Origin of the sequence: Streptomyces niger (assembly GCF_000718305.1) — a bacterium.
GTDB classification, from domain to species: Bacteria; Actinomycetota; Actinomycetes; order Streptomycetales; family Streptomycetaceae; genus Streptomyces; species Streptomyces niger.
The window spans coordinates 1-56300 of sequence record NZ_JOFQ01000006.1 but is presented as its reverse complement, the minus strand read 5'-3'; the positions used below and the strand labels follow the sequence as shown (position 1 = coordinate 56300).

Sequence of the window (56300 nt, the reverse complement as noted above, 5' to 3'; positions counted from 1 at the left end):
TACCGATGAGCCATTCGCTCAGCAGAGCTGTTCCAGCGGCAGGGCGAACGAGATCCAGAAAGCGTGTCATGGACGTTGACCCTCAAGCGTCAAGTGCACTTGAGATCAAGGGCGGTGCGTCGGAACTCCACGTCGCAGCGCACTTTCACCTGCCCGCACCTGCCCGAGTCACAGCGCATCACCATCGTGCCCAGCGCCACGTGCACGTAGTCTTTGGGGACTTGAGCCCGATCCGTGCCCTCGCCCTCTGGGAGACGACATGAGCACCGCCCTCCTCGTGATGGACGTCCAACGGGCCATCGTGGACATCGCGGTCGACGACTCCGCGTACCTGCCACGCCTGCGCAGGGCGATCGAGGGAGCTCGGGCGGCGAACATCCCCGTGATCTACGTGACCATCGCGTTCCGCCCCGGCTTTCCGGAAGTCGGCACGCGCAACAAGCCGCTCACGGCCATCGCGCAGGCCGGCCTCTACGTCGAGGGCTCGCCAGGCACCGAGATCCACCCCGAGGTCGCACCCCGGCCGGGCGACGTGGTGGTCACCAAGAAACGGGCGAGCGCGTTCTCGGGCAGCGACCTCGACGTGGTGTTGAGGGCACGCAACATCGACAGTCTCGTGCTCACGGGCATCGCCACCAGCGCTGTGGTGCTGTCCACCCTGTGCCAGGCGAACGACCTGGACTTCGGCCTCACCGTCCTCGCCGACGCCTGCCTGGACACCGACCCGGAGTTGCACCGGGTCCTCGTCGAGCGGCTGTTCCCGCAATGGGCGGACGTCGTGGGCGTAGCGGACTGGCTCGAAGCGATCGCACCACGATAGCGGCAGGTCAGGCGGGCGGCAGCTGCGACGCCACGGCCGGCAGCGGAGACAACCCGGGACGACAGCAACGACAACATGGGCCGGCAGCGGAGACAACCGGGATGGCAGCAACGACAACCCGGGAGGGCATCGGAGACGACGCGGGACGGCAGCAACGACAACACGGGCCGGCAGTGGCGACAACCCGGGTGATCGGCTCGGACGCCACGGCGTCGTGAGCCCCTCTCGTACCCGCACCGGTGCATGCTCGCTTCATGAGCGACCTCACCGCACCTGGCACAGTACGGATGGCCACCGCCCAGGGCCGTTGGGTCCTGCTGACGGCCGTCCTCGGTTCGGGCATGGCGATGCTAGACAGTACGGTCGTCAACGTTGCCCTGCCTCGTATCGGTACCGACCTGCACACCTCACTGGCCACCCTCCAGTGGACCGTCAACGCCTACCTGCTCACCCTGGCCGCGCTGCTCCTGCTCGGTGGCGCCCTCGGCGACCGCTACGGCCGACGCCGGATCTTCCTTATCGGCATGGTGTGGTTCGCCGCATCCTCACTGCTGTGCGGGCTGGCACCCAATGCCGCGGTACTCCTCACCGCCCGAGCACTCCAGGGCGTCGGCGGAGCGCTGCTCACCCCGGGCTCGCTCGCCCTCATCCAGGCCGTCTTCCACCCCGACGAGCGAGCCCGCGCGGTCGGCGCCTGGTCCGGCCTGGGCGGTGTGGCCACCGCGGCCGGTCCCTTCCTCGGCGGTTGGCTCGTGGACGGCCCCGGCTGGCGCTGGGTGTTCTTCCTCAACGTGCCCGTGGCAGCAGTGTGCGTGCCCCTCGCCGCCCGCCACGTGCCCGAGACCCGGGCCCCCACCACGCACGGCCGGTTCGACGTCCGGGGTGCCGTACTCGGCGCGATGGCGCTGGGCGCGGTGGCCTACGCCCTGATCGCGGCGCCCGGCCGGGGCACGGCCCCCGACGTACTGCTCGCCGCGCTCGGCGGCGTGCTGCTCGCGCTGGCCTTCCTCCGTGTCGAACGCCGGGATCCCGACCCCATGCTGCCGCCCTGGCTCTTCGGGCTACGGCAGTTCACCGCGATCAACGCGGTCACCGTCTGCGTCTACGCGGCCTTCGGCGGCTTCTTCTTCCTCACGGTGCTGTACTTGCAGGTGGGAGCGGGGTTCTCGGCGCTCGTCGCCGGGACCGCACTGCTGCCCACCACCGTGCTGATGTTGTTGCTCTCCTCCCGCTCCGGCGAACTGGCGCAGCGCATCGGTCCCCGCATCCCGCTCACACTCGGCCCCCTGGTATGCGCCACGGGCATGCTTCTGATGACGCGGGTCGGCACCGATGCCTCGTACCGCACCGAAGTGTTGCCCGCCGTCACGGTACTGGGCCTCGGCATGGCCCTCCTGGTCGCACCGCTGACCGCTACCGTGCTGGCCTCCGTCGACGTCACACACGCGGGACTGGCCAGCGGCGTCAACAACGCGGCGGCACGCGCCTCCGGCCTGCTCGCCGTGGCGGCCCTGCCCCTCCTGGCCGGCATGGGGCCCGAGACCTACCGCTCGGCCACCGCCTTCGCCGCCGGCTACCGACGGTCGCTCTTCCTCTGCGCCACCCTCCTCATCGCCGGCGCGGCCCTCGCCTGGTTCACCCTGCGTTCCCGCACCCCGGTCCTCGGCGGCACAGAGACACCGCGGCAGAGCGAAGCTCAGGGCCGGCAACAGAGCGCAGCCCGGGATGAAGAAAAAGCAGTCCGAGCGGAAGAAGGCGCAGCCCAGGGGAGGGCAAACGAATTCCAGGGCAGGGCAGACGAAGTCCAGAGGAGGACAGACGAAGCCCAGAAGAGGGCAGGGGAAGTCCAGGGGCAGCACTGCCGCCCCCAGTGCGCCTACCACTGCGGCGTGTCGGCGCCGCCCCTCGACCCCGGCACGCCGTCCTCCGCTCCGCCGCGCACGAGCGGCGACTGACCCCTACCCTCGGCAGATTCCCTCTCTTCTGTTGCCCGGCCCTCGACCGACGAGGGCGAACTGGCACAGTTCGAGGGCGGCTACCGGCTCTGCTACGTCCGCGGCCCGGAGGGCATCATCGTCGGATTGGCCGAGCAGCTCACCCGAAGGCCGGCGGCTCCAACGAGACAGGCACGGCTCCGTACTGAGCAGTGACTTACGGGGCGCGGCAGAGAACATGCAAGGGGTCGCGGACCGGTGAGCGGCCCGCCAGCGTCTGCGCCTGTGCCTGCGCCACCATGGCGTCCACCAGCCGAGGGCAAGGGGAACGGCCGAGGGTAAGCGGAGCAGCCGAGGGCAAGGGGAAGCCTGCCGTCACGTCCTCTCGCGTGAGTCGCACCGATGGCGGCGTACCCGCACCAGTGGCGTCGTAGCGCGGTGCCCGAACGGCTCATGCGCCAGCCGCCGTCGCGTGACTGTGCGGCGTACCGCTGAGACGGCGAAATGTGGTCGTCAGGCAGAGCGCGGCCAAGACCGCGCGGAGCCTTTCGAGGCCTGTCGAGGCCTTTCGGATGGGCAGTTCAAAGACAGCCAGCCGCCCATCGCTTGCTTTGATGTACCGAGGTGACGATCAATCCGCCGATATGGAGTTCTTGCTCTGGTTGGCATTGAAGCGCGCTTTCTTCTGACGATTCCCACACGTGTTCATGTCGCACCATTTGCGCGTGCGACTTTGGCTGGTGTCGAAGAAGGCGGCCTGGCAGGTCGCTGATGCGCACAAGGCCAATTTTCCATCTCGTTCGCCCGCGATGATGCTGATCGCATCGGCGGCGATCACGCTGAGGGCATCTTCCACGCGGGAAGCCGAACTGAGCTGCCATCGCCGCTGACCCTCGGGCGTCAGGATGGCCGCGGCTCGCCCCTGAGCGCTGCAGTCATTGATGACTTGGACAGCAGCTGCCGGGAGAGCGTCATGGACAGCGGCCGCTGTCGCGGCGGCGTGAATCGACTCTCTCAGTTCCCGAGCGAGTTCGAGCTGGGCAGTGGTGCAGGAGTCCACGGCGAGGCCGTTCACTGCCAGCCAGTCGATGAGTCGCTGCGGCGTGGGAATGCGCTCCACGGCGTTGCCGTGACGCTCCGACAGAGTCCCCGTGAAGCTGGTCGCCAGCACCTTGCCGAGACGGAAGTCAGGGAACTCAGCGCGCATGGAACCACCTTAGCAGGTTGCGCACAGGCGCGAAGGCGCGGTAGAACCGCCTTAGCCGGTTCGCGAGCTCATGACCGGTTCCGCGAAGGCCAGGAGGTCTCATGCCCCGTCTCACCAGCGACGTGCAAGCATTTGAAGCCCACGCAACCGACGCCGACCTCGACGATCTGCGCGCGCGACTGGCCGCGGCGCGGCTACCGGAGGCCGAGACCGTCCACCGTGCCGCGCCCGACCCTCGCCGATGGGGACAGGGCGTACCTCTCGCCGACCTCGTCGATGTCGTGAACTACTGGCGCACCGAATACAACTGGCGGTCGTTCGAAGCACGCCTCAATCGGATCGGCCAATTTCGCACGACAATTGATGATCTGGGCATCCACTTCCTGCACCGCCGATCCGCGCGCGCAGATGCCACCCCTCTGATCTTGACGCACGGCTGGCCGGACAGCATTGTTCGGTTCATCGATGCAGTGGACGAGCTGGCAGATCCGAAGGATGCAGATGCGCCCGCGTTCCACGTCGTGGTCCCGTCGTTGCCAGGTTTTGGTTACAGCGACAAGCCGGCCACCACCGGGTGGGGAACCGAAAAGATCGCGGCCGCGTGGGTGGAACTGATGGGAAGGCTCGGGTACCGCAAGTTCGCAGCTCACGGCGGCGACTGGGGCGGCAATATCACCACGGTTCTCGGCGGCAGGTTCCCGGCGCACGTTCTCGGCATCCATACAACGTTCGCCGAGGCGCCGCCCGGATTGACTACGGACGGGCTGACGGCGGCCGAGCGCGAATGGACCGAGGAAACCCGTGACTTCTGGCGCCACCGCGCGGCGTACGCCAAGCAGCAGGCAACCCGACCGCAGACCATCGGCTACTCGCTCGTCGACTCACCGGTCGGGCTTCTTGCCTGGATCCTTGACAAGTTCGCCGAGTGGTCGGATACCGAAGACAGTCCGTTCGAGACGATATCCATAGACAGCGTTCTTGACGACGTCACCCTGTATTGGCTGACGCGGACCGGCGCATCGGCGGCCCGGATCTACTACGAGAGCCACAACTCGCTCGACCCGGAACTTCGGGTCGACGTCCCGTCAGCACTCACTATGTATCCCCGCGACGTCGAGAAGTGTCCGCGCCCCTGGGCGCAGGAGCGGTACCGACAGATCGTCCGCTGGGCAGAGCCCGAAAACGGGGGACATTTCCCGTCGCTGGAGGTTCCCGAGTATTTCGTCAAAGATCTACGAGAGGGCCTCGCGGCAGTGCTGGCCGCCAATCAGTGAACGCGGCTCGGCGACTCGGCACTCGATCACCGCCTGATCGCCGGTACCGGTTCGGCGATGCGACGGACACCGGGCTCAAGCGGAGCTCGACTGCTACCGCGGGCCGGAGAAGAACTGCGGCCAGGCGGGCTGGGGCTCGTCGACGGCTGAAGGTTGTTCCGTGATGTTCCGTGACTGATCTTCCTCGGTGAGGTGAGGCAGTGGCGTCCGCCGTGAGGCGGGTTCGCGCACCCGGTTCGCGCACCCGGTTCGCGCACCCGGTTCGCGCACCCGGTTCGCGCACCCTGTGAGGCGCGGTGCGGCCACCTACCGGCAGCTGCCACTGGTCGGCCAGACTTGTGACGTGTGCTTACAGCGGCAGGAAAGAGCGTCCACCGAGATGATTGTGGTGACGGGGAGTTCCGGCCGGGTCGGGTCGGCCATGGCTGCGGCATTCGATGCGGCCGGCTGGGCGATCCGCGGCGTGGACCGGGCCCCCGGCCGCTGGACACATGTCATCGGCGACCTGCGGGATCGGTCGGTGCGGCAGGCCGCACTGCGTTCGGCTGATGTTCTCGTTCATGCCGCCGCGCTGCATGCCCCGCACGTCGGACGCCTGTCCGACGAGGAATTCCGTGCCGTGAACGTCAGCGTGACCGAGGAGCTGCTCCACGAGGCTGCTCGCCTCGGGGTCCGGCGTGTCCTCTACATCAGCAGCACGAGTGTGTACGGGCACGCCTTGGTGCCCACCGACCGAGCGGTCTGGGTGGACGAGCGGCTCACGCCGCTACCCCGGGACATCTATGACGAGACCAAGCTCGCTGCCGAGGCGCTGGTCGCCGCCAGCAACCTCTCCTCGATCACGCTGCGCATAGCGCGATGCTTCCCAGAACCCCTGCCTGTGCTGGCCCGCCACCTGCTGCACCGCGCGGTCGACGTGACCGATGTGGCGGCGGCGGGAGTTCTGGCCGTAGCGCACGACAGCGTGACCGGCACGTTCAACGTCTCCGGCCCTCATGCTTTCCGGCCAGAGGACTGCTTTGACCTCTACCGTGACGCTCGGGCGGTCCTTGCCGTCCGGGCTCCGGAGACCGTCGCGGCCTTTCACGCCCAAGGCTGGCCGGTGCCCGACCGACTGGACCGGGTCTACGACTCAACCGCTGCCGCGAACGCTTTCGGGTATCGGCCCGTTCACGGAATTCAACGTTTGCTGCAGGGACTCGCTCACGGGTAGGCCATCGCTCACCGAGCGGGCCGGGGACACACCTCTCGCCCCAGGTCCTCGAACGGCTACTGGGCCGAGGCGCGCAGGCTCAGTTAGCCGTTGCGGTACGTATTCCCAGACCGACCAGTACGGCTCCCGCCAGACGGCTCATCCCACGTCGGAAACGGGGCGTATCGGTTGCCGTGCGCGCCGCGGCGACCACCGACGTCCAGAACAGCAGCCACATCAATACGACGGCCACATGCGCGACTGCAAGCGTCGCGATTTGTGGCGCGACGGAGCGGTGGGAGGTGAGGAACTGCGGTACCAGGGAGAGATAGACCGATGCTGCCTTCGGGTTGAGGATGTTGGACCACAGTCCTTGCCCGAAGCCCCCGAGCTGAGTCCACGGCAAGCGCCATCGCTTCCGCACCGCCGGTTTGACGCCTCGACGCGTCGAGCGCCACGTGGTGATGCCCAGCCAGATGAGGTAAAGGCCGCCCAGGAGTTTTACCACCGTCAGTGCCTGAGCCGACGACATCACCAGGGCCGACAGGCCGATCGCTGCGAATGCCGCGTGTACCAAGAGCCCGCACGCTGAGCCGAAAGCAGCGCGTACGCCGTCGGCCCGTGAGCCCTCGATCACCTGCTGCGTCACGAGAGTGAAGCTGGTGCCGGGGATCAATGTGAGGGGTGTGACTGCGGCCGCGAAGGCGAGTATGTGATGCCATTGCACACCACGAGCCTAGGCATCGGGCCTGTGCGAAGCCGCTGGTTACCCGGTCCCGGTCTCCTTGGGCGGTGGCAGCCCTAGTGTGCCGCGAGCCTCTCGACCAGGCCGATACTCCGCGCCAGCAACTTCCGCTCCTCGTCCGACAATTCGGCTTCGATCGCCCGGGCGAGCCAATCCGCCCGGCGTCCCCGCTCCTCCTCCAGCAGGGCCTGCCCGGCAGGTGAGAGCTCGACCAGGCTCTTGCGGCCGTCGGTCGGATGCGCTCGGCGTGTGATCAGTCCCTGCTCCATGAGTAGCCCCACGGCTCGGGCCATGGACTGCGGGCGTACTCGCTGATCGGCCGCCAGCTCGCTGGTCGTCATCGCGCCGCTGCGATCCAGCGCGCCGAGTACGGCCACCTGGCCGTGCGGCATCTGGTCCTCGAGCTTCACGCGCCGCGTGAGCTTGCCCATCGCGGTGCGTAGTTCGGTCGCGACGGCAGCGGATTCCGGAAGGGGCATACCGCATGTTAACGCAGCGTAGCTACACAGCAAAACTAAACAGATGATCTGAACAGCTCAGCTGAACAGCCAAACTAAACAGCCAAACTAAACAGTGCAACTGCACAGCATGGCTGTAGAGTGTTCCGCGCCGGGCCCCGCGTCACCGTCGCCGCAGCCGAGCCCCGGCACGCATGCGACAAGGGGAAGGACTCCCATGACCGCCATCACCTCCGTCACCGGCCGCCGCATCCTCGACAGCAGGGGCAACCCCACCGTCGAAGTGGATGTGGAGCTCGCGGATGGATCCCTGGGCCGCGCCGCGGTCCCCTCCGGCGCTTCGACCGGCGCCCGCGAGGCCGTCGAACTCCGCGACGGCGACCCGGCCCGCTGGCACGGCAAGGGCGTCGACCACGCGGTACGCCACGTCAACACGGAACTTGCGGCCGCCGTCACCGGTCGCGAGGCCGAGGATCAGGCCGGTCTCGACGCCGTGCTCGTCGCCACGGACGGCACCCCCGGCAAGTCCAGGCTCGGCGCCAATGCGATCCTCGGTGTCTCCCTGGCCGCCGCCAAGGCCGCGGCCGCCGCGCACCGCCTGCCGCTCTACCGCTACCTCGGCGGCTCCGGCGCCCGGCTGCTGCCCGTACCGATGATGAACATCGTCAACGGGGGCGCGCACGCCGACAATCCGCTGGACTTCCAGGAGTTCATGATCGCCCCGATCGGCGCGGAGTCCTTCGCCGAGGCCGTACGGATGGGGTCCGAGATCTTCCACACCCTGCGCCGCGACCTCCTCGCCGCCGGGCACTCCACGGGCGTGGGCGACGAGGGCGGCTTCGCGCCCGCTCTGCGCACCGCCGAGGAGGCCCTCGACTTCGTGGTGGCCGCCGTGGAGCGCACGGGTTACCGGCCGGGCACGGACATCGGTCTGGTCATGGACCCGGCGTCGTCCGAGTTCTTCCGTGCGGGCGTCTACGACTACACCGGGGAAGGAGTGCAGCGCACGCCCGCCGAAAACGCCGACTACCTGATCAAGTTGATCGACGCCTACCCCATCGTGTCGATCGAGGATCCGATGGCGGAGGACGACATGGCGGGGTGGCAGGATCTGACCGCACGGGTCGGTGCGCGCTGCCAGCTCACCGGCGACGACGTGTTCTGTACGAATGAAACCCTTCTGCGCGAGGGCATCGACTCCGGCGTCGCCAACTCGATCCTGGTGAAGGTCAACCAGATCGGCACCCTGACGGAGGCTCTGGCCACGGTCAACGCCGCTCACCGGGCGGGCTACACCGTCGTCATGTCGCACCGCTCGGGAGAGACGGAGGACACAACGATTGCGGACCTGGCGGTGGCCACGGGCTGCGGCCAGATAAAGACCGGATCGCTGTCCCGCTCCGACCGCACCGCGAAGTACAATCAACTGATCCGTATCGAGGAGCAGTTGGGCGACAGCGCTCAGTACGCGGGCGCGGCAGCGCTGCGCCGCTGATACCGCAACGCTGCTTGCCGCGACGACGGGACAGAGCGGTCGTCGGTGTGATGATGAGGGGATGAGCGGGATGAGGGGATGAGTGGGGGAGTGGGGGATGACAGGTCAGGTTGGGGTGGGGAACGGACTGGACACCGCCCTCTGAGATGACCGCCTTCCCGCATCTGGCCACTGGCCCTCGCGCATGACCCTGGGCCCGCCGGAACACATTCCGGCGGGCCCAGGGGCAAGTAGCGGGGACAGGATTTGAACCTGCGACCTCTGGGTTATGAGCCCAGCGAGCTACCGAGCTGCTCCACCCCGCGTCGGTACCGCAACTCTATGCGATACCCGCCACCACACCTAATCGGGGAGTCGGTACCGGGAAATCAGTGGCGACTGACCATGCGCAGCGTTTGCCGGTGCAAGACGGCCGACAGCGCGGCGGCCGGCACATGCGCCACTGGTTGCGACCACTGAAGGTGCCGTTGTTGCGTTCGCCGCGCCCGTGAGCTGATCGGCAATCAGGTAGAGCCGGGGGAGCCGTTCGAGGTCCTTTGTGGTGGGGTGTGGAGGACTTCGCGGGCCTGGACCGCGGCGCGAACTATGCTCTCGGAGACGAAGTCGACGAAGCGGGCGATGTTTTCGAGTCGAGCGGCGGCCGGGGTGTCGGGACCGAGGACGCTGACGCCCTGTCGTGCGGTCTCGGCGAGGTGGGCGGTGCCGCGGGCGCTGGCCAGCATGGATTGGTACCAGACGTCGTCGTCGACGACGTAGCGCTCGCGGCGGCCTTCGTCGCGTTCTCGGCGGACCAGCCCCTGGCCCTCCAGGTACGCGATGGCTTTGGAGACGGACGCCGGGCTGACGTGCAGGTGCTGCACGAGTTCGGCTGCGGTGAGGCTGCCCGCGTCGCTGATGTAGAGGCAGGCCAGTACCCGAGCCATCATCTTGGGCGTGCCCGATTGCATGAGGACGGTGGTGAGCACCTCCTCGTACTCACGTACGGCCTCGGCGTCGCGCCCGTGAGTCTGCTGCTCGGGCGTCCCCGCCCTTTGGGGTACTGCCTGCTTGCGCCGGTGGGCGCGGCGTTCGGTGGCACGGTGGGCCAGATCGGCGCGGTAGGTGGTGGGGCCGCCGTTACGCATCACCTCCCGCGTGACCGTCGAGGTCGGGCGGTCCAGGCGCCTGGCGATCTCCGCGTAGGAGAGGTCGTCGGCCAATCCCAGCGCGATCTGCTGGCGTTCCTGCTGGGTGAGCCTGCCGCCCGGCATTCAGATCTCCTCCGCGATGCGTTCCCTCGTGATCCTGGAGTCTCCAACATAGCGTTCACCTCCAATCCATTGCAACGAACCGGTAGTGAGTTGTTGCGTTACTCTGCATGTCATTGCAATGGTTTTGTGGCAACTAGCTGCAATAACAGGGTTTTCTCGCGACGAGAGTGTTGCCTATTAGGTGAATGCAACGTAGCGTTTTGTGCATCGGAAACAGTGAGTCGAAGGAGTACACAATGCAGAAGTTCGACACTCCCGCCCCGGTGACCGCCGTCCTCGACATCCCCGCGGGACACGTCAGATTCATCGCCGCCGATCGGGCCGACACCGTGGTCGAGGTACTGCCCGCGGACGCCTCGAAGGGCCGTGACGTGAAGGCGGCGGAGCAGATCGAGGTCGCGTACGGCGATGGTGTCCTGCGGATCGAGGCCTCCGCGGCGAAGAACCGGCTCGTCGGTGCTCCCGGGTCCGTCGAGGTGACCATCCAACTGCCCGCTGACTCCCGGGTCGAGGCGAAGGCGGCCAGTGCCGAGTTCCGAGGAGTGGGACGGCTCGGCGACGTCACCTTCGAGAGCGCGCAGGCTTCGGTCAAGCTCGATGAGGTCGCGAACGCGCGCCTCACCCTCCTCGAGGGCGACGTCTCGGTCGGCCGCCTGGGCGGCTCGGCGGAGGTCAGCACGCAAAAGGGTGACATCCACATCACCGAGGCCGTGCGCGGAACGGTCACGTTGCGCACCGGGCACGGCGAAATCTCGGTCGGTGCCGCTCGCGGAGTCAGCGCCACTCTCGACGCAGGCACTACCTACGGTCGGGTCCACAACGCACTCAAGAACACCGACGGTGGTGCCGCCGGCCTGAACATCCACGCGACCACCGCGTACGGGGACATCACCGCCCGCGCCCTCTGACGAAGCGTCGCGCACGGCCGGCGCGTCGGGGGATGCGCCGGCCGTTCGGGCTGCACGGCACCGTGGTGCCGGACGCCTCGTCGAAGAGCCGAAGACAGGTACCTGGGTCGCACGTCACGGCTACTACCGTTGACGCAACGAGTGGGAAGCCGAGAGGGGAGAGACGAGAAAGAGTCGAGACGAGAGAAAAAGGGGCGTGCACATGGTGGACCAGGACCACGTGAGTGTGACCCTCACGGTCGCCGAGCCCGCCGCGAAGGTGTTCGCGGTGCTGACGGACCCGACGACCCATGCTGCGATCGATGGCACCGGCTGGGTCCAGGAGCCTGTCGACCGGGCGCTGCTGACCGATGTGGGGCAGGTTTTCCGGATGGCCATGTATCACCCGAACCATCCCGACGGCGACTACCAGGTGGCCAACAAGGTCCAGGTGCTCGCCCCGCCCCGCGCCATCGGCTGGTTGACGGGGGAGGAGAAGGACGACGGTCACCTGGAGTTCGGCGGTTGGTTCTGGCGTTATGACCTTTCGCCGCTCGGCCCGTCCGAGACGGCGGTCACGCTCACTTACGACTGGTCGGCGGTGCCACGGTCCATCCGGGAGTACCTCCGGTTCCCGCCGTTCGGCCCTGAGCATCTCACCAACTCGCTGCACCACCTGGCCGAGCTGGCAGCCAGCAGGTGAAGCGTCGACCTAGGTTGTCGTCGGTGCTCCGGTGCTCCGGTGCTCCGGTGCTCCGGTGCTCCGGCGGCCCGGTGCCCCGGCGTGTTTCAGCCTTGTGCCACGGAAGCCTGTCCGATTCGTCGGCAACACCTCCGCCAGACCACTGACCAGCCGCAGCCATGCGGCATGAGACAGCCGGTTACCGCCACCGACAGGCCGGTACAGACGCTCAGCTCCTCGCCGATGCGGGCGCCGACCGGACCGTGCACGGCCTGGTGGCCGTATGGCGACCCGGTGAAGAGCAGCAGACCGATACGCTGATCCTCCGTGATGGTCAGTGCCGGTCCCAAGGGGGTTTCCGGCGTGGTCAGCCACAGCAAGCCGATAGGGAGCCCTTCCTCGGCTGTCACACGCGGCAGGATGAGTGCCCAGCCCGTCGTCACCGCGCCGCAGACCGTGTCATACAGCTGCCACTGGCCGAGGCTGGTCAAGCCGCTCTTCCAGTTCGGCAACACGAACCGGCGCCACGCGTACTGGCACGCCACCCTTGCCGGGCGTCCGTTCGGTACGGCAGCGCCGGGTCCCGGGCCCAGCTGGCCCGCCTGGCCCGCCCAGGGCGTTGCAGGTTCGCTGGCGCGACGGCGGTGGCGGTGGTGGCGGTGGCGGCTGTCTGTGCTTGTGCGTCGATGGTGGTCGCCTCCTCGGCGCCTGCGTCGGGATCGGGCGGGTGCGGTTCAGCCTTCATGGCTCACCAGACGCCGCGGGCCGACTCCTGGTTCACCGGACGGGTGACTGTCACCCGGTCGATGTGGCCGGTCCCCTCGTCCGGGTGGTGCCGTCGTCGAGCGACGCGCTCGGTGGCGATCGACATGTCATTCGCGCTCGCGGAGGTACGCCTCCAGCTCTGCGGCGCCGTTCAGCATCGCTCGCCCGCGGGCGGGCAGCCGGCCGTGCCAGTCGGGGAGGCGGTCTTCCAGTAAGAGCACCATGCGGATGGGGGCGCTGGATGCGCCACCGCCGGACACCGTCGAGGGGCCCTGTACGAACCCGTACTCCCCGGGGGCGGAAAGCCGTACTCCCGGGGGCAGGTGGCAGCTGTGTGGTTGTTGCCCAGCGGCTCGCCAACGCCCTCGGCGCTACGAGGCCTACGCACCGCGCATCCTCTTGGTTCGGCTACTCTCCGCTCGACCCGGCACGCCTGGCGGACGGCGACGGCATCGTGTTCGTCAAGGACGTTGGGCAGAGGGGAGGCGGGCCAGCAAGTGGGCGTCGAGGAAACCCCGTTCGGAGGCCGGATCGTGGAGCAACCGGGCGAAGGGGACGAGGCCGGCCCCGGCCAGCAACTCGGCGAACCGGTCCACCGGCCAGCTGTAGGCGGGCGCCACCTTGTGGTCGAAGCGGACCGGCTCCGGCCCGTCCGTCGCGAAGAACGAGACCAGGAGCAGGCCGCCGGGTGCCAGGACACGTACCGGCTCGGCGAGCAACGCGGGCAATTCCTCGGGCGGGGTATGGATCATCGAGTAGTGGGACAGCACGCCGCCGAGCGTGTCGTCCTCGACCGGCAGGGCCTCCATCCGTGCCTCGTCGAACCGCAGCTCCGGATGGGCTCGCCGGGCGTGCTCGACCATGCCCGGGGAGAGGTCGAGCCCGAAGGCCTCCAGGCCCAGATCGTGCAGCATGGCCGTGAGATGACCAGGTCCGCATCCGACGTCGGCCGCCCGCGGGTTCCCCGTCGCGCGTACCAGCTCGGCGAAGGTGCCGATCATGTTTCGCGAGAACGGCTGCGTCTCCAACCGGTCGGCGAACAACGACGCATAGAGTTCGACGACCCCGTCGTAGGCCGCTCTGGTCTCGTCCTGGTATCCCGTCACGGGGAAGGAAAATAGCATCCGCTCGCCGGCGGAACAGGTGCGTGCACACTTCAGTCCCGCGCAGGCGGGGCTGAGGTCCCGCGCAGGCGGGGCTGAGGTCCCGCGCGGGCGGGGCTGAGGTCTCGCGCGGCAGGGGCTCTGCACGTCCTCGGCGTGCGAACGGGTGGCGTGCGAGGCGTGCGGCGACCTCGCGGGCTTTCCGCGCCGAGCGCCTCCGCAATGAGCCGCAGCATTACCGAGCTACCCGATCGCGGGGATCGCCACAGGGATCGCCACAGGGATCGCGCATTCGTACAGGCGTGCTGAATGTGCTTGCGGTGCCCTCGTACTGGCTGGCACGGCACGCCTTGTCCTGATGATCTGATAACGAATCGCGCCAAATGGATGATAACTGGACATGAAGGGCATTTATGCGTAGCTTCACCTCGCACTCATTGCACTCGCGTCTGCATTCCGGCTGGGCGCGTACCGTGCCTACCGAAAGATCGGATAAATGGACAATAAGCCTGCCGTGTCCGTGCCGACCGCGTTTCCCTCATGAGCGCTAGAGCGCTGACGGCCGCGTCCGACTTCTTCGCTCCCCGCGCGGACATCGACGGCCTGCTCCAGGAATTCCTGACGGAGAAGGCGCGCACCGCCACCGTGCCCGGCCAGGCGGCGCTCGCTCTCCTGCTGCGGGAATTCAGTGACGGCGGGAAGCGGTTTCGGCCGCTGTTGTGTGTGGCCGGATGGCATGCGGCAGGCGGTCAGGGAGACCCCGCGGGCGCAGTCCGACTGGCCGCTTCCATCGAGCTGGCGCACGCGTGCGCGCTCATTCACGACGACATCATGGACGCGGCCGACAGCCGTCGTGGGCGGGCCACCGTGCATCGGCAGCTGGCCAGGAACCATAAACTGCCCTCCATGGCTGATCAGTTCGGGATCAGTGGAGCCATTCTCGTGGGGGATCTCGCCCTCGTCTGGTCGGACGAACTGCTGCACACCACGCCCATGCCGGACGCCCACCGGGCCGCCGTACTGCGCTGCGTCGACCTCGCGCGGAGTGAGCTGATCGCGGGTCAACACCTGGACCTGCTCGTCACCGGCGATCTCGATGTCAGCGTCGAGACCACGCTGACCGTCCTCCGCTACAAGACGGCCAAATACACCGTCGAGCGACCCTTGCAGGTGGGAGCCGCCCTCGCCGGCGCCGGACATCAGGTCATGGACGCCTGCAGCGCCTACGGCGTGCCGCTGGGCGAGGCGTTCCAACTCCGGGACGACGTACTCGGAGTGTTCGGCGACCCGGACCGGACGGGCAAGTCGCGCCTCGACGACCTGCGCGAAGGCAAGTGCACCAGTCTCATCGCCCACGCCCTCCGCGCCGCCGAGCCCGTCCAGGCCCGCCGGCTGCGCGCTTTGATCGGCAATCCCCGGCTGGGGGAGCGTGAAGCGGCGGAGGCCCGTGACATCCTCACACGCACCGGGGCCCGGGCCGCGGTGGAGCAGATGATCGAAGAGCGGTACCGGCAGGCCCTGGACGCCTTGGCCGCCGCTCCCTTCCCGCCGGGCGTGGCCCACACGCTGGAAACCGTCGCGGAGGCGACCGTTCACCGCACGGCATGAGGCCGATGAAGCACGCAGCCCAGAACCACCTGCCCGAGCACGGAGCACGGAGTACGGAGTACGGAGCCGAGCAATGACCACCCTGACCACGCGCGCCCCCACAGCGATCCTGCAGAGCGCCTGGCGCGAGATCCATCTGAGCTGGCTCTTCATCCGCACCGACCGCTGGACCACCGTCTTCCCCGCCACCTGCTTCGTCATGGCGGCCACCGTCAACGCGCGGCTGTCCCCTTACGAGACCGCGGTCTCCGTCGGTCTGGGCGCGCTGTACTTCTGGCTGTTCGTCTACGAGCACACACTGGCCAACCAGCTCGTCGGAGTGGACGAGGACCGCATCAACAAACCCTTCCGGCCACTGGTCACCGGCCACAGCACCCTCCGCGGCGCCCGGCTGCGGCTGATCGCCGTCCGGGTCACCTTCCCCGTGTACGGCTACTGCCTGGGCATCCTGAAGTGGGCCCTGCTGTGGCAGATCCTCTCCCTGCTCCAGCACGAGTACGGCTGGGGTCGGCACTGGCTGGGCAGGAACCTCTACGCCGGTATCGGAGTCGTCGCCCAGCTGGCGGCTGCCTGGGAGATCGTCGGTGTCCTCACGCCGTATGCCTGGCGCTGGATCGTGACACTGACGGTCACCGTGACCCTTCTGATGTCCGTCCAGGACCTCCGCGACATCAACGGTGACCGCGCGGTCAACCGCTCCACCATGCCGTTGGTCCTCGGAGAGACGCGTACCCGGATCTTCCTGTGCATCGGCTTCGCCGTCGGCCCCGTCGCCATCCACCACTTCCTGATGGCACCCGCCGGCCCCTACTGGTGGATCGTCGCGACGGACGTACTGCTCGGGAGTCTGAGCCTGCTCCTGGCGGCCCGGGTGGTGCTGTTCCGCTGCCTGGCGCACGACCGACGCACCTACCGTCTGGTGGAACAGTGGTACACACTCGCCCTCGCCGCCTCCATCTACACACTTCGCTGACCAAGGGAACCGACGTGCGGGCAGTGGTAATGCAACGACGGCCACAGCGACAGACGGAACGACAGTCACAGCGACAGTCACCCCGACAGACGGAACAACACTCACAGCGACAGGCGGAACGGCAGACGGAACGACAGGCACAGCGGCAGTCACGGCTGCGGATCAGTGACGTGTGGAAGGCGTACGGGCGCAGGCAGGTACTGCGCGGCGTCGACCTCGACGTGCCCGCGGGGACGTTGACCGGCATCGTCGGCGAGAACGGTGCGGGCAAGAGCACACTGCTGCGGATCGCGGTGGGAGAGCTGACGCCCGACCGGGGCACCGTGGTGCGGACCGGCGCAGTGGGGTACTGCCCGCAGCGTGCCGTACTCAACGACTCGTTCACCGTCGGGCAGCACCTGCGGCTGTTCCAGGTGGCCTACCGGCTGCCGACGCTGGACCGCGCTCACGAGCTGATGGACCTCCTGGCGGTGACCGACTGCAGGCGGCAGCGGGCCGGAGAACTCAGTGGCGGGACGCGGCAGAAGCTGAATCTGCTGCTCGCCCTGATGCACGATCCGAAGCTGTTGGTGCTGGACGAGCCCTACCAGGGTTTCGACTGGGACACCCACCAACGCTTCTGGTCCCTCGCCGCCGACCTGCGCGACCAGGGGCGGTCCGTCATCGTGGTCTCCCACCTCCTGCACGACCTGGCCCGATTCGACGCGGTCGGTCGCCTGCACGAAGGCCGCCTCGACAGCGAGGAGCTCACCTGATGTGGCGTGTCGGCGAGGAGCTCACCCGGTGAGGCTGCACTGGGCGGCTTTCACCGAGATGCTGCGTTGCACCCTGCTGAGCCACTTGCGCAACCGGCTGGCCTTGCTCCTGACGATCGTGTTCCTCCCCGGCTGGATCGCCGTGGCGCGGCTGTGCGCCTCGGACCAAGTGCTGCGTTTCTCGCTGGACTCCGCCGGCAGCGGCGTCCTCGCCCGGGCGAATCAGGTCAGCCAGGTGGCCAACGCGCTCGCCGCCGTCACCCTGGTCACCGGGTTCGTGACGTTCATGCAGACGTTCAAGGCCGGGGGAGTGGACCGCCGACTGATACTGGCCGGCTACCCCCGCGTCCCGATGTTGCTGGCGAAGGGCGCCGCCGTCGCCCTCATCGCCGCGCTCCTGGCGCTGTACACCACGGCCGTACTGTGGGTCTCCCTACCGGTACGCCAACTGGGACCCCTGGCCCTCGCGGTCCTCGGCGCAGGCCTGGCCTACGGCGGTATCGGCCTGCTGCTGGGCTCATTGGTCCGCGGTGAACTGGAAGGCTTCTTCCTCGTCATCATGCTCAGCCTGGTCGACACCGGCCTGCAGAACCCCGTCCTCAACGTGGCCGACCTGTCCGCCCTGGCGGTCTTCCCCCTGTACGGGGCCAATCAGCTGGCGCTGGCCGCCGCGTTCACCACCTCCACACCCTGGTCCTACGGGCTGCTCTCACTCGCCTGGTCCGCCGGCGCCGGGGCGCTGGCCCTGCTGGGCCTCCATGCCCGCAGCCGCTCCCACTGCGAGGTGGGCACGAGCCCGGGCATCGGGGCCACCCCCGCCGGCGGGGGCCGGTTCACGCCCCTTGGCTCCGGACGTAGCGGCCCAGTGCCATGAGGGGAAAGACGCGCGCGTAGTGCCCGTACTGCGCGGCCACGGCCCCAGGGACGAGCACGCCCGTGAACTGCGGCTCGTACCAGGAGCCGGCATCCGTCTGCCGCTCGGTCAGCCAGCACACCCCGGCCCGGACCGCGGCACTGTCGTGCTCCCCCGCGGCCAGCAGCGCCAGCAGCGCCCAGGCGGTTTGTGAAGGGGTGGACGGCCCACGGCCGGCGCGCGCCGGATCCTCGTAGGACTCCCAGTCCTCGCCCCAACCGCCGTCCGCGTTCTGTACGGACACCAGCCAGCCGACTGCGCGCCGTACGGAGTCGTGGCCGCGCGGGACTCCGGCGGCGATGAGGGCCGGCACCACGCACCCGGTGCCGTAGAGGTGGTTCACGCCCCAGCGCCCGTACCACGAACCGGTCGTCTCCTGCTGCCGGAGCAGCCAGCGGACGGCGCGCCGGGTGCGAGGATCGCGCTCCATTCCGCGGGCGGCCAGCATCTCGACCACGTGGGCGGTGACGTCGGCGGTGGGTGGGTCGACGCAGTACTCGCCGAAGTCGAAGAAGGGCAGTTTGCCGGGGAGGGTGCTGGTGTTGTCGGCGTCGAAGGCCGACCACCCGCCGTCCTTGCCTTGCATGCCGAGGCTCCACCGCACCGCCTTGCGTACCGCGGCATCGATGCGCGACGGTTCGGGATGCGCGACGCCGCACAGTGCGAGGACCACCTCGGAGGTGTCGTCGAGATCGGGGTAGCTGCGGTTGTGGAACTGGAAGGCCCAGCCGCCGGGGGCGAGCCCGGGCCGCCGCACGGTCCAGTCGCCGGGTCGGTCGGCCTGCCGGGTGAGCAGCCAGTCGGCGGCCTTGACCAGCGCGGGGTGGTCGGCGGCGAGTCCTGCGTCGAGCAGCGCGTTGATGGACAGGCAGGTGTCCCAGACCGGGCTGTGGACGGTCTGGATCTCCCGCACGTCCTTCTCGGGCCAGGCGTCGCACTCCGCCAAGTAGCGCCAGGCGGCCTTGAGGACCGGGTGGTCCGATGCGTAACCCTGCAGGTGCAGGGCGAGCATCGCCCAGATGGTCATCGGGGTGCACGCGCCCCAGCTGCCGTCCACTTCCTGACGCTCGATGAGCCAGCGGGCACACGCGCGCGTGGCGGTCCTTCGTACGGGCCGGGGAGTGACCTGCAGAGAGGCGCGCAGCGCCGTGTTCAGGCCCGCGAAGACCCGCTCGCGGGCGCCGGCCGCCGAGTGGGTGTCCGCCGAGGTGGCGGACGTGGCGAAGAGTTCGTCGATGCCGAAGGGGGCCGGGCGCACGGGCCGGTGTGCGCTGATGACGGCGAGCGCCACGAGTGCCGGACGCATCACGGAGCTGAAGGAGTAGATGTTCAGGGGCGCCCAGGTGGGCAGGGCCATGATGTGTGGTGGGATTTCGGGCAGGTCGTCCCAGCTCCACCAGCCGAACATGGCAAGCCACACCCGTGCCGTCAGCTGTGCGGCGGCGACGCCGCCCTGTTCGCGTACCCACGCCGCGCACCGGCGCATATGGTCCTCATCCGGCTGGTCACCGGCGAACCGGAGCGCCACGTACGCCTGGATGGTGACGCCCAGATGCCCCGCGCCGTCGAAGACCAGGGGCCAGGAACCGTCCGCGCTCTGCTGGGAACGGATCCACCGGCCGCTCGCAGCGACCACTCGGTCGTCCACCACGCCGAGGAGCTGCCGCAGGAACACGTCGTGGGCGTCATAGCTCACGTCCGTCCGGAAGGGCTCCTTCCACCACCCCTCGGAGTGCTGCCGGGCCAGCAGGTGCTCCGTGGCGCGCCGCACCGCCCGCCGAGCCGCTGCCTCGGGAGCGTCGTCCGCCACCCGTGACGTGTCGTCAGCTGTCGTCGTCATGGCACTCCCGTACGTCACCGATGGTCGGATATGCCGCGAAACTATCGATAGGGGGCAGTGGAGTACACGCGGACGCGCGGGGAGTCACGCATCCGCCTCACGGAAAGCCGCGCGCTGCGACGCCGGGAGGGCGCCCGGGTGAGCCAGGACGCCGGCTCGGACCGGGTGAGCCGGGACGCCGGCTCGGACCGAGCGGGCTCCGAGTGCTGGCTACGGTTGCTCCCGTATGCCACCGGACTGTCACTGGAGAACTTGTGTGCCGTCGACCTACTGCCGATGTGGGGGTAGCGCGCAGGCCGGGGTGCCACCGGGGAGCCGTTGGCGGTTGTCGGAGATGAGCCGGTAGACGCCGTGGGCCATCCAGCGCACCGGCGGCAGGGTGAGCACCGCTCCCAGGACGGCCCACCCTTTGCCCGCACTCAGCAGCACTTTCGCGACGGCCTGCGCGCCACCGTAAACCGTGTTCGTCGGTGTCACCCACAGCGCCTCGTGCTCGGCCCGGCGCTGTGAGACACCGAAGGAGGCGAGGGTGGCGCGCTGCCACGGAGTGATGTCGCAACGCGGCCGAAGGTGCCGCTCGATGAGCCGCACCGAGGATGTGCAGAAGCCGCAGTCTCCGTCGTAGACCAGCACGGGTCGAGTTCGCATGAATTCATCATGCGTCTTGAAGCGGGGGAGCGCGGTGACCAGGGGCGGCGAGCGGGAAGCCGAGCAGTCCGCGCAGTCCGCAGGGGGGGCGCGTGGGCGAGATCCGTGCGGCCGCTGCGCTGACCGGCCGGCGTGCTGTGGGCTCGAAGGCGAGGGGAGACGGCACGGTGTGGCCGTATGGACGGGTGCGTGCCCCTCAGTGCGCGCGCTCGGCAGTTGCTTCGTGGTAGGCGGCGGTCAGCTCCGCGAGGACGCCGTCCGTCGGTACTGCCGCTCCTTCGAGGTGGGTGGCGCGGAGCTCGGTCATGAAGCGTTCCCGCAGCGGGGGGCCGCCGGCGGCCAGTAGCTCGGCCCGGACCGTCAGTTCGGGCGTCGTATCGAGCCAACGGGCTCCCCACGCGGCCAGTTGGGCCAGCACCGGAACCAGCTGGATCGATGCCTCGGTGAGGTGGTAGGCGACCTTCTGCCGGTGGCTCGGGTCGTCGTGACGGGTGAGGAGGCCCGCGTCGACCAGTTTCGTGAGGCGGCTGGCGAGGATGTTGGACGCTATGCCCTCGATGGACGCGTTGAGCAGCTCGCGGAAGTGGGTGCTGCCGCCGAACATGATGTCCCGCAGGACGATGAGGCTCCATCTGTCTCCGAGGAGTTCGATCGACATGTTGATCGGGCAGCCCGACTTACCCGCGGGGACGGGGAGCTTCTCCTGGGCAACTGGTTGCAGCATGAGGGCAGTCTAGCTAGGCTGCCAACCGATTGCGGATTGCAACCAGAGGGGGTAGCTGTGGCACAGCTTGTCCGCGTTCACAACTTCAGCGTCTCCAGCGACGGATACGGTGCGGGGGAGGGGCAGTCCCTTGAGCGGCCGTTCGGTCACGCTGACCCGGCCGCGCTCTTCTTCTGGTCGGGCGCCACCGCGCACGCTCCGACCCGTACCGATCCCGGAGGCACCTACGGCCTCGACGACTACTGCACGCGCGACTTCTCCCGCAACGTCGGCGCCGAGATCATGGGCCGCAACAAGTTCGGTCCGCAGCGCGGCCCCTGGGAGGACTACGACTGGCAAGGATGGTGGGGCGACGAGCCCCCTTCCATACGCCGGTGTTCGTTCTCACCCATCACGAGCGGCCGTCCATCACGCTGGGCGACACCACGTTCCACTTCCTCGAGGCGTCACCGAAGGACGCGCTGGCCAGGGCCTTCGACGCCGCGGAGGGCAAGGACGTGCGCATCGGCGGCGGCGTCGCCACTGTCCGGGAGTTCCTCGACGCCGATCTCGTCGACACGATGCACGTCGCCGTTGCGCCGGTCGAACTCGGCCGCGGTGAACGGCTGTGGGCGAGCCCCGAGGAGCTCACCGACCGCTTCCACCTGGAGCAGATCCCGAGCCCGAGTGGCGTGGTACATCACTTCTTCTGGCGTCGGTGACCGGCGGAGAGGAGAGCGCGGGGCCGAGTCACCGTCCTGCGTCGCGTCCGGTCAGCTCGCCGTCTCGTCCTGCTGCCGGCGCACCATCTCGGTGATCCAGACGGGCGCGTACGGAGACGTGCAGCCAGGGGAGGTCGGATAGTCCTTGAGTACCTCCAGGCGCTCCCCGATGCCGAGGGCGCGGGCGCGGTACTCGGCGTGCTCGATCCCGATCCGAGCCAGGCAGTGGTTCATCGCCCACTGCAGGCGATCCGGGGCGTCCCTCATCTCCGCTTCGATGACATCGAGCAGCCCCGCGAGGTCGAGGCCCTCGGGTTTCTTCGCCACACGCTCGGTGGTCAGCGCCCAGCCGGCGCCGGCGACCACCGGATCCGGGTCTGCGGTCCAGGCCACGCGCAACTCTTCGGAGTGCGGGCTCTTCTTCACCACGTAGTTCACGAGCCAGTCCTGCACTTTGGGAGCGCGCGCCTCGCGCAGCATGGCGTCCAACTCGTCCCGCCCAAACGCCTTCGGGCGGCAGATCAGGAGGGCCAGCAGCCTTGCCGCGGTGTCACCTGTCTCCCAGAGCTGACACGCCAGTTCCTGCTGCGTCTTGAGCCGCTTCGCGATCGCGCGCAGTGCGCTGAGGTTCACACCGTGATCGTCACCGTGCTTCTCGTTCACCCTGCGCGTCTTCGGGTTGTCGAGATCGGCCAGCTCGGCCATCACCTCGGCCACCATCGGCTCGGTCACCTCGGCCTCCCGCTCCTCACGTGCGACAACCACCCTATGCCGGCCGACGGCCTCCTGCCGCACGTGCCGATGCGGAGGCGGTGCGGGGCCGACGGCCGCCGACCTCGTCAGACCGCTGCAGTACGTCGAGCGGTGGCGGTCGGGTGAAGCAGGGAGACGTCCGGGGGCGGAGTGGGAACCCTTGCCCACGATCGCAGATGTCGTGATTGTCGGACTGTGGTACCGATTGTCGTGGGAGGTCAGATGGGCGGGCCGGCGTGCGGTCGCTTCACGCTGCCGGTCACCGACACCGTTCCGGCCTCCCGCACGGCGTTGCGCATGACGTTCGCGTCGTGTCCGGCGCCGGCCGGTCGTCGCTGGCCGCTGCTCGGCATCACACCGGGACCGACCAGGGAAATCCATCGTGCAACAGCTGTACAAGCGAATGTGTGGCCTGCTGCAGGTCTCCGAGGCCTCCGGCAGGGCCACCACAGTGCTGTCCGGAATCCTCAAGCAGTCCTCCTCACTCATGTGGGCAGCCGTCGTGCTGGCAGTGGTCGCCGCACTCGCCACCGTCTGGTCGGGTGCGGGGCCGCCCGTGCCGGGAGCGATCGCGTTGACGGTGTTCGTCGGGGCCACTCTGGCGTGGGTGTCCGGCCGGGGCGATGCCACCTTCGTCGGGCTGATCGCCGTACTGATGCTCATCGCCGCCGGGGTTGTGGCGCCGGCGCGGCTCTTCGCCGGGCTCGGGGACGAGACGGTGTGGTTGCTGATCGCCGCTTTCGTCCTGGCGGCAGGCATCGGCGCGACGGGGCTGCCGGCCCGCGTGGCCCTGGCCCTGTGCGCCCGCGCCCGTACGGTACGGCAGCTGTTCCACTTGGTGGCCGGGGTGCTGGTGCTCACGGCCTTCGCCCTTCCGGCGACCGCGGGCCGGGCGGCCCTGGTGCTTCCCGTCTTCGTAGCGCTGGCCGCATCGATACAGGAACGTGTCACGGTCGTACGCGCCCTGTCCCTGCTGTTTCCCACGGTGGTGCTGCTGTCCGCCATGGCAACGCTGACCGGTGCGGGCGCCCACCTCATCACCAGCCAGCTACTGGCCGGCACGGCCGGCGGCGGCATCAGCTACGTGAGGTGGCTGGTGCTGGGGCTGCCGTTCGCCCTGATCTGCTCCCACCTGGCGACGGAGGGGTTGCTGCGGACGATGACCGACCGCGAGGAGCGCCGCGCGCCGTTGGTGCGCGTGCGCGACGACTCAGCGGCGAGCGGCGAACAGGTGGCCGAGGCGGAGGCGGAGGCGGAAGCGGGGGCGAAGATCGGATCGCGGGGTGAAGCGATGCGCGAAGCGGAGCCGCGACGCCCCGGACGACCGGTGGGCCCGGGACGACAAGGACGGCTCGGACGATCGGTGGGGTCGGGATGGCTGAGACGGTTGGGGCGCGATCAGGCTCGGGCCGGTGCTGTTCTCCTCGTGGTCGTCGTCCTGTGGTGTACCGAGGCCCTGCACGGCATCCCGCCCGCCGTCACGGCACTGGCCGGTGCGGTCATGATCACCGCGCCCAGGTGGGGCACCATCGGCATCTCGGCGGCGCTCGACGCGGTGCCGTGGTCGTTGCTGCTGTTCATGGTGACCACGACCGTGCTGGGCGGCGCACTGGCCTCCTCGGGAGCGGCCGACTGGCTCACCTCCTTGGTCTTCCCCGCTGCCGCGAGTCCGGGGATGGTCCTGGTGGCCGTCGTCGTGGTCAGTGCGGCCTCCCATCTGATGCTCCAGTCACGTTCGGCGCGGTCGTCGGTGCTGGTGCCGCTGGTCATCCCGCTGGCGTCGACCGCGGGCCTGCAGCCGGCCGCGTTGGCCTTCGCCTCGACTGCGGCGGCCGGGTTCTGCCACACCACCGTCGCGTCGGCCAAGCCGCTCGCGCTGTTCGCCCAGAGCGGCGGCGGGCCGGTCTTCGGCGAACGGGACCTGCTGCGCCTGTCGGCCTGGCTCGGCCCGGTCACCGCCGCGGTGACCGTCGGCTGCGCCCTGACCATCTGGCCCTGGCTGGGCCTGCCCCTGCGCTGAACACACCGCGACGCGCGTAAGAGACGCGCATAAGAGACGCGCGTACGAGACGGCGGCCCCGAACGGGACCGCCGCTGAGGAAACGGGAAAGACTCATGTTCTTGCGAGTTCTGGTCGCCCCCAGCGGCTTCAAGGAATCCCTGTCCGTCGAAGCGGTCGGTGCGGCGATCAGCGGCGGGATCCGGCGCGTACTGCCCGAGGCCTGCGTCGCGGCCGTGCCTTTGGTCGACGGCGGCGAGGGCACCGCCCGTACGCTGGCCGCCGCCACCGGCGGCCGGCTGGTGCCGGTGACGGTCACCGGGCCCACCGGGGCCGCCGTCCCCTCCCACATCGCCGTCCTGGGCGGCGGGGGCCCGCCGACCGCGGTCGTCGAAATGGCCGCCGCGGCCGGGCTCGCACTCGTACCGGACGACGCCCGGGACCCCGGCCGCACCACCACCTACGGGGTCGGGGAACTGATCCGTGCCGCCCTCGACCAGCGCTGCCGACGGATCGTGGTGGGATGCGGCGATTCGGGCACCTGCGACGGCGGCGCGGGCGCCCTGACCGCGCTGGGCGCCCGCGTGCTCGACGCCGACGGACGCCAGGTACCCGTGGGCGGCAGCGGGCTGCTCCGCGCCCACACCCTGGAACTCGACGGCCTGGACGTACGTTTGACCGGTACCGAGATCTTCGTCGCCTGCAATCCCTACAACCTACTGACCGGCGAGGGCGGCGTCGCCCGGACCTTCGGACCGCAGAAAGGAGCTACCCCCGCCCAAGTGGAGGAGCTGGCATCGGCCATGGACCACTGGGCCGCGCTGCTGGAACGTCGGTGCGGTACGGACGTACGGCTCATGCCGGGCGGTGGGGCCTCCGGCGGACTCGGCGCCGGCCTGGCCGCCGCCCTCGGCGCCCGGCTGCTACCCCGCTTCGACGTCCTGCCGGGCTACGCCGAACTCGACGCGCAGCTGGCCCTGGCCGACCTGGTCATCACCGCGGAAGGGGCACTGGACCACCAGACACCGCGCGGCAAGATCCCGGCCGAGGTCGCCCGCCGCGCCAAACGGCAGGGAAAACAGGTCATCGCCCTGGCCGGCATCATCGGGCACGGCGCCGCACAGACTCATCCGGTCGGCATCGACGCCTACGCCTCCATCCTCTCCGGCCCCATGTCCCACCGCGAGGCCATGGACAGCACCGCCGCACTGCTGTCCGACGCCGCCGAGCAGGCCCTGCGCATGGTTCTCGTCGGCACCCGCCTCAGCGAGCCCCCACTCCCTGTCGGCGACCCCCTCCCGCCGGTCACCGGCAGCCAGCCGGCAACCACCGCGGGGTGAGGTTCGCAGCTGACCCGCTCCCAGTCCCCCTGCCCCTTACCGCAGCCCCCCCCCGCACCCGCCGCGGTACGCGGAGATGACGTCGTCGCCGGATCACTCGGACAGACCGGTTCGACCCTGAATGGAGGAGTTTCGCTGCATACAGTCGAACTGTCACCCATTTGGGTGATCATGTTTGTTGGAGGGAGCCAAGATGCTTCCCCGAACCGTTCGGACAACCGGCCCGACCCTCCTTCTCCGGCGCGGATCTCCTCCACTCCCTCTCCCGCGCCGGACCGCGGGCCAGCCGGGCAGCGCCCTCCCGAATGGCTGACCACCTCAGGAGCCGAACACCCCTCTCCGGCCGGTTGTTCCGCGAGGTACCGCACCATGTGGTCTCTGACCTGCGGGTCTTGCCCTGTCGGTACCGGAGCTCTACCGTTGGACCATGTCTGCTCTCAACGTGGATTTCCCCGAGCAGGACCTCGCGGACCTGCGGGAGATCGCCCAGGAGACCGGCGTGCCGATGAAGGCGTTCGTACGCTCCGCCACGGCCGACGCCATAGCCCTGCACCGGGCCAGGAAGGCCGCTGCGCAGGAGTTCCAACGCCGCTTCGCCGACCCCGCACTTGCCGAGGCCATCGCAGCCGCCGGCATCGATGACGGCCCGACCGCGGGCCCGAAGGGCCGAGCCGCCTAGACCCATGGCGCCCGTCCTCCACATCGACGTCCGCTGGCTGCTCCAGCAGTACGAGAACGCGCTGCCCGAGCAGACCGCGGTCGCCGACTTCTCCGCCCTGGTGGCTGCCGTCGCGCGTCACCGCGTCGACCCGCCCCGGCTCGGCATCGACTCCGACGCGGCATGGCGTGCGGCCGCCCTTCTCCAGACCCTGCTGCTCCTCAAGGCGCTGCCGGCATACAACGTCCGGTACGCCTGCGCGATCACGCTCGCGTACATGTACGCCTCGGGCGAGGGCATCGACCCGCCCTACGGCGATCTCGTCACCCTCGCCCAGGAACTGCTCACCGGAAGCTGTGACGTCTTCGCGGCAGCCGAGCGGATCCGCGGCTGGCGCGTCTGAGCTTGACCGGCCCTCGTCCCTATCGCGTGACCGGGGTGAGCCGCTTCTCGAACCAGTGGTGGGCGTAGGGCTCGTCGTTGAAGGCGGGGACCTCGGTGTAACCGCTGTTGCGGTAGAGCCGGGTGGCTGCTTTCAGGGCCTTGTTGGTGTCGAGCCGGACCAGCTCGCTGCCGTGTCGGGCGGCGCGTTCCTCGAGTTCGGACAGCAGGCGCCGGGCCAGGCCGAGTCCTCGTGCGCCGGGGCAGACCCACAGGCGTTTGATCTCGGCGGGGGCTCCGGCCGGCAGCTTGAGACCGGCGCAGCCCACCGGCTCGCCGTGCAGGTGGGCGACGAGGAACAGGCCGCGAGGCGCGCGCAGCTCCCCCGGGTCGGGCAGCCGGCTGTGTGCGGGATCGAAGCCGCTGTCGAAGATCTCCTGCAGTTCGGCGGCGTAGGACCGCAGGCAGTACACGGCGTCCGGATGGTCGGGGTCGAGCACTTCCACGGAGACCACCGAGGCGGTCAGCAACCGTTCGACCTCGGCCATCGCCGAGGTCAGCCGGTCCCGCTGGCGGGCGTCGAGCGGGGCGAGGAGCGAGGTGGCGAGAGCGTCGCTGCGGTCGTCGAGGAGGGCGCGCTCCTCGCGTCCGGCTTCGGTCAGCCGCACGGTGCGTACGCGCCGGTCGCCGGGGTGGGGCTCGACGGCGACGAGGCCGTCGCGTTCGAGCGCCCGCAGGAGCCGGCTGACGTAGCCGGAGTCCAGGCCGAGCCGGGCCCGTACGTCGCGGACGTCGTGCGTGCCCTCGTCGCCGATCTGCCAGAGCAGCCGGGCCTGCCCGTAGGGGCGGGCACCGCCCAGGTAGTGGTCGTGCAGCACTCCGACCCGCTCGGCGACCGTCCGGTTGAAGCGCCGTACCTGCTCGACCTGCCCGTTCTGTTCGGCTTGCTTGACCTGCTCATCCGTCATTCCCTGACCTTAGTCAGGTAATGACGGACGGGTCAAAGCTGCCTGGGCGAGCCTTCCTGGACGAGGGCGGGGACGGGGACGGGGACCCGGCGGCGCCGGAACGCCAGGCTTCGAGTATTCAATATCTGTGCTCGCCGGATGAGGATTTTCCAGGCCGCTCGGACAGAGTTTTTGCCGTAACAAGCGGAGTGGATTCCGTCGGCGTACGGCGGCGGTCGCGGCGTGCTACTGTTGGTTCCAGTTGCAGTTGTGGTTCCCAAAACTTCACGCCCTCCAGTCGGCTTCTGCGCGATTAGGGGAGCGTTTTTGTACTTCCGGTCATTTCCGGTCGGGGTGATCATCGCGGCGACATGGCATCCGCGCAGTGTGGATGCCGGCTCACTGCCCCAAAGGAGAAATGACATGGCCGCTGGTACCGTGAAGTGGTTCAACGCCGAAAAGGGTTTCGGGTTCATCGAGCAGGAGGACGGCGGCGCTGACGTGTTCGCCCACTACTCGAACATCGTCGCCCAGGGCTTCCGCGAGCTGCGCGAGGGCCAGAAGGTGACCTTCGACATCGCGCAGGGCCAGAAGGGCCCGACGGCGGAGAACATCGTCTCTGCCTGACGCTGACGCGTACTTTGCAGCTGAGGCCCGCATCCTTCGGGGTGCGGGCCTCAGCTGTAGGAGTTTTTCCGCACTGCGGTCACTTCCGGAGTGCGCCCCCGGGCGACAGCCACGTTACCGCCGGCTTTTTCGCCGGTTAGCTTCGCTTTCGCGTTCCACTCGGCTCATTCTTGCAATTCTCCGCGCCGTTCTCTTGCTGCGAGATTTCTTGAGGTGTGCCGTATCGAGGAAGGTTCCTCTTGAATCGCACACGCACGAACGACCGCTTTTCCCGCGCCCGTAACGGTGGCGCCAATCCTGGAAAGGGCGGCGGTCGGCCCGGTTCGTCGGCCCCCAGGCGCTCCGGCGGGACGAACCGCTCGGGTGGTACCAGCCGTCGGCCCGTCGTGGCCCATGGCGAGTTCGCTCTCCCCGAGACGGTCACGCCGGCGCTGCCCGCCGTGAACGACTTCGCCGCTCTCGACATGCCCGAGCAGCTGCTGACCGCACTCGCCTCGGAGGGTGTCACCGAGCCGTTCCCGATCCAGGGCGCGACGCTGCCGAACTCCCTCGCGGGCCGCGACGTACTGGGCCGCGGGCGTACCGGCTCCGGCAAGACCCTCGCCTTCGGGCTGGCGCTGCTGGCCCGCACGGCCGGCCGGCGCGCCGAGCCCCGTCGGCCGCTGGGCCTGGTCCTCGTACCGACGCGTGAGCTGGCACAGCAGGTGACCAGCGCGCTGACCCCGTACGCCCGCTCGGTGAAGCTGCGGCTGGCCACGGTCGTCGGTGGCATGCCGATCGGCAGGCAGGCCCGCGCGCTGCAAGGCGGTGCGGAGGTCGTTGTCGCGACGCCCGGGCGGCTGAAGGACCTCATCGAGCGGGGCGACTGCGTGCTGAGCCAGGTGGCCGTCACGGTGCTGGACGAGGCCGACCAGATGGCCGACATGGGCTTCATGCCGCAGGTCACCGCGCTGCTCAACCAGGTGCGTCCCGACGGCCAGCGGATGCTGTTCTCCGCCACGCTGGACCGCAACGTCGACCTGCTGGTCCGCCGCTACCTGAGCGACCCGGTGGTCCACTCCGTCGACCCGTCCGCCGGTGCGGTCACGACGATGGAGCACCACGTGCTGCACGTCGACGGCGCCGACAAGCACGCCGTCACCACGGAGATCGCGGCCCGCGACGGCCGCGTGATCATGTTCCTGGACACCAGGCACTCCGCCGATCGCCTGACCAAGCATCTGCTGAACAACGGCGTACGCGCGGCGTCCCTCCATGCGGGGAAGTCCCAGTCCCAGCGCACGCGCACGCTGGAACAGTTCAAGACCGGTCACGTCACCGTGCTCGTCGCCACGAACGTCGCGGCGCGCGGCATCCACATCGACAACCTCGACCTCGTCGTCAACGTCGACCCGCCGACCGACCACAAGGATTACCTGCACCGCGGCGGCCGCACCGCCCGCGCCGGTGAGTCCGGCAGTGTGGTCACGCTGGTCATCCCGAAGCAGCGGCGCAACATGACGCGTCTCATGGCGGCCGCGGGCGTCACCCCGCAGACCACCCGGGTCCGCTCCGGTGAAGAGGCGCTGAGCCGCATCACCGGCGCCCGGACTCCGTCCGGCATTCCGGTGGTCGTCACCGCACCGGTGACCGAACGGCCCAAGCGCAGCGCGTCCGCCCGCTCCCGTGGCCGGCGCCGTCCCGCATCGGCGACCCGGCGCGGGCCCGCACCGTCCGCCGCCACCGATGTGGCGGCCTGATTCCTTCGTGATCACCAAGATCACCCACGCTGACGCCGCGGTACGGCCCCGGGTGGTGCCCCGGCCGTTCCGCACTGAACTGCCTTCCTCCGTCAGGTTCGCTTCCTCTTCCCTGTGAGGCACACATGCGTTGCATCATCGCCCGCTTCCCCTTCGACCTCACCAAGCACGGTGTGCTGGAGTCGATGAAGGGCGTGGAGCCCGAACCGGCGACCGGTGAGACCGTGGTCATCGGCCGCCGCACCTACCCCGTCAAGCAGGTGGGCGCGGTGATCACCGGGCAGGACCGCCGTGATTTCAGTGCCGGCGAAGTCGTCCGGGCCATGACGCGGCTCGGCTTCACCTGCAGCAGCCAGATCCAGACGCAACCCTCCGCGGACGTCTCCAGCCCGTTCCAGCGGGCTTCCGCCATACTCGGCAACCCCCTGTCCGACTGAGCTCGTCAAGGTGTCCGACTGAGGCCGCAAAGCCATAAGTCGACAGAGCAGAGTCGGCAGAAGAGTCGACAGAGCAGAGTCGGCAGAAGAAGTCGGCAGAGAAGAGCAGTGAGGGCCCGACCGGTCACACCGGTCGGGCCCTCACTGCGTTCCGCCCACTCCCGCCGCTGAGCGGGAGCAGGCGTACCGTCGGCAGGGGCGGCGGTACGGCCGTCGCTGAAAAACACCGCTGTGGCCTGCAGAAAACCTGTCATGCTGAAAGTAGACGCGGGTGAGTGCCAGGTGTAGCGTCCTACGTGTTCCCGAAAGAAGAGGTCTATGCCCCCTCGCAGTACCCACGTCGCCGACAAGTTCGACGACGATGATTACCCCGCCTACACCATGGGCCGGGCCGCCGAAATGCTCGGCACCACCCCCGCCTTCCTCCGCACCCTCGGCGAGCACCGCCTGATCACACCGTTGCGTTCCGAGGGCGGCCACCGCCGCTACTCCCGGTACCAGTTGCGCATCGCTGCCCGCGCCCGCGAACTCGTCGATGCCGGGACCCAGATCGAAGCGGCCTGCCGCATCATCATCCTCGAGGACCAGCTCGAAGAGGCCCAGCGCATCAACGAAGAACTGCGCGCCCGCGCCACCGACCCGCAGCCGGAGACCCCCTGAACCGCATCACTCCGCCGTCCCCCTCCCGGCTTGCGGTCATACGTCCCAGGTGACCGGGAGGCTCTTCACCCCGTAGATGTCGGCGGCTTCCGGGCGTAGCGCGACCTGCTCGGCCGGTACGGCCAGGCGCAGTGTGGGGAAGCGGTTGAACAGCGCGGTGAACGCCACCCGCATCTCGACACGGGCCAGTTGCTGCCCCAGGCACTGGTGAATGCCGTGGCCGAAGGCCAGGTGCCCACCCTCCTGCCTCCGCAGGTCGAGTACGTGGGGATCGGTGAACCGCTCCGGGTCGCGGTTGGCGGTGTTGTACGAGAGGGCGACCGTTGTGCCGGCCTTGATGGTCTGGCCGCCCAGCTCGACGTCCTCCAGCGCCGTCCGCCAGAACTGCTTGGCGACGCTCAGGTACCGCAGCAGCTCGTCCACGGCCCGGTCGGCGAGCTCCGGTTCGGCGCGCAGCGCGGCCAGCTGCGTCGGATTCTGCAGCAGTGCGAAAGTGCCCAGCGCCAGCATGTTCGCGGTGGTGTCGAACCCGGCCGACAGCAGAATCAGGCCGATCCCCTTCAGTTCTTCGTCGGTCAGATCGCTGTCGGTCAGTTCGCTGAGTACGTCGTCGGTGGGGTTCGCGCGCTTGGCGACCACCAGTTCCGCGAGGTACTCCTGGACTGCGGTGTACGCCGCCATCAGATCCTCGTCGCTGGTCTCCCCGTTCATGAACGAGTCGATCTGCTCCTGGAAGGAGCCGCGATCTTCATACGGCACTCCCAGCAGCTCGCATATGGCGATGGCGGGAATGGGCTTGGCGAACGCGGTCACCAGGTCCGTCTGCGGTCCGGCCTGCTCCATGGCGTCCAGACACTCGGCGGTGATCTGCTCGATGCGCTCGGTGAGCAGCCGCATCCGCCGTACGGTGAACTTGCCCATCAGCGGCTTCCGGTAGCGCCGGTGCTGCGGGTCGTCCATGAGGAGGAACTCGCCGGGCGGGGCGGGCGGGATTTCGAAGTCGACCACGTTCAGCAGCTCCTTGCGCGAGCTGAAACGCGGGTCGGCGAGGACGGATCTGACCAGGTCGTAACCGGTGATCAGCCAGCCGGGTTTGCCGCCGGGGTGGATGTAGCGGCTGATGGGGCCGTGACTGCGGGCGTCGATCAGCTCCGCCGGCGGGTCGAAGGGGCAGCCGGACGGGCGCGTCGTCGTGGGCAGCGCCGGGACGGTGTGGAGGGATTCGCTCATGGCCGTTCCTCAATTCGCGATAGTGCGCGTTTGCCGTTGAGCGAAAGCTACGTTGCGTTCATGGGGGCGTCAACGCGCTAAAAGGCGTTCCCCCAGGTGAGTTGGGGAAAATTGGTGCAATGGCGCTGCGAATGAATGCAATGAATGCGTTGCAATGGATGGCGACAAAGGCAATGCTGATGGTGTGTCAGGGGAGGCGGTGCGTCGCAGTGTGGCGCGCGACGGTCCCGGGAGTGTGGAGCGCACGCCGGTCAGTTCCTCTCACGCGAGGGCGTGGTCGTCCGCCGGTCTGCGGGGCAGCAGGGTTCCCAGGGTGGTGGCGGTGCGGGCCAGGGGAGTGGTCATGATGTCGGCGACGCTGAGGTCGCCGGCGATGTAGGTGTCGAGTTGCTGCCAGAGCGAGGGGACACGAGTCAGGGCGGCCGGTGTACATGGCGTAGGCGTTGACCTCTTCCAAGGGCCGCTGCATCCGCTGCATGTAGTCCTTCTGGTAGATCCCGAAGAACATGCCGGTCGGGCCCGACAGCCCGTTGACCGGGAGGCCGGCGTGTTCGAGGGCTTCCCAGGCCACCTCCGAGGGCAATCGGTGCTCCGGGTCCACCCACGGCGCTTCCTGCGCGTTGATCCCGAAGAACTCCGGGTCGTAGGCGTAGACGTCCTCCTCCAGGAAGCAGCCGTAACGCAGCCGGGCCGCGATCCCGGCCGGCAGGCCGGCCAGTTCCGCCTGCTCCGAGCGTTCCGCCGGCACCTCCCGCACGGTGTCCCGGCGGGCCAGAAGCATCCGCCACAGCGAGGTCAGGGAGCCGGCTCCCCGGGGAACCGGCAGGCCGCTCCCACGACCGCAACGGGCTCGTCCCCGCCCGCTCCCGGCTCCGTCACGTCGGCTTCCGCACTCATGGATCGTCCGTCCTCGCCCCGGAGAAAGCCGGGGGCGGCCACGCACGGCCCGCCCCCCACAGCGCTTTCACATCCTGTGATACCGGGCCATTTGTTCATCCGGCCGGTGATCCACGAAGGACAAACGCACCGCGCGCGGCAGCACACCGGCGTACGCCGACACCCCCCGCACGCCAAGATCAACCGATCGAGTGATCCACGACGGACGGTCGGTCCGCGGGCTCCGGAGTGGCCGGCTCTTCCCGCGGATCGGTGTGCGGTTACCGCGTCTCGGAGCCGGGGTGTCGACGGGCTCGGTGCTTGGCGACGTTGATGCGATTGCCGCACAGTTCGGGCATGCAGTACCGGCGTCGGCCCGCCTTGCTCGTATCGACGAACATTCCGTCGCACGTGGGAGAGGCACAGTGGCGGATGCGGTCATGGGCCAGGGTGCGCAGCACTCCCAGGAGCCCGGTGCCGATCATGGCGGCCAGTTCCTCGGCGAGTGAGGCCCGGGGAGCGGTGGTGACGTACCACTGCCAACGGCCCTCTGCATCCCGTTCGAGGCGGGGGCCTGTGCCGGCCCTCGCGAGCAATGCGTTCGCGCCTTCGGCGACGCGGTCCTCGCCGTCGGTCTCCAGGAGGGATCGCACTTCCTGACGGAGCGCCAGCACTGCCGTCAGATCCCGCTGGGTCGGACCGCGATCGGGGTCGACGGCGTCCGCCGCGATGCGGTGCTCGTCGAGGAACCGGCTGAGCGCGGGCGGATCCACCAGCATCTCGCCGGTGCTTCTGCGTACCAGGGCGGAGGTGTTGACCAGAGCGGTCGCCACGCCGGCCCCGAGCGCGTAATCAGAAAAAGGGACCTTCAAGCCTTACCTCCTGCTACGGTAATCGGATTAAGGCGACTGTACCCATTACCTCGTCGCTCCTGCTCGGAGGATCGGCATGACCACGCACCACTCCTGCCCGCAGCCGTGGAAGCTCCGTCAGCGCATACCGGTCGCCCCATCTTCGACGACCTCGTCACCGCCCGCCTCCGCACCGCCGTCCACCGGCCGATGTCCGAGGACACCCGCCAGGCCGTGGCCATACTGGACACGGTCACCGCACCCACCCTCGTCCTGTGGGGCGCCGAGGACACCTGGCTGCCCACCACCACGGGCGACCGGCTCGCCACCGCCATCCCCGGCGCCGTACGCGCCACCCTCCCCGGCGCCGGCCACTTCATCGCGGAGGACCGGCCCGAGGACACCGCGAAGGTGCTGGTGGAGTTCTTCGGGTCACGTACGCCCTGATCTCGGGGGCACGTACGCCCTGATCTACGCGTCGAGTGCGCCCTGACGCAGGCGTGACCCTTCCGGGCGGTACGAGCGTCAGTGGGCCCCGGCCGGATTGGCGTCCTCGCCGAGGTAGGTGCCGTACCCCTCGGTGACCAGCGGGCCGTCGAATATCAGCACCTCGTTGACCAGACCGCCCTTCTGGTTACGGTAGTTGATGACCAGGCAGTCCACGCCGACGTAACTGCCGACCACCTCGAACCGCAGGTCGGGGATGCGCCGCAGGCCCTCCGCCCAGTAGGCGCGCAGCGCGTCCTTGCCGCGCATCACACCGTCACCACCGAGCAGTTGGGCGGCCACCGGCGACCGGAATGTCACGTCGTCGGCGAAGTGCGTCAGTAGAGCGTCCAAGTCGTGTGCGTTCCACGCCGTCACCCATGAGTCGACGAACGTGCGCGCGTTTTCATGATCCATGGACGCATTATGCCGTCAGCCGTGGTGCACGATGGTTTGGTTCCGGCGACACCCCCGCGAGGCGTTCTACCGATCTACCGCGAGCCTCGCTACCGTCCTCGGGTGGACGACTCTTATGCGGGGCTCGCCCGGCACTACGACCTGATCATGACGTCGGGGTATTACGACTACGACGCCTACGCACGCGAGCTGGTGGCTCGCATCGGCGACCGCCGGAATGTCCTGGAGCTGGGGGTGGGCACGGGGCTCGCCTGCGAACGGCTGCTGGAGCTCGTTCCGGATGGTCTGCGGCTCACCGGCATCGACCACAGCCGGAGCATGCTGGCCCAGGCGCGGAAGCGGCTCGGCGACCGGGTGCACCTCGTCGACCAGGACATCCTGCGCATGACGTGGGAGCCCGCATTCGATGTCGCGTTCTCGGTCGGTGGCGTCTGGCTCTGGCTCGACGACAAGGACGGCGGCACGCATCTGGGCAGCCACCTGCTGCGGGACGACGAGAACGCCGCGGGGCTGGGCAACCTTGCCCGCGCCGTGCGGCCCGGGGGGCTTCTGCTGCTGTCCGTCCAGGAGGCGCACCGTTCCGCGAAGCGCCCGTTGCCCGATGGACTCCAATACGTCCAGGAAGTCCACGACGACGGCAACGGGCGGATCACCAAGGACTACTTCGTCATGCGCGGAGACACCGTCCTGGCGCATCAACATTCCACCTACCGCGTGTTCCCCCAGACGACAGCGGAGCAGCTCCTGAGGCACGCCGGGTTCCGGGCTGTCGACCACGAATCGGGGGCGCTGTTCCGTCAGTACGTTCGTACGTAGCCCATGTGCAAGTCCACCACCTCGCTCTACAATCACCCCTTCGGTCACAGCTCAACTCGGCGTGGCCGAAACCGCGTTACTCGCTGGGGGAGAGTTGAGGAACCGCACCACGCTGCGCGTACGTACTCGTAGGCGGTCGTCGACGCCGCCGGATCCGCGCGAGCCGTGGTGGAAGAAGCACGCGAGGGTGCTCTGGCTCGGCGTGGGCATTCCCGTGATCGGTTCGGTGCTGACTGCGCTCGCCCTCAACCTGCTCGGTCTGGGCAGCGAACCCGAGCCCGCCCCGTCCGGTACGGGTGAACCCACCGGAAGACCCTCAACCGCGCCGTTCACCGTGACCGCCAGGCAGGAGAGCGAGGCGGGCTGCACCGCTCTGCCGCGTCGGCTGTCCTCGCCGGCGGATCGCGCGGAACTCGTTTCCGGTGGTGACGTGGGCGGGGTCATCAAGCGCAACCGAGGCGCGCGGGTCGGCGAACTGAACGTCGACTTCACGCTCGAGGGCGGGGCGCGTTCGCTCACCATCGCGTCGATCGACATCGAACCGAAAAAGCTGCGCCCCTCTCCGCCCCTCTCCGGAACGCTGCTGTGCGAACCGAACGCCGGAGGAGAACCCAAGATCCACCTGTTCGCGGACATGGACAGTCCGAAGCCCGTCTTCCGCACGGGAAAGGATGATTCCACGCAGCGGTACTTCCGCGACAAGGTCATCACGCTGCAGCCGGGGGAGCAGGTGAACCTGTCGGCGAAGTTCCGGGCCGAGACCGGCTCTCGTGAATTCGGGCTGGTCATCCGTTACGTACAGAACGGGAAGGAAGCGGCGGTGCCCGTGCCCGCTCCCCAAGGCGGGCGGTACGCGGTGACCAGCTATGCCGCGGAGTACGGCGCTGCTTATGAGGGATCCGTCGGTGGCGTGTTCCGTCTCCTGGCGAACCCTCGACGCTGCCGATGGACGCCCGCACCGAAGTGCTGACCGCTCTGCAGAAACGGGGAACGGCATGGTCCGCAAGCGTGCTCGTATCGTCTGGTCCGCCGGGTGCGGAATCGTGCTCACCCTCGGCCTCCTGGCGCTTCTGATCGGTGACCACGGGAGAACGGACCAGCCTCCCGGACGCCCGAATGCCTTGACGGTGGCGTGGTCCTTCCTCGCCCCTGGAAGGGCATCGGACACGGTGGACGTCGCACCGGCGGTGAGTGACCGCATGCTGGCGATCCCGCAGGGCAGAACGCTGAGCGTGGTGAATACGCGAAACGGACGCCTCCTCTCCACCGTGAGAAGCTCCGACGAGTTCCAGGAGGTCGGCCTCTCGGGGAACGTGGTCCTCGCGGTGCCCCGCAAGGATCTGGGCCTCCAGTGGCGGTACGACTCCCTGCACGGATACGACCCCGCGACGGGCCGGGAGCTGTGGAATACGGGCGCCGGCGACGGCGGCCGGATCGCGCAGCCGGGGGGCGGTGAATTCCGCGGGGGGATGCCTGTCCTGGCCCCGGATCCGGGACCCGTCGTCGAGGCGGCCGGCGATCGGCTCATGGGCCTTGCCCCACGGACCGGTAAGGAACGATGGACAAAGCGGATGCCGGTGCCTGCGCGGTGCGCGAGAAGTGAGCCCGACACTTCCGCATCGCCCGTCTACCCCTACGAAGTGGCAGCAACGCGGAAGTACGTCGTCTTGCTCAGCAGCTGTCCGGGCACGGCCGTGGAACTCGACGCCGTGAATCCCGAAAGCGGAGAAATCGTCTGGCACAAGCGACTGGGGCGTTGGGACGCTTCCCTCGCTCTCGTTGCGGCCCGGAACGCCATCGGGGTGAGAAAGGACGGCGAGTTCCGGCTCTTCACGGAATCAGGCGAGGAAGTCCCGCGGCGGAAGGGCGACCGGCGATCGGACGGATGGCCCTTGGGAGAAGCTCGCGGAGTGATGTACCTCGCGGAAACGCACAGCCCGGACGGAGAACAGGCGGATACCTCGCACGCGGATACCTCGCACGCCGCGCAAAAGGACTCGGTGCGGGCGGTACGAGTGGATACCGGGAAGCCGGTGTGGACGCGCTCGGCACGTTCCTGGTTCGGCGGGCGAGAGCTGGGCAGGGGGATCATCACGGGGGGAGTGCACACCGGTGGTGCGTATGACGGAGACACCCGCTGGTCCGTCGGTGACGCTCGGAGCCAGGGGCCGGGCGCGAGCAATCTGATGGATTTCGCGGGCCGGACGGGCTCGCGGGTTCCCTGGCCGGTGGCCGGGACGTTCGTGGGAATGAGCGGAGAACTGCTCATCATCCGCAGTGAGGAGAAGAACGGCACCCGTTACACCGCCCTGCGGCCCGGTCACCGCGTCACGGACGAGGAGAGTCCCGTCGCGCTGGGAGGAGCGAAGCGGAAGGACTGGCCCCACGCCTGCGGACTGCTCAGCGCCGACTTCCTCGCGAAACTCGCCCGGGGCTATGTCAAGGTGCCTGTGAAGGGGAGCCGCACCGTGCTGGGCACCCAACTGCCGCATCCGAGCGGATGCCGCTTCGCCACGGCGTCCGGACCCGACAGCGACATCTTCACCGTCACCGTGCGATGGGTGGCACCCGACGCGAAGGCCGCACGGACCTACGCGGCCAGCGCCGTGCCGTGGGGCGGCTCTCCCGCGTCGGGTGGACGCATCACAGCCGCCGTCACGGAACCACGGCGCGGTCTCTATCTCTACACCTACAGAACCGGCCTGGCGCAGAAGCCGATCGCCGACGCGACCGTGGTGTCAGGACGTTACGTCTTCGGGGTCGGTTCGGTGAGCGACGAAGCGCGTGCCGAGCGGCTGGTACGACGTGTCGCGCAGCACCTCTCGCAACACGCCGGACCGGAACACACGCCGTAACGCGCTCAGCCGTGCAGAGGTCGTGCCAGCCGGCCGAGCAGACCCGCGACGAGGGCGGTCTGGGCGGGCACGGTGTCGGGGTGGATGAACTCGCCCTGGGCATGGGCGCCGTTGCCGACCGCGCCCATGCCGCACAGTACGGGCCGGCCGAGCGCGGCGACGAAGTTGGCGTCGCTGGCGCCGCCGACGGCGGTGTCGAGCAGGTCCCGGCCCTGTGCGCGGGCCGTCTCGCGGGCGAGACCGAGGAGCGGGCGGGAGGCGGCGTTGAGGGTCATCGGCGGCCGGTTCCAGGCGTGGTCGATCTCGATGCGGACACGTGGGTCGCTGACCTCGATGGCGTCGAGTTCCGCGTCGACACGCGCTTGCTCGGCCTCGCTGCTGACCCGGATGTCGATACCGGCGGTGGCATGCCCGGCGACGACATTGACGCCGGAACCGCCCTTGATGAGACCGGTGTTGATCGTGGTGCCCTTCTCCGGGGCGGCGATGGCCGCGGCGGCGACCACGAACTCGGACAGCGCGGTGATGGCGCTCGCCCCCTCCTGCGGCGCCAGCCCGGCGTGTGACTCGATGCCGGTGGCCGTGACCTGGAAGATGCCGGTGCCCTTGCGGGCGGTCTTGACCGCGCCCTGGGCGGTCGGCTCCAGCACCAGCGTGGCGTCGACGCGCTGCGCGACCTCCTCGATCACCGGTCGCGAGGACAGCGAGCCGATCTCCTCGTCGCCGTTGAAGAGGAAGGTCACGGTGGGCACGGGCGCGCCGCTCTCCCGGGCCAGGCGCAGGGCCCAAATCCCCTGTGCCAGGCCGGCCTTCATGTCGAAGATGCCCGGCCCGCCGAGCTTGGCGCGGCCGTCTTCCGAGACCTCCGGCTGCTGCCAGTCCGCGAGGGTGCCGGTCGGCCATACGGTGTCGTAGTGGCCGACGAGTGCGACGTGCCCGGCGCCGGTGCCGGTGTAGGTCAGTGTGAGAGTGTCGCCGCACTCGCCACCGGGGTGGCGCTGTTCGTGGTCGGGCCGGCCGAGCCGCTGGACGGTCAGGTCGCGCAGGAGGTCCAGACCCGCGGCGAGGGCGGGCAGATCGTAACTGCTGGTCTCGTGGCGGACGAGGGTCAGGATGTCGGCGACGATCTCTGAGGAGACGTCCTGGGCGCGGGCGGCAAGGGCGGTAGCGGGCGAGGTGGTCATGGCGTGCTCTCTCCGTACGAAGGTGGGGGATCGTTGGCAGGAGGCGGAAGGGCCGGGGTCAGCCGACGCCGAAGGGGATGCCCAGCAGGTACCAGGCCACGAAGAACGCGACCCAGACGACCCACACGACGCCGGCGATGGGGATCGTGAAGGAGGCCAGGGTGCCGATGCCGGCGGACTTGCGGTACTGCTGGATGAAGCCCAGGGCCATCACGAAGTACGGGCTCATCGGGGTGATGCAGTTGGTGACCGAGTCGGCGACACGGTAGACGGCCTGGGTGGTCTCGGGCGCGATGCCGACCAGCATCAGCATGGGGACGAATACCGGTGCGGCCAGTGCCCACAGCGCGGAGCCGCTGGTGATGACGAGGTTCATGAACGTGATGAGCACGGCGATGCCGACCAGCACGGTCCAGCCGTGCATGTGCAGGTCACGCAGGGACTCGGCGCCCTTCACGGCGAGGATGTCGCCGATGTTCGTCCACGTGAAGTAGGCGAGGAACTGGGAGATCGCGAAGAACAGGACCACGATCGGTGCCATCGAGCGGGCGCCGTCGACCATCGCGCCGACGACGTCGCGGGCGGTGGAGAAGGCGCCGGTCATCCTGCCGTGGACGGTGCCGAGCACGGCGAAGAACAGACCCAGGACGAGCGCCATCCCACCGATCAGCGGGGAGTTGACCAGGCCGCCGCCCTCGCCGCGCAACGGTGAGGACGAGGGAACCATGGCCACCGCCAGAAGGGCGAGGAAACCGAGGGCGACCAGCCCCGTCACGCGTAGTGCCTTGCGCTGCTGGGCGGTGACCTCGATGGCCTTCAGCTCCGCGGCGTCCGGTGCGGCGGCCGGCTCGTCCGGCTCCAGATCCGCGCGGCGGGCGAGGACCTTGTCGACGACGAGCGTGATCACCAGCGCCACCAGCACCGACGAGGCGAGACCGAAGAAGTAGTTGGCCACCGGGGTGACGACGTGGCCCGCGTCGATGGTGTGGGCGGCGGCGGTGGAGATCGAGGACAGCAGCACGTCGGTGGTGGTGAGCGAGGGGGAGGCGTCGTAACCGGCGGAGACCGAGACGTAGGCGACGATGCAGCCGAGTACCGGGCTGCGCCCCGCCGCCCGGTAGATCATCGCGCCGAGCGGGATGAGGGTGACGTAGGCGGCGTCGCCGGCGACATGGCCGACCATGGCCGTCAGCGACAGGGCGAAGGTGAGGTATCTGCCCGGCACCCGCGCGACCATGCGGCGCAGCAGGGTGGCGAACAGTCCGCTCCGCTCGGCGACGGCGATGCCGAACATCACGATGAGGATGGTGGCCAGCGGCGGGAAGGCCGCGAAGTTGTCGACGGCGTCCTCGACGGCCATGGTGAGGCCGTCCTTGCTCAGCAGATTCTGCACCACGATGGTCTTGTGCGTGCCCGGGTGCACGGCACTGACACCGACCCCCGCCAGTACGGCGCTGAGGACGGCGACGACCGCCGCGAGGATCCAGAACAGCCAGAAGGGGTGGGGAAGTTTGTTACCGGCCTTCTCGATGACCGCCAAACTCCGGAACGCGGCGCGCAGGACTCTGGACCGGGGCTCGGTCGGCTGAGGCTGAGGCTGAGCGGCGGTGGCACTCATCGGTACCTCTTCGTCCGTCGGAGGGATGTTCCGGCGAACACTGGCACTCCGGTGAGAGATTCTCTAGAGGTGGGAAGTAACGGTGGGATTAAATGGCGGACCCGACTAGGGTGAGGCGCCATGAGCCCCCCTCTCCTCGACGATCTCGACCGCCGTCTCATCGGCGCGCTCCATCTGGCGCCCAGGGCCACTTGGGACGACATCGCCGGGATCCTGGCCGCCGACGCCAGCACGCTCAAACGCCGTTACGACCGGCTGTCCGAGGCCAGGATGGTGCGGGTGATCGGGCAGGCCGACTGGGGAATGCACTCCAGGGCGATGCCGGTCCACGTCCTCCTGGACATCACCGGCGAAACCCCGCTGACCGTCCTGGACCGGCTCCGCGACCTGCCGCACCTGCAGTTCCTGGCGCAGCTCTCCGGCGACTACCCCCTCTACGCGGTCGTCCACGCCCCCTCCGAGGCCGCCACCAGCGAGGCGATCGACCGGATGTTCTCCGTCCCCGGCGTCCGCCGCGTCAACGCCCTGCCCGCCCTCAGTACGCTGCGCCGGGGCATCACCTGGGACCCCCGGTTCCTCACCGACAGCGAACGTGCCGACCTGCTGAAGCTCGGCGTCCGCCCCGAAGGCACCGCCACCCCGACGCCGCCCGCCAAACCGCTCAACCAGGCCGAACGCGCCGTCGTCAGCCAGCTGATCCAGGACGGCCGCGCATCCGCGGCAAGCATCGGCCGAGCCGCCGGCCTGGCCACCTCCACCGCGCACCGCGTCGTACGCCGGGTCCTCGACGAGGGGTGGGTCAAACCGCGCCTGGAAGTCGTCTCGGAATGGCTCGGCTTCCAGACCCCTTTCCTGCTCCGCCTACGGGTGGCCCCGGGCGAAACCCCCGACGTCATGCGCCGTATCGACCGACTGCCCCAGACCCGGCTCGCGGCCCACGTCGCCAGCGACCTGTCCGTCCTCGCCACGGGCCTGGTCACCGACCGCGCCGCGCTGGCGCTCTTCATCGACAACGAGCTGGCCGAGATCCCGGGCGTCACCGCCGTCAGCGTCGACGTCATGCTCGCGAGCCCACGCCGCTACTGGCTGGACCGGGACCTGACCTCAGGCCTCGGCGCCTTCCACCCGCCGAGCCTGCTGTGAGCCGTCACCCGCGGCGCCGGCGGAGGGAGCCGGGGCAGCGGGTGGGGTCGGTCTGGGTGGTCCGCCTGTCGGCTTGACATGCAACCAAACGGTTGCCAATCTCGTGGTGAGGGGTGGATGGCATGGACGAGGTGTTCAAGGCGCTCGCGGACGCGAGTCGCCGGCGACTGTTGGACCGACTGAACGAGCGGACCGGGCAGAGCCTGCGTGAACTGTGCGCGGGGCTGGAGATGACCAGGCAGGCGGTGTCCAAGCACCTGGCCGTGCTGGAGGGCGCGGGCCTGGTGACGACGGTCCGGCACGGCCGGGAGAGGCTGCACTACCTCAATCCGGTGCCCATCCACGACCTTGCCGACCGCTGGATCGGCCAGTACGAGCGGGACCGGATGGCCGCGCTCAGCAACCTGAAGCACGCCCTGGAAGGAACGGCGATGAGCAAGCCCGAGTTCGTCTACACGATCTACATCGACACCACACCCGAGAAGCTGTGGGAAGGGCTGACCAGCCCGGAATTCCTGAAGCAGTACCACGGGGGCTGGGCGCCCTCCTCGGACTGGAAGGTCGGCTCGAAGGTGCTGTGGCCGGTCGAGGACGGCGGTGCGCCGCAGGACCTCGGCCAGGTCGTCACCGAGTCGGAGCCCGGCAGGAGGCTTGCCTACACCTGGCACACGCTGCAGCCGATGCATCAGGAGATGTTCGGCATGAGCGACGCGGAGTTCGCCGAGGCCGCCAAGGAGCGCTCGAAGGTCGCCTTCGACATCGAACCGGCCGAGGACCCGGAGTTGGGTATGAAGCTGACCATCACCCATGACGGCTTCACCTCGGCCGACTCCAAGATGCTTGAAGGTGTCAGCGGCGGCTGGATCATGATGATGTCGCACCTCAAGACGATCCTGGAGAAGTCCTGACCTCACGCGGACTCACTGGTGACGCTCTGCTGCGTACGGACACCCGGCGTGGCGTTCCGGCGTCGGGCGCGGGCGCCGAGGGCGGCGGCGACCGAGAGGAGCGAGACCGCGGCAAGAACGGACAGCGCCAGGTGGTAGCCGTCGAGCAGCTCCCGGACGGCGCGGGGAGCGACACGGGAGAGAGTGCCGTCCAGGACGTGCCGACGCAGATCGTGCGGTACGGGACCGGTGATCAGGGTCAGTGCCAGGGCCGCGCTCATGACCACACCGCAGTTCTGCACGGTGAGCCGTAGTCCGTTGACCACCCCGATCCGCCAGCTGGGCAGCCCGTGCATGAGCGCGGTCGCGTTGGACGGCATGAAGAGCCCCGAGCCGAGGCCGATGAGGGCGAGCGCCGCGGCGATCGGCGGATAGGCGGCTGTCGTGGAGAGCACGAGAAGCAGGGTGACCAGCCCTGCGGTGCACACGCAGGCGCCGAGGGCCGCGACCGTTCGGGCCTGCAGCCGGGCCTGGAGCAGCCCGGACGTGGCGGAGGCGAGCATCGCGGCGAGGGGAAGCGGCAGCACTCTCGCGCCGGCCGATACCGGGTCCGCTCCGTGCACCGACTGGTAGAAGAGCGCGACGAGCAGCACGACGCACATCCGCGAGACGGTGTTGAGGAAGGAGGCGAGGAGGCTGTACGCGACGGCGGGATCGCGGAACAGCCGCAGGTCGACGACGGGATGCGCACTGCGCCGCTCGACCAGCAGGAAGACGGGCAACAGGGCGCCGAAGGCGAGCACCCCGGTGAGGACCACCGGATCGCCCCAGCCGCGGTCGCCGGCCTGCGAGAGGCCGAACAGCAGACTGCCGAGGCAGAGCAGGAGGAGCACATTGCCCTGGATGTCGATGCCGCGCTCCTTGCCCGCGGGGGCGACACGGCGGAGCACCAGCGCGCCCCAGACGAGGCAGACCACGCCGACCGGCACGTTGTACCAGAACACCCACTGCCAGCCGAACCGGTCGGCGAGGAAGCCGCCGAGCGTGGGACCGAGCAGTTGGGCGACCGAGAAAGAGGCGATGTAGACGCCCATCCCGCGCGCGAGGTGACGCTCGGGGAACGCGTCGGTCAGCAGGGCCGCACTGTTGGCGAGCAGCATGGCCCCGCCCGCCGCCTGCACCGCCTGCAGCGCGATCAGCACCCCCGCATGGGGAGCCAGCCCGAGTAGCAGCGAGGCCACGGTGTAGGTGAGCAGGCCGACCAGGTAGAGCCGGGATCGGCCGAACATGTCGGCCAGCCGGCCGAAGGCGACCATCAGGACGGTGTTGGTGAGCATGTAGCACAGCAGCATCCAGTTCCCGACGGTGGCGCCGGCGTGGAAGTGCCGTACCACCTCGGGCAGGGCGACGTTGAGGGCGCTGCTGCCCAGTGCCGTCATGACGCTCGCGAGGCCGACGACCGACAAGGCCCGCCAGGCGTAGCGCAGCCGGTCGGACTCCTCTCGGGCGGACTCGCGGGCCGTTGGCGGAGCGGGATCGGCGCTCACCGGGGCGGTGCGGTGTTGGCGATCGCCGTGGTGGCGCAGTAGCCGATGGGACCCGCCGCGTCGTACAGGGTGCAGTGGCCCACGGCGATGCCGTCCTCGGCCGTGTGCGCCTTGGCCTCCAGGCCGATTGCGTCGCTCAGCGGCAGCCGGCTCAGGCACAGGGTGTAGTCGGCGTTGATGTACTGCAGACCCTCGTCGCTCGCGTGGGCGAGCGGACTGGCGGTGTCACCCGCCAGGGCCACGCGGACGAGGGGGGAGAGGGCCTCGCCGGCGACGAGCGGGCGGGTTTCGCGCAGCCAGGCCCGGCGCCGCTGGTCGCCGCGCCACTCCCGCACCGGCTGCAGCTCCTCGTCGAACCGCCAGAAGTGCTGGTGCTCGTGCGAGGCGGGCAGCTGCTCCGGTGGCGGTGCGTCCCACGGCCCGGTGGCGGGGATGTGTCCCGGCGGCGGTGTGCTGGTACGCAGCAGTACCGCGCTGACGCGCGCCAGCGGCAGGCCATCGCGCTCGCCGTGGACGACGGCGTCGACGACGCGGATGCGCCGCCCGTCGCGTACGCGCTCCGTGCTGACCCGGACGGGGGCGAAGGGGGCGGTGCGGAACAGGTCGACGGTGAGCCGGGCGAAGTGCAGCCCTTCCTCGGCGTGCGCACGCTCCAGCTCCCGCGCGGCCAGACCGCCCAGGAGGCGACCGTGCAGGGTGCCGGGCGCCCACCACCCGCGGGCGTGCGACTCGGGTACGAAGGTGTCGTCGCGGAGGGTGAAGTAGGACGCCTCGTCTTCGGTCTGGGCCACGCGTGTTCCCTTCCTGCACGGTCCCGTGCGGGCCGCGCCGATGTGCGGTGACGCTCAAGCGGCGTGCTCAGGCGGCATGTTCAGTGACATGGTCACGAGACGACATGGTCACGAGACATTGAGGGGGTCGAGCCTGCGGATGAGGGCGATGGTGGCGTGACAGATCGCGTCGGCGTCCCGCTTGCGCGAGCAGGTGCCGATCTCCCGGCCGGCCTCACCGATGATCGAGGTCAGGACGCCGACGACGAGCCGGTCGACGGGTTCGCTGCCGGCTTCGAGAAGTACGGCGTTCTGCCGGATCCACTGGCGGCCGCGCGCCCGGCGCATCAGCTCGAAGCCGGGCGGTCCGTCGCCGTCCATCCACAGCCTGACCAGGTCCCGCCGGCGCCAGCAACCCTCCAGGAAGCTCCGGGTGCCGACGAGGAAGAGCTCCAGCGGATCCTTCTCGCCCGCCGCTTTGGCCTGGGCCACCGCCTCGGAGGCGTCGTGTTCGCGGGCGTCCTCGTAGTCCTCCCACAGGGCGACGAACAGCTCCGTCTTGCCGCCGAAGTGGTGGTAGAGACTGCCGACACTGGAGCCGGCCCGGCGTACCACCGCAACGATCGCCGTGTCGGCGAAGCCCTTCTCGCAGAAGACCTCACGGGCGGCGTCGAGGAGGGCGCGCCGGGTCTGCTCCGTGCGGCTCCACTGCCAGGCGTTGCCCTTGCCCGAGGTCCGCTCAGCCTTGCGTGTCATCCGAGTCGCCCCCAGCTGTGGGGCCGCCGTCCGGCCTCTCCCGCCACACCGACGGCCTCTCTCACCATACCGACGACCTCTCTCGTCATACCGAATCGGATTTTAGAATCCTTGAACACGACGCGCCAGACGTGCGGTTGAAGTTCTTCTGGCCTCTTGACCGCTTGCCGGCCTGCAGGCAAGTTGAACGCATTCCTAGATTCGCGTTCTAGGAATGCGTGACCGTCGGGCGCTCGTCATCCGGCCCGCTTTTGGAACCTTCGGAAGGGACACTGCAATGGTCGACTTCGCACTTTCCACCGAGGAACGCCAGATCCGGGACACCGTCCGGGCGTTCATCACCAAGGAAGTGATGCCGCTGGAGCAGGAGGTACTGCGCAACGAACGGGCCGGGCAGCCGGGCGTCCTGCCGGAGGTCATCGCCGACCTCCGCGCCAAGGCACGCAGATCCGGCTTCTGGGGCGTCAACACCCCCGAGGAGTACGGCGGGATGGACCTCGGTGCGGTGATGTCGGCGATCATCGCCATGGAGACCGGCCGGACCTTCGTCCCCTTCAGCTTCGGCGGCAGTGCCGACAACATCCTCTACGCCTGCAACGACGAGCAGAAGCAGCAGTACCTCCTGCCCACCATCGAGGGCGAGCGCCGCTCCTGCTTCGCCATCACCGAGCCCGGCGCCGGCTCCGACGCCCGCAACATCCGCACGCGTGCCGTGCGCGACGGCGACGACTGGCTGATCACCGGCGAGAAGACCTTCATCACCGGCGGCAACGAGGCGGACTTCGTGATGGTGTTCGCGGTCACCGACCCGGACAAGGGCGCCGACGGCGGCGTCACCTGTTTCCTCGTCGACCGCGACATGGGCTGGAAGTCCGAGCCGATCGCGACCATGGGCCAGTGGGGCCCGGCCTCGCTCGTCTTCGACGAGGTACGCGTACCGGGGTGCAACGTCCTCGGCGAGGTCGGCAAGGGTTTCGCGCTCGCCATGCAGTGGATCGGCCAGGGCCGCTACCTCATCCCGGCCCGCGCCATCGGCTCCGCTGAGCGGATGCTGCAGATGGCCGTCGACTACGCCCGGACCCGGCACTCCATGGGCCGGCCCATCGCCGACTACCAGGCGATCCAGTGGCACATCGCCGATTCGCAGGTGGAGATCGAGTCCGCGAAGTGGCTCACCCTCTACGCCGCCTGGCGGGTGCAGCAGGGCCTCGACGCCCGGCACGCCTCCTCCATCGCCAAGCTCAACGGTGCCGTGATGGCCAACCAGGTCGTCGACCGCGTCCTGCAGATCCACGGCGGCATGGGCTACACCAAGGAACTGCCCATCGAGCGCTGGTACCGCGAGCTGCGCCTCCTGCGAATCTTCGAGGGCACCGACGAGATCCAGAAGCGTACGATCGCGCGCAACCTCCTCAAGGGGCACGTGCGACTGGGCGGGATCGGCGAGTGAGCCCGCGGCGCCGCGCGGCGATCGTCGGCGTCGCCGAGTCCGAGCTCGGCAGAACGCCGCACCTGACCGTGCTCTCCCAGCAGGCCCGGGCGAGCAGCGCGGCACTCGCCGAGGCGGGCCTGACACTCGGCGACGTGGACGGGCTGTTCACCGCGGGAAACTGGTCCTGGGCCCCGGCCCTGACGCTCGCCGAGTACCTCGGCATGCACCCCGACCACCTCGACGGAACCAACATCGGTGGCTCCTCCTTCGAGGCCCACATCGGCCACGCGACGGCGGCGATCGAGGCCGGCCTCATCGACGTCGCCCTGATCACCTACGGCAGCACCCAACGCAGCGACCGCACCCGCGGCCGGCCGCGCCCCGGGACGCTGACCGAGCAGTACGAGCAGCCCTTCGGCCTGCCCCAGCCCGTGGGCGCGTACGCGCTGGCCGCCGCGCGCTACATGCATGAGTACGGCGTGACGAGCGAAGAACTGGCCGAGGTCGCGGTGAGCGCGCGGCAGTGGGCGGCCCGCAACCCGCGCGCCTACCACCGCGACCCCATCACCGTGGCCGACGTCCTCGCCTCACCACTGATCGCCGAGCCGCTGCACAAACTCGACTGCTGCCTCGTCACCGATGGCGGGGGCGCGGTCGTGGTCGCCGCGGAGGACCGCTGGCAGGACGTGGCCACCCGCCCCGTCGTCGTCCGCGGCCACGCCGAAACCACCACCCACACATCCATCTCCCAGATGCCGGACCTCACCGTGACCGGAGCCGCCCGCACCGGGCCGCTCGCGCTGGAGCGCGCCGGCGTGACGCACGAGGACGTGGACCTGCTGGCGATCTACGACTCCTTCACCATCACGGTGCTGCTCACCCTGGAATCGCTGGGTTTCTGCAAGCCGGGGGAGGCCGGCCGGTTCGTCGCGGCAGGCCGTACGGCACCCGGCGGCGAGCTGCCGATGAACACCAACGGCGGCGGCCTCTCGTACACCCACCCGGGCATGTACGGAATCTTCCTGCTCATCGAGGCCACCCGGCAGCTGCGCGGCGACTTCCGGGACCAGCCAGACCAGCCAGACCAGCCAGGCCGGCCGGGTCGCCAGGTCGAGGGAGCGGAGCTCGCCCTCGTCCACGGCACCGGAGGCGTGCTCTCGTCCACCTCGACCGTCGTCCTCTCCAGGAGCTGAGGAGCATGCCGGACCTGCCGTCCATTGTCATCGACGCCGAATCCAAGCCGTTCTGGGACGGTGTCGCCCTGGGTGAGCTGCGCCTGCAGCGCTGCCGAGACTGCGCACGCGCCGTCTTTCCCGCGCGGGTCGTCTGTCCGCACTGCTTCGGCGAGGGGCTGGAGCCCCTGCTCGCGGCCGGCACCGGGACGGTGTACTCCAAGACCGTCGTCCACCGCGCCTTCGGGGCCTTCGCGGAGCAGGTCCCGTTCACCATCGCTCTGATCGACCTCGATGAGGGAGTCCGGATGATGTCCAGGATCGTCGGCGAGACACCGGTGGCGATCGGCGACCGCGTACGCCTGCGGGTGACGCGGCTCGACGACGCGCCGGACGCTCCCCAACTCCCCTGTTTCCGCGCGGAGGTGGGGGCATGACCGCCGGCGTGCGGACCGGCCGGGACACCTCGCTGCGGGGTCTGTTCGCCCCGAAGTCCATCGCCCTCGTCGGTGCCACCGACAAGTCGGGCTGGTCGCTGAGCACGTACCAGAACCTGCTCACCCAGGGTTTCACCGGTTCCGTCCACCTCGTCAACCCCCGCTCGCCGGAGGTGCACGGCCAGAAGGCGTGCAAGAGCCTCACCGACATCGGCGAGCCGGTCGATCTCGCCTTCGTCATGGTGCCGACACCGGCCGTGCTCGACGTGCTGCGCGAAGGCGCCCGACTCGGCATCCGCAACTACGTCATCCTCACCGCAGGATTCGGCGAGACAGGGCCCGAGGGCCGCAGGCGCGAGGAAGAACTCCACTCCTTCGTCCGGGAACAGGGCCTCAACGTCCTGGGCCCGAACGGCAACGGCTACGTCAACGCCGCCGCCTCCATCACCCCGTACGGTCTCGCCATCACCCAGCCGCCGCCGGCCGGCCCGGTCTCCGTGGTGCTGCAGAGCGGTGCGCTCGCCAGCGCCGTACTCACCTTCATGCACGCCCGCAACGTCGGCCTGGCCCTGCTCACCTCGATGGGCAACGAGATGTCCCTCAGCGTCACGGACGTCATCGACCACCTGGTCGACGATCCGGCGACCGAGGTCATCGCCCTCTTCCTCGAAACGGTGCGCCACCCGGACGAGTTCGCCCGGGTAGCCCGCCGCGCGGCCGAGGCGGGCAAGCCGATCGTCGCATTGAAGATCGGTGCCAGCCGCCTCGCCTCGCGTACCGCCCAGGCACACACCGGTGCGCTCGTCGGCGACGACCGTGTCGTCGACGCGGCCTTCCGGCAGCTCGGCGTCATCCGCGCTCACTCGCTGGAGGAGCTGGTCCTCACCGCCGGGCTGCTCGCCCGAACCGGGCCGCTGCCGGGCGGACGGATCGGCGTGGTCACCCCCTCCGGTGGCGCCTGCGAGATCATCGCCGACCGCGCGGAACAGGAGGGGCTGGAGATCCCACCGTTCGCGCCGGAGACCACGGCCCGGCTCAAGGAGGCCGTGCCGGACTTCGCCACCGTACAGAACCCGCTCGACGTCACCGGATACGTGCTGGTCGACCGCACCCTCCTGCCTCGTGCGCTGGACACCGTCGCCGCCGACCCCGGCATCGACGCGGTGCTCGCCCTCGTCGATCTGCCCCGTGTTCCGCCGGCCGACCCCGAGGCGGCGCGCGCGTACTTCGGGGCCTTCGCCGAGGCCATCCGGCGGACCGACAAGCCGGTCGTGGTCAGCGGCAACGTCCTCACCGACGTCACCGAGACCGGCCGCGGCCTGCAGGCGGAGACCGGATTCCCGCATGTCGCCGGCGGCATCGATCACACCATGAAGGCGCTGGGCGCGGCCGTGGGGTGGTCTCGGTCACTGCCCGACGTACTCCGTACGCAACCACCGGCGCCCGCCCCCGCGGCCGTCACCATCGGGCAGCCGGGGGAGGTGTGGACGGAACACCGGGCCGCACGACTCCTCGCCGACCATGGCGTACCCGTCGTCCCCTCCACCCTCACCGCCGACGAGGACGAGGCGGTCGCGGCCGCCGAGCGCGTGGGCTACCCCGTCGTCCTCAAGGCAGCGGCCGAAGGGCTGCAGCACAAGAGCGACATCGGCGGCGTCCGACTGGACCTCGACGGGCCCGACGCAGTACGCGATGCCTTCAGGGAGGTACGGGACACACTGCGGCACCACGGCCACGGAGCCGCCGCTCCCGTCCTCGTCCAACCGCAGCGCAGCGGCGGGACGGAACTCCTCGTCGGCATCGTCCGCGACCCGACCTGGGGCCTCACCCTCGCCGTCGCGCTCGGTGGCATCTGGGTCGAGATCCTCGCCGACTCGGCACTGCGCCTGCTGCCCGTCACCCCGGCGGACGTGCGAAGCGCCCTGGGGGAGCTGCGAGGAGCCCGGCTGCTCGACGGCGCGCGGGGCACCGAGCCGGCCGACCTCGACGCCGTGGCCGAAGCAGTGGTGCGCATCGGCGAACTCGCCCGATCGCTGGGCCCCCGCCTGGAGTCGCTGGAGGTCAACCCGCTCCTGGTGCGGGGTTCACGGGTGGAAGCACTGGACGCCCTCGTCACCTGGGCCTGAACCGACCAAGATCACGAACAGCCTGCTCAGTACGTCCCCCCCCACATCCGCACACCCGGCACACCCCTCCTCACCCACCGAGGCATTCTCGGGGGCTCCCTTCACCGAAAGGGCGGGTAGCGCAATGAGGCTCTTCCCCGTGCGTGAGCTCGACGAGTACCCGACCACCGGACAACGGATGCGCATCCTCTCCATGGCCGTACTCGCTGTCCTGATCGCCTCCTACGAGGGGCAGATCGCTCCGGTGGTCCCGCTGCTCCTCAAGGATCTGCACATCACACTGAGCACCTACGGAGCCGTCTCGGCGGCGGCACTCGTCGCCGGAGCCATCGCCTCGGCCGTCGGCGGCCGGCTCACCGACACCGTGGGCCGGGTCCGGCTCATCGTGCCCCTGCTGATGCTCACCGCGGTGTGCTGCTTCCTGATGACGACGGTCCACACGGCCGGTCAACTCCTCACCGTCAGAGCCGTGTTGTCCGTCGTGGACGGCATGGCCATGGCCGGGACCGCGCCGCTGGTGCGGGACTTCTCGCCGCGGATGGGCCGCGCGCAGGCCTTCGGCTTCTGGACCTGGGGGCCGGTCGGGGCGAGCTTCCTGGCCGCTACGGTCGCGAGCCTCACCCTGCCGCTCTTCGACGACTCCTGGCGGTCGCAGTTCGTCATCATGGGCGCGGTGTCCCTCGTGCTCTCCGTGGTGATCGCTTTCAACATCGCGGACCTCTCACCGGAACTGCGGGCCCGCATCCTCCGCACCGAGCAGGAAGCGATCAGCCGGGCGGACCATGCCACACCGCCCCGCGTCCGCGACCTGTTCGCGCAGCGCACCATCTGGGCCCATGTGGTGGCCATCGCCTGCTGGCTGGTCCTCTACATCACGCTCACCCTCTACGGGCAGACCATGCTCGCGGACAGCTTCCACCTGGACGCCGCGACGGCCTCGCAGGTCATGTCGGCGTTCTGGGTGCTGAACATCCTCACCCTCATCGTGGCCGGCCGCGTCTCCGACCGACTGCAGCTGCGCAAGCCACTCGGTACGGCCGGCACATTGGCCGCCGCGCTCCTCACCGCGTATCTGGCGAGCCTCATCGGGCGCGAAGACGTCTCGCACCTGCACATCGCCGTCACCGGCGCGCTCCTCGGCGGCGCCATGGGATGCGCCTACGGACCGTGGATGGCGAACTACTCGGAGAACGCCGAGGACATCGACCCACGACTGCAGGGCACCGCCTGGGGAGTGTTCACCTTCCTGACCAAGGGCGTGGCGGTCGTGGTGCTGGTACTCGTGCCGCACGTGGTCGAGTCACACGGCTGGCACGGCTGGCTGTTCATCGCGGTGGGCTGCATGGCCCTCTTCATCCCCGCGTCGCTCCTCTTCCGCGGCCCGTGGCGCCGCCCGAAGCCGAACCCGGAGTCTTTCTCACAGCCGAGGGCTACCACCGCCGAGTCCTCCACGGCCGCGGTGCACCCCGGTCCGACCGACTGACCCACCGAAGACGGACTCCAGCGTCCGCCCTCCAGGTCGGCGCGCCCCCGGGCCGAGGGAGATCACCGGCCTGCCGCCGCCGTCGCCCTGCAACAGCGCTCGGGGTTCTCGTCAGGAAGCCCCGGCGAGAACCGCCGAGAACCGCCGAGAACCGGCGAGACCCGGGTCATGGCGCGCACAGACCGCGGTGTGCATCACGCATGGCTCAGCCGCCGGTCGAGTGCGGCACCGACGTCGGGGCAGTTCCTGCGGACGGTGTCGAGGAAGGCGCCCAGCGCCGGAGAGCGGTCCTCGTCGGTGAAGGACAGGATGAGGTCGGGCAGCGCCGTACGCGGGGTCACTTCGCAGAAGCGGACGCCCGGGCGTGGGGCCGACAGCATGCGGGAGGGCCCGAGTCCCACGCCGACTCCGCAGGCGGCCAGGCCGATGATCGTGTGCACGTCCCTGGCGAAGGTCGCACCGATCAGCGCGGGGGAGTCCTCGCCCAGCAGGGTGCGCAGCCCGGCGGTGACCGCGGGCTCGTCCTCCCCGGCGGCCACGATCAGCGGCCGGCGCCGTAGCTGGTCCAGGGTCACCGACTCCTGCCCGGCGTAGGGGTGTGCGCTGCTGACGACGGCGATCAGATGGTCGTGGCCGATCGGTACGGACACCAGGTGCTCGGCTCCGGCGCCCCGCGGCGGTCCGAGGGTGACGGCCACGTCCAGTTCTCCTGCGATGAGGGCGGATGCGCTGCGGCTGGATGCCATCTCGTGCAGTTCCAGCCGCACATCGGGCCGCTCGCGACCGAACCGGCCCAACACGTCCGGCAGCGGCGCGAGCAGCGCGGACGCGATGAACCCCAGACGCAGCCGGCCCGTCTCGCCGCGCGCTGCCCGGCCCGCATCCACCGTGGCCGCCGTCATCTCCTGAAGCGCCCGCCGCGCCCGGGCGAGGAACGCCTCACCGGCGGCGGTGGGAAACACGCCCCGGCGCGTGCGGTCGAACAGCCGGGCCCCGGTCTCGCGCTCCAGGTCGGCGATCTGCTTGGACAGCGGAGGCTGCGCGATCCCCAACGCGCGGGCCGCCCGGCCGAAGTGCCCGTGCTCGGCGAGGGCGAGCGCATACCGCAGATGCCGCGCCTCCACGACCAACCTCCCCATACACAACAGGTATCGCCGCTCAGCTTTCCATATCTTTCGCTGGATGGCTCCTCCACTTCCCAGTGGGATGGGAGCCATGACGCCACCCCTGCACGACACTCCGCGGAACGACCTGCGAAACGACCGGAAGCACGACACCAAGCACGGCCTGCACCACACCGTCTTCGTCCTGGTCCACGGTGCCTGGCACGGCTCGTGGCAGTGGGCGGCGACACAACGCGCCCTCGCCGGCCTCGGCGCCGCGAGCGTGGCCGTCGACCTGCCTGGGCACGGCTTCGACGCCCCCTTGCTCAGCGGGTACCTGCTGCCCGGCCGCCCCGGTCTGCTGACCCAACGCTCGCAGCTCGCCGACGTGACGATGGACGACTGCGCCGCTGTCGTCCTGGACACACTGCGCCGGGTCCGCCGCTACCGCCGTGTCGTACTCGTCGCCCACAGCGCGGGCGGCGGCCCCGCCTCGCTGGCCGCGGAGCGCGCGCCCGAACTGGTCGACCGCATCGTCTACCTCTCCGCGTTCGTCCCCGGCGGCCGCCCCCGCTTCTTCGACTACCTCAGCACTCCGGAGAACGCCGCCGCACGGGGACGGAGCCTCAACCTCGGCGATCCCCAGGCGCTGGGCGCCGTACGGATCGACCCGCTCTCCCCGGACCCCGCCTACGTCGAGGAACTACGGCAGACCCACTACCACGACACGCCCGCGGACCGCTTCGACCGCTGGCGCTCCGCGCTCAGCCCCGACCTGCCGCTGGCCATTCCGGCGACCCCCGTCCTCCTGACCGCGGCGCGGTGGGGCCGTATCCCACGCACCTTCCTGCGCTGCGCGGAGGACCAGGCGCTGCCGACCGCCATACAGGACCTGATGATCGCGGAGGCCGACCGGACCATGCCGGACGAACCGTTCACCGTCCACACCCTGCCGGGCAGCCACACCCCCTTCGCAGCCCGGCCACAGCAACTTGCCGAGACGCTGGTCCGGTGACCGGCCGCCGGTGGCTGCCCCTCCTGTGGCTGCCGCCGGTGGCTGTGTTCGGTGGTTGTACCGGTGGTGCTCAGCGCGCCATTCGTGCAGCTGCTCAACCCGACGATCGGACAGGTCGCGGCTCACAGCCATCCAACCGGCTTGCGCGCAGGCCCCGGCGCGGTGCAGCTCGTCCTGGCCGGGTAGGTCCGATGAGCTCATCCCTCGCGGCCCTACGGGCCCGCCCGGCCGGCAACAACGTCATCCGCCGAGCAGTCCACGGTGGCGCGGATGCCGGTAGGCAGTAGGCCTGAGGATGTTGCCGCCAAATCCGCCAGATCCGCGAGGCCGCTGATCGTGTTGTGACTCCGGATCAGCTCAGCTGACGAATGGCGTTCCGGCTGCCCGCGCGACTTCCTCGCTCGCCTGGAGGCCGGAGCGATCGGATTCGTCGACGAGGCCGGCAGGCAGCAGGAAGGTCATGGCCAGGATTGATCCAGGCGCTAGGTGTATTGACCCGCAGGGTTGTTGACGCGGGTGATGGGTGGCTGGCCTCCGAGTGCGGTGTGGCAGCGATGGTAGTTGTAGGTGTGCAGGAAGTC

General features: G+C 69.4%; 54 protein-coding genes, 1 tRNA gene and 3 pseudogenes (1 of these 58 running past the window's edge). 33 read left to right on the top strand and 25 right to left on the bottom strand.

All coding sequences use genetic code 11. The features are described 5' to 3' along the window. The 3 genes from IF20_RS39100 to IF20_RS12830 all read left to right on the top strand — a co-directional run. Positions 1 to 263 carry the 3' end of a hypothetical protein gene (locus tag IF20_RS39100; protein WP_052865263.1) on the top strand. It extends 607 nt beyond the left edge of the window, so 263 of the gene's 870 nt are visible here — the last part of the coding sequence; its start codon lies beyond the left edge, outside the window; its stop codon occupies positions 261 to 263. Beyond that, positions 260 to 820, top strand: a complete 561-nt coding sequence (locus IF20_RS12835) for a cysteine hydrolase family protein (RefSeq protein ID WP_052865262.1) — start codon at positions 260 to 262, stop codon at positions 818 to 820. The genes IF20_RS39100 and IF20_RS12835 overlap by 4 nt, the downstream gene beginning before the upstream one ends. Before the next feature lie 254 nt (positions 821 to 1074). Further along, entirely contained in the window at positions 1075 to 2775 is a 1701-nt protein-coding gene (locus IF20_RS12830; RefSeq protein ID WP_052865261.1) for an MFS transporter, read from the top strand. 610 nt (positions 2776 to 3385) lie between these two features. Here the strand turns inward: IF20_RS12830 and IF20_RS12825 are convergent. After that, positions 3386 to 3961, bottom strand: coding sequence for a CGNR zinc finger domain-containing protein (locus tag IF20_RS12825; RefSeq protein ID WP_052865260.1), 576 nt, complete (start codon positions 3959 to 3961; stop codon positions 3386 to 3388). Positions 3962 to 4062: 101 nt separating this feature from the next. Between IF20_RS12825 and IF20_RS12820 the strand changes: the two genes are divergently transcribed. Together IF20_RS12820 and IF20_RS12815 are read left to right on the top strand one after the other, a co-directional pair. Continuing rightward, positions 4063 to 5235: an epoxide hydrolase family protein gene (locus IF20_RS12820; protein ID WP_052865259.1), complete on the top strand. Its 1173-nt coding sequence runs from the start codon at positions 4063 to 4065 to the stop codon at positions 5233 to 5235. Positions 5236 to 5614: 379 nt separating this feature from the next. Continuing rightward, a complete protein-coding gene (locus IF20_RS12815; RefSeq protein WP_110944115.1) occupies positions 5615 to 6448 on the top strand; it encodes an NAD-dependent epimerase/dehydratase family protein in 834 nt (277 codons plus the stop codon). A gap of 79 nt (positions 6449 to 6527) precedes the next feature. On the opposite strand, the gene IF20_RS12810 is transcribed toward IF20_RS12815, so the two are convergent. Together IF20_RS12810 and IF20_RS12805 are read right to left on the bottom strand one after the other, a co-directional pair. Beyond that, the gene (locus tag IF20_RS12810) at positions 6528 to 7154 is read right to left on the bottom strand and encodes a LysE family translocator (protein ID WP_052865258.1); all 627 of its coding nucleotides are present in this window, start codon (positions 7152 to 7154) and stop codon (positions 6528 to 6530) included. A gap of 74 nt (positions 7155 to 7228) precedes the next feature. Further along, positions 7229 to 7651, bottom strand: coding sequence for a MarR family winged helix-turn-helix transcriptional regulator (locus IF20_RS12805; RefSeq protein ID WP_052865257.1), 423 nt, complete (start codon positions 7649 to 7651; stop codon positions 7229 to 7231). Between the two features lie 196 nt (positions 7652 to 7847). Between IF20_RS12805 and eno the strand changes: the two genes are divergently transcribed. Beyond that, positions 7848 to 9125: a phosphopyruvate hydratase gene (gene eno / locus IF20_RS12800; RefSeq protein WP_052865256.1), complete on the top strand. Its 1278-nt coding sequence runs from the start codon at positions 7848 to 7850 to the stop codon at positions 9123 to 9125. Between the two features lie 231 nt (positions 9126 to 9356). Here the strand turns inward: eno and IF20_RS12795 are convergent. Then, positions 9357 to 9430, bottom strand: a tRNA-Met gene (locus IF20_RS12795). A gap of 198 nt (positions 9431 to 9628) precedes the next feature. Then, positions 9629 to 10375: a GbsR/MarR family transcriptional regulator gene (locus tag IF20_RS12790; protein ID WP_052865255.1), complete on the bottom strand. Its 747-nt coding sequence runs from the start codon at positions 10373 to 10375 to the stop codon at positions 9629 to 9631. Positions 10376 to 10611: 236 nt separating this feature from the next. On the opposite strand from IF20_RS12790, the gene IF20_RS12785 reads away from it, so the two are divergent. Both IF20_RS12785 and IF20_RS12780 read left to right on the top strand, forming a co-directional pair. Next, a complete protein-coding gene (locus IF20_RS12785) occupies positions 10612 to 11283 on the top strand; it encodes a DUF4097 family beta strand repeat-containing protein (RefSeq protein ID WP_052865254.1) in 672 nt (223 codons plus the stop codon). A gap of 202 nt (positions 11284 to 11485) precedes the next feature. Then, complete coding sequence (locus IF20_RS12780; protein WP_234426628.1) at positions 11486 to 11965, top strand: SRPBCC family protein; 480 nt, start codon at positions 11486 to 11488, stop codon at positions 11963 to 11965. A gap of 86 nt (positions 11966 to 12051) precedes the next feature. On the opposite strand, the gene IF20_RS12775 is transcribed toward IF20_RS12780, so the two are convergent. From IF20_RS12775 to IF20_RS12770, 4 genes and pseudogenes are all read right to left on the bottom strand, one after another. Beyond that, a complete protein-coding gene (locus tag IF20_RS12775) occupies positions 12052 to 12435 on the bottom strand; it encodes a hypothetical protein (RefSeq protein ID WP_199896576.1) in 384 nt (127 codons plus the stop codon). A gap of 257 nt (positions 12436 to 12692) precedes the next feature. After that, complete coding sequence (locus IF20_RS40470; RefSeq protein ID WP_267881127.1) at positions 12693 to 12815, bottom strand: hypothetical protein; 123 nt, start codon at positions 12813 to 12815, stop codon at positions 12693 to 12695. A gap of 1 nt (position 12816) precedes the next feature. Then, positions 12817 to 12921: pseudogene (locus IF20_RS37635) on the bottom strand (MerR family transcriptional regulator); the annotation flags it as partial. A gap of 249 nt (positions 12922 to 13170) precedes the next feature. Continuing rightward, the gene (locus IF20_RS12770) at positions 13171 to 13815 is read right to left on the bottom strand and encodes a class I SAM-dependent methyltransferase (protein WP_110944114.1); all 645 of its coding nucleotides are present in this window, start codon (positions 13813 to 13815) and stop codon (positions 13171 to 13173) included. A 537-nt stretch (positions 13816 to 14352) separates the two neighbouring features. Between IF20_RS12770 and IF20_RS12765 the strand changes: the two genes are divergently transcribed. The 4 genes from IF20_RS12765 (at position 14353) to IF20_RS12750 (ending at position 18022) form a co-directional block, all read left to right on the top strand. Next, a complete protein-coding gene (locus IF20_RS12765; protein ID WP_052865250.1) occupies positions 14353 to 15420 on the top strand; it encodes a polyprenyl synthetase family protein in 1068 nt (355 codons plus the stop codon). A gap of 73 nt (positions 15421 to 15493) precedes the next feature. Next, on the top strand, positions 15494 to 16393 hold the full coding sequence (locus IF20_RS12760; RefSeq protein WP_052865249.1) for a UbiA family prenyltransferase: 900 nt from the start codon (positions 15494 to 15496) through the stop codon (positions 16391 to 16393). A gap of 170 nt (positions 16394 to 16563) precedes the next feature. Beyond that, the gene (locus tag IF20_RS12755; RefSeq protein ID WP_052865248.1) at positions 16564 to 17148 is read left to right on the top strand and encodes an ABC transporter ATP-binding protein; all 585 of its coding nucleotides are present in this window, start codon (positions 16564 to 16566) and stop codon (positions 17146 to 17148) included. A gap of 28 nt (positions 17149 to 17176) precedes the next feature. Further along, entirely contained in the window at positions 17177 to 18022 is an 846-nt protein-coding gene (locus IF20_RS12750; RefSeq protein ID WP_199896575.1) for a hypothetical protein, read from the top strand. Here IF20_RS12750 and shc read toward each other — a convergent pair. The 3 genes from shc to IF20_RS12730 all read right to left on the bottom strand — a co-directional run bounded on the left by shc (position 17982) and on the right by IF20_RS12730 (position 21273). Further along, a complete protein-coding gene (gene shc / locus IF20_RS12745) occupies positions 17982 to 19901 on the bottom strand; it encodes a squalene--hopene cyclase (RefSeq protein ID WP_052865247.1) in 1920 nt (639 codons plus the stop codon). The genes IF20_RS12750 and shc overlap by 41 nt on opposite strands. A 267-nt stretch (positions 19902 to 20168) precedes the next feature. Then, positions 20169 to 20549, bottom strand: coding sequence for a thiol-disulfide oxidoreductase DCC family protein (locus IF20_RS12735; protein ID WP_052865245.1), 381 nt, complete (start codon positions 20547 to 20549; stop codon positions 20169 to 20171). 196 nt (positions 20550 to 20745) lie between these two features. Continuing rightward, on the bottom strand, positions 20746 to 21273 hold the full coding sequence (locus IF20_RS12730; protein WP_052865244.1) for a winged helix-turn-helix transcriptional regulator: 528 nt from the start codon (positions 21271 to 21273) through the stop codon (positions 20746 to 20748). Between the two features lie 57 nt (positions 21274 to 21330). On the opposite strand from IF20_RS12730, the pseudogene IF20_RS12725 reads away from it, so the two are divergent. Next, positions 21331 to 21974 (top strand): annotated as a pseudogene (locus IF20_RS12725) (dihydrofolate reductase family protein). Positions 21975 to 22025: 51 nt separating this feature from the next. Here the strand turns inward: IF20_RS12725 and IF20_RS12720 are convergent. After that, on the bottom strand, positions 22026 to 22694 hold the full coding sequence (locus tag IF20_RS12720) for a DNA alkylation repair protein (RefSeq protein WP_052865510.1): 669 nt from the start codon (positions 22692 to 22694) through the stop codon (positions 22026 to 22028). Between the two features lie 415 nt (positions 22695 to 23109). Between IF20_RS12720 and IF20_RS12715 the strand changes: the two genes are divergently transcribed. From IF20_RS12715 to IF20_RS12700, 4 genes are all read left to right on the top strand, one after another. Further along, positions 23110 to 24747, top strand: a complete 1638-nt coding sequence (locus IF20_RS12715; RefSeq protein WP_199896574.1) for an SLC13 family permease — start codon at positions 23110 to 23112, stop codon at positions 24745 to 24747. Between the two features lie 95 nt (positions 24748 to 24842). Then, positions 24843 to 26066 carry a glycerate kinase family protein gene (locus tag IF20_RS12710; protein ID WP_052865242.1) on the top strand — a complete coding sequence of 408 codons (1224 nt, stop codon included), beginning with the start codon at positions 24843 to 24845 and terminating at the stop codon, positions 26064 to 26066. A 427-nt stretch (positions 26067 to 26493) separates the two neighbouring features. Beyond that, entirely contained in the window at positions 26494 to 26745 is a 252-nt protein-coding gene (locus IF20_RS12705) for a hypothetical protein (protein ID WP_052865241.1), read from the top strand. A gap of 4 nt (positions 26746 to 26749) precedes the next feature. Further along, positions 26750 to 27127, top strand: coding sequence for a hypothetical protein (locus IF20_RS12700; RefSeq protein WP_052865240.1), 378 nt, complete (start codon positions 26750 to 26752; stop codon positions 27125 to 27127). Between the two features lie 19 nt (positions 27128 to 27146). On the opposite strand, the gene IF20_RS12695 is transcribed toward IF20_RS12700, so the two are convergent. After that, entirely contained in the window at positions 27147 to 28073 is a 927-nt protein-coding gene (locus tag IF20_RS12695; RefSeq protein WP_052865239.1) for a helix-turn-helix domain-containing GNAT family N-acetyltransferase, read from the bottom strand. Between the two features lie 402 nt (positions 28074 to 28475). On the opposite strand from IF20_RS12695, the gene IF20_RS12690 reads away from it, so the two are divergent. The 4 genes from IF20_RS12690 (at position 28476) to IF20_RS12675 (ending at position 31515) form a co-directional block, all read left to right on the top strand. Further along, positions 28476 to 28679: a cold-shock protein gene (locus tag IF20_RS12690; protein ID WP_052865238.1), complete on the top strand. Its 204-nt coding sequence runs from the start codon at positions 28476 to 28478 to the stop codon at positions 28677 to 28679. A 239-nt stretch (positions 28680 to 28918) separates the two neighbouring features. Further along, positions 28919 to 30418: a DEAD/DEAH box helicase gene (locus IF20_RS12685; protein ID WP_052865237.1), complete on the top strand. Its 1500-nt coding sequence runs from the start codon at positions 28919 to 28921 to the stop codon at positions 30416 to 30418. A 125-nt stretch (positions 30419 to 30543) separates the two neighbouring features. After that, a complete protein-coding gene (locus tag IF20_RS12680; protein ID WP_052865236.1) occupies positions 30544 to 30855 on the top strand; it encodes an SCO5918 family protein in 312 nt (103 codons plus the stop codon). Positions 30856 to 31173: 318 nt separating this feature from the next. Continuing rightward, positions 31174 to 31515, top strand: a complete 342-nt coding sequence (locus tag IF20_RS12675) for a MerR family transcriptional regulator (protein WP_052865235.1) — start codon at positions 31174 to 31176, stop codon at positions 31513 to 31515. A gap of 36 nt (positions 31516 to 31551) precedes the next feature. On the opposite strand, the gene IF20_RS12670 is transcribed toward IF20_RS12675, so the two are convergent. The 3 genes from IF20_RS12670 to IF20_RS12660 form a co-directional block, all read right to left on the bottom strand. Beyond that, positions 31552 to 32745 carry a cytochrome P450 gene (locus tag IF20_RS12670; RefSeq protein ID WP_052865234.1) on the bottom strand — a complete coding sequence of 398 codons (1194 nt, stop codon included), beginning with the start codon at positions 32743 to 32745 and terminating at the stop codon, positions 31552 to 31554. A gap of 187 nt (positions 32746 to 32932) precedes the next feature. Beyond that, positions 32933 to 33688 carry a beta-ketoacyl synthase N-terminal-like domain-containing protein gene (locus tag IF20_RS12665; protein ID WP_110944111.1) on the bottom strand — a complete coding sequence of 252 codons (756 nt, stop codon included), beginning with the start codon at positions 33686 to 33688 and terminating at the stop codon, positions 32933 to 32935. 214 nt (positions 33689 to 33902) lie between these two features. After that, the gene (locus IF20_RS12660) at positions 33903 to 34493 is read right to left on the bottom strand and encodes a CGNR zinc finger domain-containing protein (RefSeq protein ID WP_052865232.1); all 591 of its coding nucleotides are present in this window, start codon (positions 34491 to 34493) and stop codon (positions 33903 to 33905) included. Between the two features lie 105 nt (positions 34494 to 34598). Here IF20_RS12660 and IF20_RS12655 point away from each other — a divergent pair, with 105 nt between their 5' ends. Further along, positions 34599 to 34919 carry an alpha/beta fold hydrolase gene (locus IF20_RS12655; protein WP_052865231.1) on the top strand — a complete coding sequence of 107 codons (321 nt, stop codon included), beginning with the start codon at positions 34599 to 34601 and terminating at the stop codon, positions 34917 to 34919. Positions 34920 to 34997: 78 nt separating this feature from the next. Here the strand turns inward: IF20_RS12655 and IF20_RS12650 are convergent, their stop codons facing one another. Then, a complete protein-coding gene (locus IF20_RS12650; protein WP_052865230.1) occupies positions 34998 to 35375 on the bottom strand; it encodes a nuclear transport factor 2 family protein in 378 nt (125 codons plus the stop codon). Between the two features lie 102 nt (positions 35376 to 35477). Between IF20_RS12650 and IF20_RS12645 the strand changes: the two genes are divergently transcribed. The 3 genes from IF20_RS12645 (at position 35478) to IF20_RS37620 (ending at position 39046) form a co-directional block, all read left to right on the top strand. After that, positions 35478 to 36191 carry a class I SAM-dependent methyltransferase gene (locus IF20_RS12645; RefSeq protein WP_052865229.1) on the top strand — a complete coding sequence of 238 codons (714 nt, stop codon included), beginning with the start codon at positions 35478 to 35480 and terminating at the stop codon, positions 36189 to 36191. A 187-nt stretch (positions 36192 to 36378) separates the two neighbouring features. Then, positions 36379 to 37161: a hypothetical protein gene (locus IF20_RS12640; RefSeq protein WP_052865228.1), complete on the top strand. Its 783-nt coding sequence runs from the start codon at positions 36379 to 36381 to the stop codon at positions 37159 to 37161. A 25-nt stretch (positions 37162 to 37186) separates the two neighbouring features. Next, positions 37187 to 39046, top strand: coding sequence for an outer membrane protein assembly factor BamB family protein (locus IF20_RS37620; RefSeq protein WP_199896573.1), 1860 nt, complete (start codon positions 37187 to 37189; stop codon positions 39044 to 39046). Between the two features lie 5 nt (positions 39047 to 39051). Here the strand turns inward: IF20_RS37620 and IF20_RS12630 are convergent, their stop codons facing one another. Next, positions 39052 to 40230 (bottom strand): M20 family metallopeptidase, encoded by a 1179-nt coding sequence (locus tag IF20_RS12630; RefSeq protein ID WP_052865226.1) that lies wholly within the window; start codon positions 40228 to 40230, stop codon positions 39052 to 39054. Between the two features lie 58 nt (positions 40231 to 40288). Beyond that, positions 40289 to 41848 (bottom strand): AbgT family transporter, encoded by a 1560-nt coding sequence (locus IF20_RS12625; protein ID WP_052865225.1) that lies wholly within the window; start codon positions 41846 to 41848, stop codon positions 40289 to 40291. A gap of 120 nt (positions 41849 to 41968) precedes the next feature. Between IF20_RS12625 and IF20_RS12620 the strand changes: the two genes are divergently transcribed. Both IF20_RS12620 and IF20_RS12615 read left to right on the top strand, forming a co-directional pair. Further along, on the top strand, positions 41969 to 42991 hold the full coding sequence (locus IF20_RS12620) for an Lrp/AsnC family transcriptional regulator (protein WP_052865224.1): 1023 nt from the start codon (positions 41969 to 41971) through the stop codon (positions 42989 to 42991). Between the two features lie 122 nt (positions 42992 to 43113). Continuing rightward, entirely contained in the window at positions 43114 to 43899 is a 786-nt protein-coding gene (locus IF20_RS12615; RefSeq protein WP_052865223.1) for an ArsR/SmtB family transcription factor, read from the top strand. A gap of 2 nt (positions 43900 to 43901) precedes the next feature. On the opposite strand, the gene IF20_RS12610 is transcribed toward IF20_RS12615, so the two are convergent. The 3 genes from IF20_RS12610 to IF20_RS12600 form a co-directional block, all read right to left on the bottom strand. Continuing rightward, entirely contained in the window at positions 43902 to 45425 is a 1524-nt protein-coding gene (locus tag IF20_RS12610) for an MFS transporter (RefSeq protein ID WP_199896572.1), read from the bottom strand. After that, positions 45422 to 46216 (bottom strand): thioesterase family protein, encoded by a 795-nt coding sequence (locus tag IF20_RS12605; RefSeq protein WP_052865222.1) that lies wholly within the window; start codon positions 46214 to 46216, stop codon positions 45422 to 45424. Before IF20_RS12605 ends, IF20_RS12610 begins: the two co-directional genes overlap by 4 nt. A 108-nt stretch (positions 46217 to 46324) precedes the next feature. Next, entirely contained in the window at positions 46325 to 46951 is a 627-nt protein-coding gene (locus IF20_RS12600) for a TetR/AcrR family transcriptional regulator (protein WP_052865221.1), read from the bottom strand. A 277-nt stretch (positions 46952 to 47228) separates the two neighbouring features. On the opposite strand from IF20_RS12600, the gene IF20_RS12595 reads away from it, so the two are divergent. The 5 genes from IF20_RS12595 to IF20_RS12575 all read left to right on the top strand — a co-directional run bounded on the left by IF20_RS12595 (position 47229) and on the right by IF20_RS12575 (position 53601). Further along, entirely contained in the window at positions 47229 to 48401 is a 1173-nt protein-coding gene (locus IF20_RS12595; RefSeq protein ID WP_052865220.1) for an acyl-CoA dehydrogenase family protein, read from the top strand. Then, positions 48398 to 49576 (top strand): acetyl-CoA acetyltransferase, encoded by a 1179-nt coding sequence (locus IF20_RS12590; protein WP_052865219.1) that lies wholly within the window; start codon positions 48398 to 48400, stop codon positions 49574 to 49576. The genes IF20_RS12595 and IF20_RS12590 overlap by 4 nt, the downstream gene beginning before the upstream one ends. A 5-nt stretch (positions 49577 to 49581) precedes the next feature. Then, entirely contained in the window at positions 49582 to 49992 is a 411-nt protein-coding gene (locus tag IF20_RS12585) for a Zn-ribbon domain-containing OB-fold protein (protein ID WP_052865218.1), read from the top strand. Further along, entirely contained in the window at positions 49989 to 52118 is a 2130-nt protein-coding gene (locus tag IF20_RS12580; RefSeq protein WP_052865217.1) for an acetate--CoA ligase family protein, read from the top strand. The genes IF20_RS12585 and IF20_RS12580 overlap by 4 nt, the downstream gene beginning before the upstream one ends. Positions 52119 to 52257: 139 nt before the next feature. Continuing rightward, positions 52258 to 53601, top strand: coding sequence for an MFS transporter (locus IF20_RS12575; RefSeq protein WP_052865216.1), 1344 nt, complete (start codon positions 52258 to 52260; stop codon positions 53599 to 53601). Between the two features lie 194 nt (positions 53602 to 53795). Here IF20_RS12575 and IF20_RS12570 read toward each other — a convergent pair whose 3' ends face one another. Then, positions 53796 to 54725, bottom strand: a complete 930-nt coding sequence (locus IF20_RS12570; RefSeq protein WP_052865215.1) for a LysR family transcriptional regulator — start codon at positions 54723 to 54725, stop codon at positions 53796 to 53798. An 82-nt stretch (positions 54726 to 54807) separates the two neighbouring features. Between IF20_RS12570 and IF20_RS12565 the strand changes: the two genes are divergently transcribed. Next, on the top strand, positions 54808 to 55719 hold the full coding sequence (locus IF20_RS12565; protein WP_407702492.1) for an alpha/beta hydrolase: 912 nt from the start codon (positions 54808 to 54810) through the stop codon (positions 55717 to 55719). A 482-nt stretch (positions 55720 to 56201) separates the two neighbouring features. Here the strand turns inward: IF20_RS12565 and IF20_RS37610 are convergent. Next, positions 56202 to 56300 (bottom strand): annotated as a pseudogene (locus IF20_RS37610) (IS481 family transposase); the annotation flags it as partial.

Coding starts and splice junctions, on each gene's coding strand:
- IF20_RS12690 (WP_052865238.1), top strand. CDS start 28,476: ATGGCCGCTGGTACCGTGAAGTGGTTCAACGCCGAAAAGGGTTTCGGG.
- IF20_RS12825 (WP_052865260.1), bottom strand. CDS start 3,961: ATGCGCGCTGAGTTCCCTGACTTCCGTCTCGGCAAGGTGCTGGCGACC.
- IF20_RS12720 (WP_052865510.1), bottom strand. CDS start 22,694: ATGGTGGCCGAGGTGATGGCCGAGCTGGCCGATCTCGACAACCCGAAG.
- IF20_RS12760 (WP_052865249.1), top strand. CDS start 15,494: ATGACCACCCTGACCACGCGCGCCCCCACAGCGATCCTGCAGAGCGCC.
- IF20_RS12700 (WP_052865240.1), top strand. CDS start 26,750: ATGGCGCCCGTCCTCCACATCGACGTCCGCTGGCTGCTCCAGCAGTAC.
- IF20_RS12705 (WP_052865241.1), top strand. CDS start 26,494: ATGTCTGCTCTCAACGTGGATTTCCCCGAGCAGGACCTCGCGGACCTG.
- IF20_RS37620 (WP_199896573.1), top strand. CDS start 37,187: ATGGTCCGCAAGCGTGCTCGTATCGTCTGGTCCGCCGGGTGCGGAATC.
- shc (WP_052865247.1), bottom strand. CDS start 19,901: ATGACGACGACAGCTGACGACACGTCACGGGTGGCGGACGACGCTCCC.
- IF20_RS12615 (WP_052865223.1), top strand. CDS start 43,114: ATGGACGAGGTGTTCAAGGCGCTCGCGGACGCGAGTCGCCGGCGACTG.
- IF20_RS12595 (WP_052865220.1), top strand. CDS start 47,229: ATGGTCGACTTCGCACTTTCCACCGAGGAACGCCAGATCCGGGACACC.
- IF20_RS12820 (WP_052865259.1), top strand. CDS start 4,063: ATGCCCCGTCTCACCAGCGACGTGCAAGCATTTGAAGCCCACGCAACC.
- IF20_RS12815 (WP_110944115.1), top strand. CDS start 5,615: ATGATTGTGGTGACGGGGAGTTCCGGCCGGGTCGGGTCGGCCATGGCT.
- IF20_RS12730 (WP_052865244.1), bottom strand. CDS start 21,273: ATGCTGCAACCAGTTGCCCAGGAGAAGCTCCCCGTCCCCGCGGGTAAG.
- IF20_RS12805 (WP_052865257.1), bottom strand. CDS start 7,651: ATGCCCCTTCCGGAATCCGCTGCCGTCGCGACCGAACTACGCACCGCG.
- IF20_RS12680 (WP_052865236.1), top strand. CDS start 30,544: ATGCGTTGCATCATCGCCCGCTTCCCCTTCGACCTCACCAAGCACGGT.
- IF20_RS12835 (WP_052865262.1), top strand. CDS start 260: ATGAGCACCGCCCTCCTCGTGATGGACGTCCAACGGGCCATCGTGGAC.
- IF20_RS12580 (WP_052865217.1), top strand. CDS start 49,989: ATGACCGCCGGCGTGCGGACCGGCCGGGACACCTCGCTGCGGGGTCTG.
- IF20_RS12790 (WP_052865255.1), bottom strand. CDS start 10,375: ATGCCGGGCGGCAGGCTCACCCAGCAGGAACGCCAGCAGATCGCGCTG.
- IF20_RS12780 (WP_234426628.1), top strand. CDS start 11,486: ATGGTGGACCAGGACCACGTGAGTGTGACCCTCACGGTCGCCGAGCCC.
- IF20_RS12695 (WP_052865239.1), bottom strand. CDS start 28,073: ATGACGGATGAGCAGGTCAAGCAAGCCGAACAGAACGGGCAGGTCGAG.
- IF20_RS12650 (WP_052865230.1), bottom strand. CDS start 35,375: ATGGATCATGAAAACGCGCGCACGTTCGTCGACTCATGGGTGACGGCG.
- IF20_RS12585 (WP_052865218.1), top strand. CDS start 49,582: ATGCCGGACCTGCCGTCCATTGTCATCGACGCCGAATCCAAGCCGTTC.
- IF20_RS12830 (WP_052865261.1), top strand. CDS start 1,075: ATGAGCGACCTCACCGCACCTGGCACAGTACGGATGGCCACCGCCCAG.
- IF20_RS12710 (WP_052865242.1), top strand. CDS start 24,843: ATGTTCTTGCGAGTTCTGGTCGCCCCCAGCGGCTTCAAGGAATCCCTG.
- IF20_RS12630 (WP_052865226.1), bottom strand. CDS start 40,230: ATGACCACCTCGCCCGCTACCGCCCTTGCCGCCCGCGCCCAGGACGTC.
- IF20_RS12625 (WP_052865225.1), bottom strand. CDS start 41,848: ATGAGTGCCACCGCCGCTCAGCCTCAGCCTCAGCCGACCGAGCCCCGG.
- IF20_RS12675 (WP_052865235.1), top strand. CDS start 31,174: ATGCCCCCTCGCAGTACCCACGTCGCCGACAAGTTCGACGACGATGAT.
- IF20_RS12785 (WP_052865254.1), top strand. CDS start 10,612: ATGCAGAAGTTCGACACTCCCGCCCCGGTGACCGCCGTCCTCGACATC.
- IF20_RS12565 (WP_407702492.1), top strand. CDS start 54,808: ATGGGAGCCATGACGCCACCCCTGCACGACACTCCGCGGAACGACCTG.
- IF20_RS12600 (WP_052865221.1), bottom strand. CDS start 46,951: ATGACACGCAAGGCTGAGCGGACCTCGGGCAAGGGCAACGCCTGGCAG.
- IF20_RS12765 (WP_052865250.1), top strand. CDS start 14,353: ATGAGCGCTAGAGCGCTGACGGCCGCGTCCGACTTCTTCGCTCCCCGC.
- IF20_RS12735 (WP_052865245.1), bottom strand. CDS start 20,549: ATGCGAACTCGACCCGTGCTGGTCTACGACGGAGACTGCGGCTTCTGC.
- IF20_RS12620 (WP_052865224.1), top strand. CDS start 41,969: ATGAGCCCCCCTCTCCTCGACGATCTCGACCGCCGTCTCATCGGCGCG.
- IF20_RS12670 (WP_052865234.1), bottom strand. CDS start 32,745: ATGAGCGAATCCCTCCACACCGTCCCGGCGCTGCCCACGACGACGCGC.
- eno (WP_052865256.1), top strand. CDS start 7,848: ATGACCGCCATCACCTCCGTCACCGGCCGCCGCATCCTCGACAGCAGG.
- IF20_RS40470 (WP_267881127.1), bottom strand. CDS start 12,815: ATGTCGATCGCCACCGAGCGCGTCGCTCGACGACGGCACCACCCGGAC.